54 protein-coding genes and 3 pseudogenes (1 of these 57 only partly in view) are annotated in these 55959 nt (G+C 70.2%); 38 read left to right on the top strand and 19 right to left on the bottom strand.

Going from position 1 to position 55959, the window contains the following annotated elements; genetic code table 11:
* On the bottom strand, nt 1–115 hold the 5' end (the start) of the coding sequence (locus ABZY11_RS10015) for a hypothetical protein (protein WP_356478671.1). It extends 713 nt beyond the left edge of the window; 115 of the gene's 828 nt are visible here — the first part of the coding sequence; its start codon is at nt 113–115; its stop codon lies off the left edge, out of view.
* Between the two features lie 80 nt (nt 116–195).
* Here ABZY11_RS10015 and ABZY11_RS10010 point away from each other — a divergent pair, with 80 nt between their 5' ends.
* Nucleotides 196–1449: a cytochrome P450 gene (locus tag ABZY11_RS10010; protein ID WP_356478670.1), complete on the top strand. Its 1254-nt coding sequence runs from the start codon at nt 196–198 to the stop codon at nt 1447–1449.
* An 82-nt stretch (nt 1450–1531) separates the two neighbouring features.
* Here ABZY11_RS10010 and ABZY11_RS10005 read toward each other — a convergent pair.
* From ABZY11_RS10005 to ABZY11_RS09995, 3 genes and pseudogenes are all read right to left on the bottom strand, one after another.
* Nucleotides 1532–1717 (bottom strand): annotated as a pseudogene (locus tag ABZY11_RS10005) (acyl-CoA synthase); the annotation flags it as partial.
* Between the two features lie 50 nt (nt 1718–1767).
* Nucleotides 1768–2031, bottom strand: a complete 264-nt coding sequence (locus tag ABZY11_RS10000) for a hypothetical protein (protein WP_356478669.1) — start codon at nt 2029–2031, stop codon at nt 1768–1770.
* Nucleotides 2032–2248: 217 nt separating this feature from the next.
* Nucleotides 2249–3463 carry a helix-turn-helix domain-containing protein gene (locus ABZY11_RS09995; RefSeq protein WP_356478668.1) on the bottom strand — a complete coding sequence of 405 codons (1215 nt, stop codon included), beginning with the start codon at nt 3461–3463 and terminating at the stop codon, nt 2249–2251.
* A gap of 1064 nt (nt 3464–4527) precedes the next feature.
* Here ABZY11_RS09995 and ABZY11_RS09990 point away from each other — a divergent pair.
* The 17 genes from ABZY11_RS09990 to ABZY11_RS09910 all read left to right on the top strand — a co-directional run bounded on the left by ABZY11_RS09990 (nt 4528) and on the right by ABZY11_RS09910 (nt 21645).
* Complete coding sequence (locus ABZY11_RS09990) at nt 4528–5178, top strand: hypothetical protein (RefSeq protein ID WP_356478667.1); 651 nt, start codon at nt 4528–4530, stop codon at nt 5176–5178.
* 137 nt (nt 5179–5315) lie between these two features.
* Entirely contained in the window at nt 5316–6782 is a 1467-nt protein-coding gene (locus tag ABZY11_RS09985; protein WP_356478666.1) for a DUF6801 domain-containing protein, read from the top strand.
* Between the two features lie 100 nt (nt 6783–6882).
* Complete coding sequence (locus ABZY11_RS09980; protein WP_356478685.1) at nt 6883–7794, top strand: hypothetical protein; 912 nt, start codon at nt 6883–6885, stop codon at nt 7792–7794.
* Nucleotides 7795–8366: 572 nt separating this feature from the next.
* A complete protein-coding gene (locus ABZY11_RS09975) occupies nt 8367–9362 on the top strand; it encodes an ATP-binding cassette domain-containing protein (RefSeq protein ID WP_356478665.1) in 996 nt (331 codons plus the stop codon).
* Nucleotides 9359–10219 carry an ABC transporter permease gene (locus tag ABZY11_RS09970; RefSeq protein ID WP_356478664.1) on the top strand — a complete coding sequence of 287 codons (861 nt, stop codon included), beginning with the start codon at nt 9359–9361 and terminating at the stop codon, nt 10217–10219. The genes ABZY11_RS09975 and ABZY11_RS09970 overlap by 4 nt, the downstream gene beginning before the upstream one ends.
* 3 nt (nt 10220–10222) lie before the next feature.
* Nucleotides 10223–11026 carry an ABC transporter permease gene (locus tag ABZY11_RS09965; protein WP_072485014.1) on the top strand — a complete coding sequence of 268 codons (804 nt, stop codon included), beginning with the start codon at nt 10223–10225 and terminating at the stop codon, nt 11024–11026.
* Nucleotides 11026–12327 carry an MCE family protein gene (locus ABZY11_RS09960; RefSeq protein WP_356478663.1) on the top strand — a complete coding sequence of 434 codons (1302 nt, stop codon included), beginning with the start codon at nt 11026–11028 and terminating at the stop codon, nt 12325–12327. The genes ABZY11_RS09965 and ABZY11_RS09960 overlap by 1 nt, the downstream gene beginning before the upstream one ends.
* On the top strand, nt 12324–13355 hold the full coding sequence (locus ABZY11_RS09955; RefSeq protein WP_356478662.1) for an MCE family protein: 1032 nt from the start codon (nt 12324–12326) through the stop codon (nt 13353–13355). The genes ABZY11_RS09960 and ABZY11_RS09955 overlap by 4 nt, the downstream gene beginning before the upstream one ends.
* Nucleotides 13352–14371, top strand: a complete 1020-nt coding sequence (locus tag ABZY11_RS09950; protein ID WP_356478661.1) for an MCE family protein — start codon at nt 13352–13354, stop codon at nt 14369–14371. The genes ABZY11_RS09955 and ABZY11_RS09950 overlap by 4 nt, the downstream gene beginning before the upstream one ends.
* 1 nt (nt 14372) lies before the next feature.
* The gene (locus ABZY11_RS09945) at nt 14373–15485 is read left to right on the top strand and encodes an MCE family protein (protein WP_356478660.1); all 1113 of its coding nucleotides are present in this window, start codon (nt 14373–14375) and stop codon (nt 15483–15485) included.
* Nucleotides 15482–16633, top strand: coding sequence for an MCE family protein (locus ABZY11_RS09940; RefSeq protein ID WP_356478659.1), 1152 nt, complete (start codon nt 15482–15484; stop codon nt 16631–16633). Before ABZY11_RS09945 ends, ABZY11_RS09940 begins: the two co-directional genes overlap by 4 nt.
* Nucleotides 16630–17892 (top strand): MlaD family protein, encoded by a 1263-nt coding sequence (locus ABZY11_RS09935; protein WP_356478658.1) that lies wholly within the window; start codon nt 16630–16632, stop codon nt 17890–17892. Before ABZY11_RS09940 ends, ABZY11_RS09935 begins: the two co-directional genes overlap by 4 nt.
* Entirely contained in the window at nt 17889–18410 is a 522-nt protein-coding gene (locus tag ABZY11_RS09930) for a hypothetical protein (protein WP_356478657.1), read from the top strand. The genes ABZY11_RS09935 and ABZY11_RS09930 overlap by 4 nt, the downstream gene beginning before the upstream one ends.
* Before the next feature lie 23 nt (nt 18411–18433).
* A complete protein-coding gene (locus ABZY11_RS09925) occupies nt 18434–19036 on the top strand; it encodes a hypothetical protein (protein WP_356478656.1) in 603 nt (200 codons plus the stop codon).
* A 59-nt stretch (nt 19037–19095) separates the two neighbouring features.
* Nucleotides 19096–19626 (top strand): hypothetical protein, encoded by a 531-nt coding sequence (locus ABZY11_RS09920; RefSeq protein WP_356478655.1) that lies wholly within the window; start codon nt 19096–19098, stop codon nt 19624–19626.
* A gap of 41 nt (nt 19627–19667) precedes the next feature.
* On the top strand, nt 19668–20426 hold the full coding sequence (locus ABZY11_RS09915; RefSeq protein ID WP_356478654.1) for a hypothetical protein: 759 nt from the start codon (nt 19668–19670) through the stop codon (nt 20424–20426).
* Nucleotides 20427–20448: 22 nt separating this feature from the next.
* Nucleotides 20449–21645, top strand: a complete 1197-nt coding sequence (locus tag ABZY11_RS09910) for a lytic murein transglycosylase (protein ID WP_356478653.1) — start codon at nt 20449–20451, stop codon at nt 21643–21645.
* On the opposite strand, the gene ABZY11_RS09905 is transcribed toward ABZY11_RS09910, so the two are convergent.
* The gene (locus tag ABZY11_RS09905; RefSeq protein WP_356478652.1) at nt 21628–22695 is read right to left on the bottom strand and encodes an ATP-dependent DNA ligase; all 1068 of its coding nucleotides are present in this window, start codon (nt 22693–22695) and stop codon (nt 21628–21630) included. The two genes, ABZY11_RS09910 and ABZY11_RS09905, sit on opposite strands and share 18 nt — an antisense overlap.
* A gap of 76 nt (nt 22696–22771) precedes the next feature.
* Here ABZY11_RS09905 and ligD point away from each other — a divergent pair, with 76 nt between their 5' ends.
* Both ligD and ABZY11_RS09895 read left to right on the top strand, forming a co-directional pair.
* A complete protein-coding gene (gene ligD / locus ABZY11_RS09900; RefSeq protein WP_356478651.1) occupies nt 22772–23803 on the top strand; it encodes a non-homologous end-joining DNA ligase in 1032 nt (343 codons plus the stop codon).
* A complete protein-coding gene (locus tag ABZY11_RS09895) occupies nt 23800–24879 on the top strand; it encodes an ABC transporter permease (protein WP_356478650.1) in 1080 nt (359 codons plus the stop codon). Before ligD ends, ABZY11_RS09895 begins: the two co-directional genes overlap by 4 nt.
* An 11-nt stretch (nt 24880–24890) precedes the next feature.
* Here the strand turns inward: ABZY11_RS09895 and ABZY11_RS09890 are convergent, their stop codons facing one another.
* Together ABZY11_RS09890 and ABZY11_RS09885 are read right to left on the bottom strand one after the other, a co-directional pair.
* A complete protein-coding gene (locus tag ABZY11_RS09890) occupies nt 24891–27125 on the bottom strand; it encodes a family 16 glycoside hydrolase (protein WP_356478649.1) in 2235 nt (744 codons plus the stop codon).
* On the bottom strand, nt 27122–29614 hold the full coding sequence (locus tag ABZY11_RS09885; RefSeq protein ID WP_356478648.1) for a ThuA domain-containing protein: 2493 nt from the start codon (nt 29612–29614) through the stop codon (nt 27122–27124). The genes ABZY11_RS09890 and ABZY11_RS09885 overlap by 4 nt, the downstream gene beginning before the upstream one ends.
* Nucleotides 29615–29808: 194 nt before the next feature.
* On the opposite strand from ABZY11_RS09885, the gene ABZY11_RS09880 reads away from it, so the two are divergent.
* A complete protein-coding gene (locus tag ABZY11_RS09880; protein WP_356478647.1) occupies nt 29809–30888 on the top strand; it encodes a multicopper oxidase domain-containing protein in 1080 nt (359 codons plus the stop codon).
* A 52-nt stretch (nt 30889–30940) separates the two neighbouring features.
* Here the strand turns inward: ABZY11_RS09880 and ABZY11_RS09875 are convergent, their stop codons facing one another.
* Together ABZY11_RS09875 and ABZY11_RS09870 are read right to left on the bottom strand one after the other, a co-directional pair.
* Nucleotides 30941–33208 (bottom strand): DEAD/DEAH box helicase, encoded by a 2268-nt coding sequence (locus ABZY11_RS09875; protein ID WP_356478646.1) that lies wholly within the window; start codon nt 33206–33208, stop codon nt 30941–30943.
* A gap of 97 nt (nt 33209–33305) precedes the next feature.
* Nucleotides 33306–34088, bottom strand: a complete 783-nt coding sequence (locus ABZY11_RS09870) for an IclR family transcriptional regulator (RefSeq protein ID WP_356478645.1) — start codon at nt 34086–34088, stop codon at nt 33306–33308.
* 189 nt (nt 34089–34277) lie between these two features.
* Here ABZY11_RS09870 and ABZY11_RS09865 point away from each other — a divergent pair, with 189 nt between their 5' ends.
* From ABZY11_RS09865 to ABZY11_RS09835, 7 genes are all read left to right on the top strand, one after another.
* Entirely contained in the window at nt 34278–34418 is a 141-nt protein-coding gene (locus ABZY11_RS09865; RefSeq protein ID WP_356478644.1) for a putative leader peptide, read from the top strand.
* A gap of 138 nt (nt 34419–34556) precedes the next feature.
* Nucleotides 34557–35576, top strand: a complete 1020-nt coding sequence (locus ABZY11_RS09860; protein WP_356478643.1) for an ABC transporter substrate-binding protein — start codon at nt 34557–34559, stop codon at nt 35574–35576.
* Between the two features lie 20 nt (nt 35577–35596).
* Nucleotides 35597–36613: an NrtA/SsuA/CpmA family ABC transporter substrate-binding protein gene (locus tag ABZY11_RS09855; RefSeq protein ID WP_356478642.1), complete on the top strand. Its 1017-nt coding sequence runs from the start codon at nt 35597–35599 to the stop codon at nt 36611–36613.
* Nucleotides 36610–37440 (top strand): ABC transporter permease, encoded by an 831-nt coding sequence (locus ABZY11_RS09850; protein ID WP_356478641.1) that lies wholly within the window; start codon nt 36610–36612, stop codon nt 37438–37440. The genes ABZY11_RS09855 and ABZY11_RS09850 overlap by 4 nt, the downstream gene beginning before the upstream one ends.
* Nucleotides 37437–38192 carry an ABC transporter ATP-binding protein gene (locus tag ABZY11_RS09845; RefSeq protein WP_356478640.1) on the top strand — a complete coding sequence of 252 codons (756 nt, stop codon included), beginning with the start codon at nt 37437–37439 and terminating at the stop codon, nt 38190–38192. The genes ABZY11_RS09850 and ABZY11_RS09845 overlap by 4 nt, the downstream gene beginning before the upstream one ends.
* The gene (locus ABZY11_RS09840; RefSeq protein ID WP_356478639.1) at nt 38193–39080 is read left to right on the top strand and encodes an ABC transporter substrate-binding protein; all 888 of its coding nucleotides are present in this window, start codon (nt 38193–38195) and stop codon (nt 39078–39080) included.
* Nucleotides 39081–39084: 4 nt separating this feature from the next.
* Complete coding sequence (locus tag ABZY11_RS09835; RefSeq protein WP_356478638.1) at nt 39085–40158, top strand: LLM class flavin-dependent oxidoreductase; 1074 nt, start codon at nt 39085–39087, stop codon at nt 40156–40158.
* Between the two features lie 80 nt (nt 40159–40238).
* Here ABZY11_RS09835 and ABZY11_RS09830 read toward each other — a convergent pair.
* A pseudogene (locus ABZY11_RS09830) lies at nt 40239–42561 on the bottom strand (glycoside hydrolase family 78 protein); the annotation flags it as partial.
* A 71-nt stretch (nt 42562–42632) separates the two neighbouring features.
* On the opposite strand from ABZY11_RS09830, the gene ABZY11_RS09825 reads away from it, so the two are divergent.
* Nucleotides 42633–43451, top strand: a complete 819-nt coding sequence (locus ABZY11_RS09825) for a heparinase II/III family protein (RefSeq protein WP_356478637.1) — start codon at nt 42633–42635, stop codon at nt 43449–43451.
* A gap of 9 nt (nt 43452–43460) precedes the next feature.
* Here ABZY11_RS09825 and ABZY11_RS09820 read toward each other — a convergent pair whose 3' ends face one another.
* Nucleotides 43461–44483 carry a LacI family DNA-binding transcriptional regulator gene (locus ABZY11_RS09820; protein ID WP_356478636.1) on the bottom strand — a complete coding sequence of 341 codons (1023 nt, stop codon included), beginning with the start codon at nt 44481–44483 and terminating at the stop codon, nt 43461–43463.
* A gap of 150 nt (nt 44484–44633) precedes the next feature.
* The gene (locus ABZY11_RS09815; protein ID WP_356478635.1) at nt 44634–44936 is read right to left on the bottom strand and encodes a hypothetical protein; all 303 of its coding nucleotides are present in this window, start codon (nt 44934–44936) and stop codon (nt 44634–44636) included.
* 377 nt (nt 44937–45313) lie between these two features.
* On the opposite strand from ABZY11_RS09815, the gene ABZY11_RS09810 reads away from it, so the two are divergent.
* The 4 genes from ABZY11_RS09810 (at nt 45314) to ABZY11_RS09795 (ending at nt 47349) form a co-directional block, all read left to right on the top strand.
* Nucleotides 45314–46114 carry a VOC family protein gene (locus ABZY11_RS09810; protein ID WP_356478634.1) on the top strand — a complete coding sequence of 267 codons (801 nt, stop codon included), beginning with the start codon at nt 45314–45316 and terminating at the stop codon, nt 46112–46114.
* A gap of 73 nt (nt 46115–46187) precedes the next feature.
* Nucleotides 46188–46436, top strand: a complete 249-nt coding sequence (locus ABZY11_RS09805) for a WhiB family transcriptional regulator (protein WP_356478633.1) — start codon at nt 46188–46190, stop codon at nt 46434–46436.
* Nucleotides 46437–46466: 30 nt separating this feature from the next.
* Complete coding sequence (locus ABZY11_RS09800) at nt 46467–46745, top strand: GMC family oxidoreductase (protein ID WP_356478684.1); 279 nt, start codon at nt 46467–46469, stop codon at nt 46743–46745.
* A 103-nt stretch (nt 46746–46848) separates the two neighbouring features.
* Nucleotides 46849–47349 carry a tetratricopeptide repeat protein gene (locus ABZY11_RS09795; RefSeq protein ID WP_356478632.1) on the top strand — a complete coding sequence of 167 codons (501 nt, stop codon included), beginning with the start codon at nt 46849–46851 and terminating at the stop codon, nt 47347–47349.
* 82 nt (nt 47350–47431) lie between these two features.
* On the opposite strand, the gene ABZY11_RS09790 is transcribed toward ABZY11_RS09795, so the two are convergent.
* From ABZY11_RS09790 to ABZY11_RS09780, 3 genes are all read right to left on the bottom strand, one after another.
* A complete protein-coding gene (locus tag ABZY11_RS09790) occupies nt 47432–48406 on the bottom strand; it encodes an acyl-ACP desaturase (protein WP_356478631.1) in 975 nt (324 codons plus the stop codon).
* Nucleotides 48407–48719: 313 nt separating this feature from the next.
* On the bottom strand, nt 48720–48911 hold the full coding sequence (locus tag ABZY11_RS09785; RefSeq protein WP_356478630.1) for a hypothetical protein: 192 nt from the start codon (nt 48909–48911) through the stop codon (nt 48720–48722).
* Nucleotides 48908–49774, bottom strand: coding sequence for a helix-turn-helix transcriptional regulator (locus tag ABZY11_RS09780; protein ID WP_356478629.1), 867 nt, complete (start codon nt 49772–49774; stop codon nt 48908–48910). The genes ABZY11_RS09785 and ABZY11_RS09780 overlap by 4 nt, the downstream gene beginning before the upstream one ends.
* Before the next feature lie 215 nt (nt 49775–49989).
* Here ABZY11_RS09780 and ABZY11_RS09775 point away from each other — a divergent pair, with 215 nt between their 5' ends.
* The gene (locus ABZY11_RS09775; RefSeq protein WP_356478628.1) at nt 49990–50394 is read left to right on the top strand and encodes an ATP-binding protein; all 405 of its coding nucleotides are present in this window, start codon (nt 49990–49992) and stop codon (nt 50392–50394) included.
* A gap of 68 nt (nt 50395–50462) precedes the next feature.
* Here the strand turns inward: ABZY11_RS09775 and ABZY11_RS09770 are convergent, their stop codons facing one another.
* On the bottom strand, nt 50463–50879 hold the full coding sequence (locus tag ABZY11_RS09770) for an SsgA family sporulation/cell division regulator (RefSeq protein ID WP_356478627.1): 417 nt from the start codon (nt 50877–50879) through the stop codon (nt 50463–50465).
* A gap of 184 nt (nt 50880–51063) precedes the next feature.
* Here ABZY11_RS09770 and ABZY11_RS09765 point away from each other — a divergent pair, with 184 nt between their 5' ends.
* Nucleotides 51064–52170, top strand: a complete 1107-nt coding sequence (locus tag ABZY11_RS09765; RefSeq protein WP_356478626.1) for an oxidoreductase — start codon at nt 51064–51066, stop codon at nt 52168–52170.
* A gap of 144 nt (nt 52171–52314) precedes the next feature.
* Here the strand turns inward: ABZY11_RS09765 and ABZY11_RS09760 are convergent, their stop codons facing one another.
* Nucleotides 52315–52614 carry a YciI family protein gene (locus ABZY11_RS09760; protein ID WP_356478625.1) on the bottom strand — a complete coding sequence of 100 codons (300 nt, stop codon included), beginning with the start codon at nt 52612–52614 and terminating at the stop codon, nt 52315–52317.
* Nucleotides 52615–52688: 74 nt separating this feature from the next.
* Between ABZY11_RS09760 and ABZY11_RS09755 the strand changes: the two genes are divergently transcribed.
* Both ABZY11_RS09755 and ABZY11_RS09750 read left to right on the top strand, forming a co-directional pair.
* Nucleotides 52689–53366 (top strand): endonuclease V, encoded by a 678-nt coding sequence (locus tag ABZY11_RS09755; protein WP_356478624.1) that lies wholly within the window; start codon nt 52689–52691, stop codon nt 53364–53366.
* A 49-nt stretch (nt 53367–53415) separates the two neighbouring features.
* A complete protein-coding gene (locus ABZY11_RS09750; RefSeq protein WP_356478623.1) occupies nt 53416–53559 on the top strand; it encodes a hypothetical protein in 144 nt (47 codons plus the stop codon).
* A gap of 29 nt (nt 53560–53588) precedes the next feature.
* Here the strand turns inward: ABZY11_RS09750 and ABZY11_RS09745 are convergent, their stop codons facing one another.
* A complete protein-coding gene (locus ABZY11_RS09745; protein ID WP_356478622.1) occupies nt 53589–54569 on the bottom strand; it encodes a peptidoglycan-binding protein in 981 nt (326 codons plus the stop codon).
* A gap of 255 nt (nt 54570–54824) precedes the next feature.
* Here ABZY11_RS09745 and ABZY11_RS09740 point away from each other — a divergent pair, with 255 nt between their 5' ends.
* Nucleotides 54825–55649, top strand: coding sequence for a glycoside hydrolase family 25 protein (locus ABZY11_RS09740; RefSeq protein WP_356478621.1), 825 nt, complete (start codon nt 54825–54827; stop codon nt 55647–55649).
* A 114-nt stretch (nt 55650–55763) separates the two neighbouring features.
* On the opposite strand, the pseudogene ABZY11_RS09735 reads toward ABZY11_RS09740, so the two are convergent.
* Nucleotides 55764–55959 (bottom strand): annotated as a pseudogene (locus ABZY11_RS09735) (saccharopine dehydrogenase); the annotation flags it as partial.

Here is a 55959-nt window from a genome sequence, read left to right as displayed (position 1 = left end):
ACTCCTCCCGCAGCCGTGACGTCAGATGGATGTCCTCGTCGCAGTAGCGGCGGCCGCGCGCTTCGTAGGCGAGGTCGGTGACGAACAGGACGGACGGGCGCGAGTCGGCGGGCATGGCGTTCTCCCAGGGGGTGTGTCGGCGGGCAGCTGCTCAATAACCTTGACGGCGTTGCCCGTTCACGACCCTGGAGCGTCATGACGCCTGCCCCGCACGAGCCGGTCGCATCGCAATCGCCGTCGCTGCCCGACATTCTCTCTCCCGCCTTCGCAGCCGATCCCTACGGGGCGTACCGGATCATGCGCGAGAGCGCGCCGCTGATCCGGCACGAGGCCACGAACAGTTACGTCGTCTCCCGGTACGAGGACGTGGAGCGGGTGTTCAAGGACCGGGCGGGGGAGTTCACCACCGACAACTACGACTGGCAGATCGAGCCCGTCCACGGCAGGACGATCCTCCAGCTCGGCGGACGCGAGCACGCCGTCCGCCGGACCCTGGTCGCCCCTGCCTTCCGGGGCACGGAGCTCCAGGAGAAATTCCTGCCGGTGATCGAGCGCAACGCACGCGAATTGATCGACACCTTCCGGCACACCGGCGAGGCCGACCTCGTCGACGCCTTCGCGACCCGCTTCCCCGTCCTCGTCATCGCCGACATGCTCGGCCTGGACCGGGAGGACCACGACCGCTTCCACGGCTGGTACACCACCGTCATCGCCTTCCTCGGCAATCTGGCCGGCGACCCGGAAGTGGCCGCGGCCGGTGAGCGGACCCGTCGGGAATTCGCCGAGTACATGATCCCGGTCATCCAGCGGCGCCGGAACGAGCCGGGCGACGACCTGCTCTCCGCGCTCTGCACCGCCGAGGTCGACGGTGTGCGGATGAGCGACGAGGACATCAAGGCGTTCTGCAGCCTGTTGCTCGCCGCGGGCGGCGAGACCACCGACAAGGCCATCGCCTCCGTCTTCGCCAATCTGCTCACCCACCCCGAGCAGCTCGCCGCGGTACGGGAGGACCGCACCCTCATCGACCGGGCCTTCGCCGAGACCCTGCGCCACACCCCGCCGGTCCACATGATCATGCGCCAGACGGCGCGAGAGGTGGAGCTCAGCGGCGGTACGGTCCCGGCCGGAGCCACCGTCACCTGCCTGATCGGCTCCGCCAACCGGGACGAATCGCGCTACAGCGAGCCCGACCGGTTCGACATCTTCCGCTCCGACCTGACGAGCACCACCGCCTTCTCGGCGGCCGCCGACCACCTGGCGTTCGCGCTCGGCAGGCACTTCTGCGTCGGTGCGCTACTGGCCAGGGCAGAGGTGGAGACGGGCGTGAACCAACTGCTCGACGCGATGCCCGACCTGCGGCTCGCGGACGGCTTCACCCCCATCGAGCACGGCGTCTTCACCCGGGGCCCGCGTTCGCTGCCGGTACGGTTCACCCCGGTCGCCGGCTGACGCGGGGGCGCGCGGACGGCCTCGGGCACACGGACGGGCGTGCCCGGCGCCCGCGCGGCAACCGCGGCGGAGGTGGCGGTCGGAACTCGGCGTCCCCCATTACCAGCGTCGTACGCGGTTCGGCCTCGGACCGGCCCTCGACGACCGTGCAGGCGCCCCCGTCGATCGAGGTCTCGTAGACCACCTCGCTGTCGCCGGTGGTCTTCCAGCGGATCAGGGCCGTCAGCTGCCCCGCCGCCTCCGGGCGGAACTGCTGCTTCATCCGGCCGTGAGGCAGGCGCCGCGCCGCGCCGTCGTAAGACGGATGCGGCGGGGGTGTCACCAGGAGCTGCCGGGGCGCACCGCCAGCCGGGGGTGGTGGGCGGCGAGGAACTTGTTGGCGCGGGCCAGTTCGGAGAGTGCCTGCTCGCGGTCGGCCCGGTCCTCGTCGCAGAGCCGTGGACCGCGGAAGCTGCGCACCTCGCGCGCGGCGCATTCGGCGTCGAATTCCGCCTGCAGGATGTGCGGCGGGATGCAGGACCCGATCAGCGCGGCAACCCGGTCCGGGATCGGCACGGGGACGAGGAGGTGTGAGGCGGTCATGGGGAGTTCCCTCTCGGAATGATCGGTCGGCCAGGAGGCGGTTCTCGGCTCGGCCGCCGGGTGCGGCGGTCGACTTCTCCATATGTACGGGACGCAGTTCCGGGTTTCTCGTTGAGAACGTCTCCGTGTGGCAACCGTTTGAGAGTGACCGTCTATTTCGCCTTACTCATAAGTAAGTTGACTCATGGTGAGGACCGTGATCCGGCTGAAAGCCGACTCAGAGCGGAGTTTCGTCGCCGCGGGCCCGTAACTGGAGCGCCCGCAGCACGGCCTCGGTGGAGAACCGGCTCTCGGGATCGGTCAGTTGCCCGCCGAATATGGACTCCAGGTTGCGCATCCGGTAGCGGACCGTCTGCGGATGGACGTCCAGCAACTCGCCCATGTGGGCCGCGGTGCCACGGGTGTCCAGCCAGATCCGCAGGGTCTCGACCAGCCGCTCCCGGCGGGTGGCGCTGATCCCGGAGATCGGGGCCAGTTCGCGCTGGGCGAGCTGGTCGACCAGTACCGGGTCGGAGAGCAGCCACAGGGTGATGAGGTGGTCCTCGCAGAGGATGGCGGGCGCGTCGTCGATGATGTTGGTGTCGACGAGTTCGAGCACCCGCCGGGCCCAGCGGATCGAGTCCGAGGCCAGGGCGGTGGGGACGGTCAGGCCGATCGCGGCGTGGGTGCCGAGGAGCGCCTCGTCCAGCATGCGTCTTCGGGCGTCGTCGAAAGCTCCGGGGATCAGTAAGTGCGGCTGGGGGTCGCTGAGATCGGCCAGCACATCGCGGTCCGCCGCGGCCCGGTCCAGGGTGGCGGGGGAGCGGACGGCGATCAGGGTGACTTCCTCGGGAAGCGTCCATCCGGTCTGTTCGCAGAGCTCGGCGATGGCAGTGCGGGGGGCGGGGCGGCCGGCGAGGATCAGGTGCAGCAGGCGGCGGCGCATGGCCTCGGTCTGTTCGCCGGTCTGCGACTGCACCTCCAGGAAGCCCTCCCTGGACAGGGATTCGAGCTCGTCGATGTAGGCGAAGAGCGCATCGGCGAAGCTGAGCATGAGGGTCGGTGAGAAGTTGTAGCTCCGGCCGACCTTCTTCGCCCGTCGCAGCGCGACGCGGGCGCCGAGCCGGTAGGCGCCCTGGAGCGTCTCCATCGTGCGCCCTTCGTATGCCTCGAAGCGCCCGAACCGACGGCACATGTCGTCGCGCAGCGAGGTCGAGGTGGACGGCTCGGCGACCAGGTCCACGAACGAGGAGAGGCTCTGTTCCACGCCCACCCGGATGGCCTGACCGTTGGGGCCGCTGAGCAGCCGGGCGTATTCGGGATAGGCCCGGGTGACCTCGACGCCGATCTCCTTGATCAGGCTCGGTAGTTCGGGTCGCATGATGGCGGCGAATTCCTGGGGGAGCGGCCCCAGCGGATCCCCCGTGTCCGAAGGCTGTATGAGTTCTGGCATGACTGTCCCCTTGCTCTCCGGCGCCCGGTGGGGGGTCAGGCGGTGGGGAAAGCGCTCCCACGAACCGACAGGTGCGTACCAAGTTCGCGATGAAGATAGACCAAGTGAGCGGTTGTGCCCACCACTTGGACAAGATCGAAGTGCAAGGGGCACACATTGCGGACCCATTTCGTTGCTCCGATGCAGGTGAGGCGGGAGTGCTCACTTCCGGACAATATTTTTCGGACTTCCGCTCTCCCCGCGACAAGTAAGTAACCGTGGGTAACGAATGCCTGTCCGGGGGATTGGTGTGGGTTCGTGCAAGTGGTGTGCATTCTCCCGGACGCTGCGATGGCAACGGACCGCGGTCGTCCGTTTCCCTGCGGGGTGTGGTATTCGAGGGAGAACGCATTCTTGGGCGAAGGGAAATCCTTCGATTCGCGGAGTGATATCAGAACCGGTCGCCCGGAATGGATAATCCGTCATCCGTTCCGCGGCGGGGGTCGATCGGGCCGGGTGTGCCGACGGGGCGGGCGGCCCGGTTGACCCCCGCCGGCGACTCGTACGGCAGTCGTGTGCGGTGCGCCCGCCGCCGGGTCGGGAGCGGGGGTGCGCTCTGTGCTCCGTCGATGGGGTCCGTGGTGCTCCGCGCAGTTCAGCGGTGCGGTGAACGCGGCGTGGCGGGGTGGCATTCAGCCGCGGGGGCGACGGTCTTACCGACGAGTACGTGGGCCCTCGGCGGGGCGGCCCGTCGATCTCGACTGCGCCCGGGGTGAGTGTCCGGCGGGATCCCGGGCGCATGACACGGCCGTAACTACTCACTTTCGTATAGAAAATCGTGGCGATCTGCTGAGTTCTCGCTAAGGCGGAATGCGTTTATCGAGAGGGTGCGGGAATTTCTGCACCGGGTATTGCCGCGTTGGGCTACTGGCTCGTAACGTTCGATCCGCACGGAGTTCGATCACGCAGTCGAGTCCATCGACTTCTGCGTTCCACGATGTGAGCCGCCCTCGTGCCGGCCCATTCCCAGGGTGTGGTGCGGGGTAATCGGGTACGTCCAACTCCACTTCCCGGAGGTATGTTCCGTGAGAAACACCCTCAGACGAGCGTTGTTCGCCACGACCGTCGCCGCAGCCGCGTTCGGCTTCGCCGCCACGTCGGCCTCGGCCACTGCCCTCGCGCAGTGGACCGTGGTCAACCCCAATGCGAACGGCACCTTCACGGCCTCGCTCAAGGCCGGCACGGTGGCGACCCTGGTCGACACCAACACCAGCCAGCAGGTGGACTGCTCGGTGGGCACCGCCAGTGGCACCGCTCCCAGCGGGACGTACCCCTCCGGCGTCGGCCTCGCGAAGATCACCGCCGCCGCCTGGGGTTCCACGGCCAGCCCGTGCCCCGGACCGCTCGGCTCGAACTTCACGGCCGTACTCGCACCGGGTGCTGTCATCAGCATCGATGCGAGCACATACAGCGGTGGCGTCACCTCGGGGAGCCTGACCGGGGTCAAGGTCAATCTGACGGGTGACACCATCCTGGGCACCTGCAAGGCCGTGATCTCCGGGTCCGTGAACAACGTGACCTACACCAACTCCACGGGCGAACTCGACATCAACAACGGCTCCGGCCTGAAGGTGGACAGCGCCGACAACTGCGCGGGGCTGCTCAACGCGGGTGACTCGGCCACGTTCGACGCGACGTACAAGGTCGCCGCGCCGCTCACCATCACCTCGCCGTAACCGAACCGGGCCGGCGCCAGTGGCAAGGAAGGGCCGCGGAGCGGAGGTTCTCCTCCTCCCCGCGGCCCGACGTCGGCCCGCCCCTTCGCATCCCACGCACGAGTGCCGAGCACCGAGACGACGGCAGGTATGTCGAGATGAGAACAAGGACCACGGACCCGCGGCGCACCGCACGCTTCGCCGCGGTCGGTGCGGTGGCGCTCGTGGCGGGCTTCATGCCGGGCACGGGAGCCGCGACCGACACCCGGACCGCCGAGGCGGACATCGCCTACACCTGTGACCTTCCCTCCGGCGCGCAGCCGGTCCCGGTGCACATCACAGCGGAGTTGCCGGTGACCACGAGCATCGGGACGGCGATCCAACTCCGGGACGTGGCCCTGTCCTTCGAGCTTCCGCGTTCCGCCTTCTCCGCGGCGCCGGGGGCCGAACCGGCGGCCGTTTCGGGATCCGCGCGGGTGCTGACCGAGGTCTCGCAGCGGGGCGAGTCGACGGATGTGCCCTGGCAAGGGCTGGAGATCCCGGAGTCCTCTCTCCCCGCCGCGGGGGACATCGCATTGCGCGCGACGGGCGAGGTACCGACGATCACGCCGAGATCCAGCGGCGACGTGCTCTTCGCCCTGGGGCAACTGGACGTGGGCCTCGCCCTGCGGGCCGCGGAGGGAGTCGGGGAGGCACCGCCCCCGCTGGCCTTCTCGTGCAAGGTCGATCCGGACCAGAGCGCGGAGCTGGCCACGGTCAGCGTTCCCTCGCAGACCGGAACCCCGCGGCCTTCCGGGGCCGCCCCCGAGCCGTCCGGGGGCACCACCCCCGACCGTGCCGGCGGCGCGAAGGCGGGACGGGCGGCGGCCCTGTCGCCGGGGGGCGTGCAGCCACCCGCCGACTGCACGGTCATGACCGGTCCGATCCCGCAGGTGCCCAAGGCGGCACACGGTTACATGGCGGGATACTCCAACGTCAACAAACTGGCCGGAGCGATCAAGTTCAGCGACCCCGGGCATCTTCGCCTCAACCTGAACACATCCGTATCCTTCCTCAAATGCCCGACGGGCGTGAAGAGCTGGCTGACCACCGACGGCACGCTCGACTACAAGGGCAGGGCCCAGATGCCGCCGGCCGAGGCCACCTTCCTCACCTTCGGTTTCATGCCGACGACGGCGAAGGTGGAACTGGTCCTCGAAGGCAGGATCGACATCGGAACACTGGGCGACTCGGCCCCCGACCCCGATACCAAGAAGTACAAGGAGACGACGACCGCCATCGCTCCCGTGCGCGCACGCCTCTACGACGTGGAGGTCAACGGGGAGCCGCTGGACGTCGGCCCCAACTGCCGCAGTGCGAGCCCGATGAAGCTGGAACTGGTCGGCAAGGGGGCGTCCGGCGCGGGTGGCCCCGAGGGCTACACCGTGAAGACCGGGGGACCCCTGACCGGCTACGCGGATGTGCCGCCGTTCACCGGATGCGGCGTCACGGAGGATCTCGACAACCTCTTCACCGCCTCGGTCTCCGGAAAAGGCAACTACACGAAAATGATGCAGTCCCCGCTGTGCGTCGAAGGTGTTCCGGCGAACTGTCCCGAGCCGCCGAAGCCCAAGCCCGAACGCTGAGAGCTGTTCCGCAAGCGCTGACTCCCGGATCCCCAGAAAGGCTGGACGAACCATGCGAGCTGCCCCGAAAAGTGTCAGACCCGCTCTCCTCGGCGCGCTGATGGCGGTGGCCGTCGGCATTCCGCTGAGCACCTCGCCGGCGAGCGCCGCCTCCGCCCAGGAGATGAACGGCCACTGGGTGCCCTTCAGCCGGTGTCCGGTCGACGACCCGGCCATGCTGGCTGCCGACGGCCGGACGGACATCGCGATCTGCGTGGCCTCGCACTCCGAGAGCGGGTCCATCAAGCTCGGCAACACCCTGGCGACGACCGGTGCGAACGACCTCCAGTTCGGTGTCGTACGGAACACGGCGACGGGCGAGTCCAGGATCGTGCCGCCCGCGGGCGGGGCGATCGTGGGAGCGCCGACGGAGATCCCCGGGGGTCTGCTCGGCCTCATGTGTCCGAGCGGGATTCCGGTGGTCTCGGACATCTGCAAGCAGTTGACGGACAACAGCCTCAACCGGGTCGTCGCCACCGTGCAGTCGGCCGGCACCCCCAGGAACTTCGACGTGGTCGCCGGGATGCAGAGCGGGAAGACGATCGTCGACATTCCGGTCCGCATCCATCTGGAGAACCCCTTCCTGGGGTCGAAGTGCTACATCGGGACCACCTCCGACCCGATCGTGCTGCGCCCGCAGAACCTCACCCAGCCGGCCGTGGCCAGCAAGCGCTTCGACGCCAACGGCACGGCGAACAACGGTGGTCTGCTCAACCGCATCGATCTGACCGGAAACTCCCAGGGCGACGCGGCCTTCGCCGTCCCCGGGGTGAGCGGCTGCGGGCCCCTCACCCTCGGCGAGCTGAACTGGGCGGTCAACCTGAAGACGGCGCTCCCGTCGGCGGCCGGAAAGAACAACCTGGTGCTCAACAACGCCGCCACGTACACGGGGGGCCTGGCTTCCCCCGGCGCGGCGGCGCCCAACGCCGGCCGACTGCTGTCGGAGAGCTGGCACGCAGGAGTGGCGCGGTAAGCAAGCCTTCCGTACCTCACTTCGCGGAGTACGGAAATCAGTGATGCCGCCCGCCCCGCCCGGCGCATTCTGCCGGGCGGGGCGGGCGCTTTCGCACCGGTGCGCCGGATGGCTCACTTACCGACAAGTGCGCGGTACGCAATACTCACTCGCTCACAAAAACAAAGAATGCCGTGAAGCGTCGTGCAAAAAGATGGCGAACCGGTATTGCTAAGCCAGGTTACCGGGCCGTAGCGTCCCGGTTGAGCAGCGGGGAAACGTATCCGTGGCTGCTCGTTCGGTACCTCTGGAGCCCCGAAGGATCCGGCCTTGCCGGCCGAGGAGCCCCGGTCCGCGCGCCGGAGACCTTGCGCAGATTCCGACAAAGCAGCCGGAGGGCTTTGTCACTCGGTGACAAGTGAACCGCGCCGAGCCCCGGATTCGTTGATTTCCGCTGTTCAACGGCTTGTCCTGGCGGTTTCGACGGACATAGCGTGCGCCTCCTGGTGCATGTGTGACGAGCCGCCATTGGATTTCTCAGAGCCGGAGCGCTGACAGATGACTTCGTTCACAACAACTTCGAAGGAGGGCCGATGGGAATCGAAGTAGTCGTCGAAGGCCTCACGAAGTCCTTCGGCAAGCAGAACATCTGGCAGGACGTCACCCTCACACTGCCCGCCGGTGAAGTGAGCGTGATGCTCGGGCCCTCCGGCACCGGAAAGACCGTCTTCCTGAAATCCATCATCGGTCTGCTCAAGCCCGAGCAGGGTCGCGTCCTCATCAACGGCGTCGACATGGTGAACAGCCCGGAACGCGAGATCATGGAGACCCGCAAACTCTTCGGGCTCATGTTCCAGGACGGCGCCCTCTTCGGATCGATGTCGCTCTTCGACAACATCGCGTTCCCCTTGCGTGAACACACCCGCAAGAAGGAATCGGAAATCCGGCGGATCGTCATGGAGCGGATCGACATCGTCGGTCTCCTGGGGGCCGAGGACAAACTGCCGGGCGAGATCTCCGGCGGAATGCGCAAACGGGCCGGCCTGGCCCGCGCCCTCGTCCTGGACCCGCAGATCATTCTCTGCGACGAACCGGACTCCGGACTCGACCCGGTCCGCACCGCCTACATCTCCCAGCTGCTCATCGATCTCAACGCACAGATCGACGCGACGATGCTGATCGTCACCCACAACCTCGACATCGCGGCCACCGTCCCGGACAACATGGGCATGCTGTTCCGCCGCAACCTCGTCACCTTCGGGCCGCGCGAGGTGCTGCTCACCAGCGAGGTGCCCGTGGTCGCCCAGTTCCTCGCGGGGCGCCGTGAGGGACCCATCGGCATGGCCGAGGAGAAGGACGCCGCGACTCTCGCCGCCGAGGAGGTGAGCGGCTACGGAGTCGGCATCAGCTCCGCCAACGGGCCGCGCACCGTCGTACCGCAGCTGGAGCCGTCGCCCGGCATGCCCGTACGACAGGCCGCCATGCGCCGCCGGGAACGGGTCCTGTCGATGATGGGCCAGCTGCCCGAGGCCGCCCGCACGGCCATCATGAAGAGCTACACCCCGGCCGTGGGCGGTGGACGCCCGTGACGGCTCCCCTGCCGGTACTGCCCCCCGAGCCGCCACCGGCCGATGTGTCCGCCGCGACGGCGCCGCAGCAGCCGGAGCAGAAGCCCGCGAACCGGCTGCTCGCCCCGCTGCGCGAGACCGGGAAGCTGTTCTCGCTGGCCGCGACCGTGAGCCGGGAGGTCTTCCGGCGGCCCTTCCAGGTACGGGAGTTCATCGAGCAGTTCTGGTTCGTCGCCAGCGTCACCATCCTGCCCGCGGCGCTCGTCTCGATCCCGTTCGGCGCGGTCATCGCCCTCCAGGTCGGCTCGCTGACCCAGCAGCTCGGCGCCCAGTCGTTCACCGGCGGTGCCAGCGTCCTGGCAGTCATCCAGCAGGCCAGCCCCATCATCGTGGCCCTGCTGATCTCCGGCGCCGCGGGCTCGGCCATCTGCGCGGACCTTGGTTCACGGAAGATCCGTGAGGAACTCGACGCGATGGAGGTCATGGGGGTCTCGCCCATCCAGCGCCTCGTCGTCCCGCGCGTCCTCGCCACCATGCTGGTCGCCGTACTGCTGAACGGACTCGTCTCCGTCGTCGGCACGCTGGGCGGCTACTTCTTCAACGTGATCCTCCAGCACGGCACTCCCGGGGCCTACCTGGCGAGCTTCTCCGCCCTCGCCCAGCTCCCCGACCTGTACATCAGCGAGGTCAAGGCGCTGATCTTCGGCTTCATCGCGGGCATCGTCGCCGCCTACCGCGGACTCAACCCGCGCGGCGGCCCCAAGGGCGTCGGTGACGCGGTCAACCAGTCCGTCGTCATCACCTTCATGCTGCTGTTCTTCGTGAACACGGTCCTCACGGCGATCTACCTCCAGATCGTCCCCGCGAAGGGGAGCTGACCGATGTCGATGCTCAGCTGGCTCGACCGATCCGGTGAACAACTCACCTTCTATGTGCGCGCGTTGATCTGGGTGCCGCGAACCCTGCGCCGCTATCTGCGCGAGGTCCAGCGGCTGCTGGCCGAAGTGGCCTTCGGTAGTGGTGGTCTGGGCGTCATCGGCGGCACCATCGGCGTGATGGTCGCGATGACCCTCTTCACCGGCACCGTCGTCGGCCTCCAGGGATACGCGGCCCTCAACCAGATCGGCACCTCCGCCTTCACCGGCTTCATCTCCGCCTACTTCAACACCCGCGAGATCGCCCCGCTCGTCGCCGGACTCGCGCTCTCCGCGACCGTGGGCGCCGGCTTCACCGCCCAGCTCGGCGCGATGCGGATCAACGAGGAGGTCGACGCACTGGAGGCGATGGGGGTGCGGTCCATGCCGTACCTCGTCTCCACCCGGATCATCGCCGGGGTCGTCGCGATCATCCCGCTGTACGCGATCGGGCTGCTCTCCTCGTACCTCGCGTCCCGCTACATCACGGTCCTGTTCAACGGGCAGTCCGCGGGCACGTACGACCACTACTTCAATCTCTTCCTCTCCCCGGACGACGTGCTGCTGTCGGTGCTCAAGGTGCTGATCTTCAGCGTGATGGTGATCCTCGCCCACTGCTACTACGGCTTCCATGCCACCGGCGGGCCCGCCGGTGTGGGCGTCGCGGTGGGGCGGTCGGTGCGCAACGCCATCGTGCTCATCAGCGTCACCGACTTCTTCCTCTCCCTGGCCATCTGGGGCGCGACCACGACGGTGAAGGTGGCCGGCTGATGAACTCCCACCGGACGCAGACCGTCCGCCGCAGACTCGCCGGAGTCACCTTCCTCCTCGTGCCCGCCGTGCTCGTATGGGTCTCGGTCTCGGTGTACCGGAAGGATTTCACCGACGATGCCACCGTGACCGTACGCACCGGAAGCGTCGGCAACGAGATGCACGACAACGCCGATGTGAAGCTGCGCGGCGTCGTCGTCGGCCAGGTCCGCGGCATCGCGGCGGACGGGGACGGGGCCCGGCTCACCCTGGCCATCGATCCCGACAAGCTCGACCGGATACCGGCCGACGTGACCGCCCAGATGCTGCCCACCACGCTCTTCGGGGAACGGTTCGTCGCACTCGTACCGCCCGCGATGCCGTCCACCCGGACGCTGCGGGCCGGTTCCGTCATTCCGCAGGACCGCTCCAGCAACGCGATCGAGCTGGAAGAAGTCCTCGACAACGTGCTGCCGCTGCTGACCGCCGTCAAGCCGGAGAAGCTCGCCGCCACCCTGGGCGCGGTCTCCCAGGCACTCGAAGGGCGCGGTGAGAAGCTCGGCGACACCCTTGTCACGCTCGACGCCCACCTGGCGAAGTTCAACCCCCAGCTCCCCACGCTCAACGCCGACATCAAGGAACTCGTCAAGGTGAGCAAGGTGTACGGCGACGCCGCACCCGACGTCCTCGACGCGCTCACCGACTTCACCACCACCAGCGGCACCATCGCCGAGCAGCAGGCGCAACTCGCCGGACTGTACGGGTCCACGACCGCCTCCGCCCAGGACCTCACCTCGTTCCTGCGGGAGAACAAGGACAACCTGATCCGGCTGTCCGCCGCGAGCAGGCCGACGCTGGAACTGCTGGCGAAGTACTCCGACGAATTCCCCTGCACCCTGCGGACCATGGCCGGCTTCGTCCCGGCCATGGACAAGGCGCTCGGCAAGGGCACCGACCGGCCCGGACTCCATGTCACCCTCAAGTCCGTGAAGTCCCGGGGTAAATACGTGCCCGGCAAGGACACCCCCGTCTACAACGCGACCGGCGGACCGCACTGCTACTCCGTGCCGTACGTGGGCGGGTCCGTGCCGACCGCGGACACCCGCACGGCGACTCCGGTCACCCCACCCGGCACCGAGCCGGCCGGCGCGGCGCCGTCGGCCCCGCAGTCCGCTCTCGGCATGCCCAACTCCCCGCAGGAGAGCCAACTCGTCAACGAGCTGGTCGCTCCCTCACTGAAAGTCCAGCCGCAGACCCTGCCCGACTGGAGCAGCGTGCTCATCGGTCCGGCCTTCCGCGGTGCGGAGGTGAAGCTCAAGTGAAGCGCCGCTCTCTCGCCGGTCCGCTCGCGAAATCGATCGTCTTCATCCTGGTGACCGTTCTGGCCACCACCGTGCTCGCGCTGTCCATCGCCAACACGGGCGTCGGCGACACCACCACGTACCGGGCCAGGTTCACCGACGCCACCGGGCTGGTCGTCGGCGACAGCGTCCGGATCGCCGGGGTCAAGGTCGGACAGGTCGAGTCCATCGAGGTGGCCGACAAGAGGCTCGCCGAGGTCGGCTTCGCCGTCCGCAAGGGGCGCAGGCTCCCCGCCTCGGTGACCGCCTCGATCAAGTACCTCAACATGGTCGGTCAGCGCTACATCGACCTCGACCAGGGGGCCGGGCCGGTCGGCAGGAGCTTCGCCGCCGGAGCGACCATCCCGCTCTCCCGCACCACCCCGGCGCTCGACCTCACCCAGCTCTTCAACGGCTTCCAGCCGCTCTTCGAAGGACTCTCCCCGCCCGACGTCAACCAGCTGGCCGGCTCCATCGTCCAGGTGCTCCAGGGCGAGGGCGGCACCGTGGACAGCATCCTCTCGCACGTCGGTTCGCTGACCGGCACGGTCGCCGCGAAGGACAAGGTGATCGGCGAGGTGATCAAGAACCTCAACACGGTCCTGAAGACCGTCAACGACCGCGAGGCCGGCTTCGACGACCTCGTCGTCACCCTGCAGAAACTCGTCACCGGATTCGCCGGCGACCGCAAACCGCTCGGCGAGGCGGTCACCGCCATGGGCGCGCTCACCACCGTCACCGCGGACCTCCTCGAAGACGGCCGGGCGCCGCTCAAGGCCGACATCAAGCAACTCGGGCGGCTCTCCGACCAGTTGGGCAAGGGTACTTTGCAGATCGAGAACTTCCTGCAGAAGACCCCGGCGAAGATGGCGGCGATCAGCCGGCTCACCTCGTACGGCTCGTGGCTCAACCTCTACCTCTGCGAGGCCAAGGTCGGCGGAGTGACGACCGAGGACGGCAGCGCCCCGCCCACCGGCATCGAGGTCAGGAAGCCGAGGTGCCAGGCATGAGAATCAAACCCGTACGGGAACGCAACCCCGTCGCCGTGGCCGTCGTCGGGCTGCTCGTCCTCGCCCTCATCGGCCTGGGCGCCTATCGCGTGGACACGCTGCCCTTCATCGGCGGCGGCACCACCTACAGCGCCGACTTCACCGAGTCCGCCGGACTGAGCGAGGGCGACGAGGTGCGCGTCGCCGGAGTGAAGGTCGGCGAGGTCACCGGAGTCTCGCTCGACGGCCCCAAGGTGAAGGTCACCTTCAAGGTCAAGGACGCCTGGATCGGCAACTCCTCCACCGTGGGCATCGCCATCAAGACCCTGCTCGGCGAGAAGTACCTCGCCGTCGACCCGCTGGGCAACGCCCCGCAGGACCCGCACGAGCGCATCAAGGCGAGCCGCACCACCTCCCCGTACGACGTCACCCAGGCGTTCAACGGACTCGGCGAGACCATCGGCGAGATCGACACCGCACAGCTCGCCAAGAGCTTCGAGACGATCTCCGACACCTTCAAGGACTCCCCGCCGGACGTGAAGAGCGCGGCCGACGGGCTCTCCGCCCTCTCGAAGACCGTCTCCGAACGGGACGCCGAGCTCGCCACCCTCCTCAAGGGAAGCAAGCAGCTCACCAAGACGCTCGCCGACAAGAAGAGCAGCTTCGAGACCCTGCTGGAGGACGGCAATCTGCTCCTGGGCGAGATCCAGGCACGCCGCGACTCCATCCACCTGCTGCTCACCGGCACCCGGAATCTGGGCACCCAGCTCACCGGCCTCGTACAGGACAACAACAAGCAGCTGAAGCCCACCCTGGACTCGCTCGGCAGGGTCACCGCGGTACTGGTGAAGAACCGCAAGAGTCTCGACAAGGTGCTCTCGCTCGCCGGCTCGTACAGCCGGCTCGTCGGCAACACCCTCGGCAGCGGCCGCTGGTTCGACAACTACGTCTGCGGAATCGTCCCGAAGAACTACGTGCCCGCGGGCACACCGGCGGGACCCGAGTGCAAGCCACCCAAGCAGCAAGGCGGCCGCTGACATGAGAATGAAGCGCATCGTCGGCATCGGCGCCGGACTCGCCCTGGTGGCCGTCGCGGCCACCACCGGTGTGATGGCCATGGACGACGAGGGAACGACGACCATCACCGCCTACTTCGACCAGGCCACCGGTGTGTACGCCGGATCGGACCTGCGGATCCTCGGCGTCAGGGTCGGCCGGGTCGAATCGGTCACGCCGCGGGGGAAGGAGGTCGAGGTGACCCTGCGGGTCGACAAGGGCGTCAAGGTCCCCAAGGAGGCGCACGCCGTGGTCGTCGCCCCCAGCCTCGTCGCCGACCGCTACATCCAGCTCGCGCCCGCCTACGACGGCGGACCGCAGATCGCCGACCACGCCGTACTGCCGGCCGCGAACAACGCCACCCCCGTCGAGGTGGACCAGCTGTACGACTCCATCACCGAGCTCTCCAAGGCCCTCGGCCCCGACGGAGCCAACGCCGACGGAGCGCTCTCCGGACTCCTCGACACCGGGGCCAAGAACCTCGACGGCAACGGAAAGGCCATCGGGAACTCCATCGAGCAGTTCGGCAAGGCCACCAAGACCCTCGACAAGAGCAGCGGGAACCTCTTCGACACGCTGTCCCACCTCCAGACCTTCACCACCGTGCTGAAGAACAACGACGGCAATGTGCGCGCCGCCGAACAGCAGCTCAACTCGGTCACCGGGTTCCTCGCCGACGACAAGGAGAACCTCGGCGCCGCGCTGAAGGAACTGGGCACCGCACTGGGCCAGGTCAAGGGCTTCATCCAGAAGAACCGCGGCGCCCTGAAGGCGAACGTGGACGCCCTGGTGCCGCTCACCCAGACCCTGGTCGACCAGCGGGCCTCGCTCGCCGAGTCACTGGACACACTGCCGCTCGCCGCGAGCAACGTCGTCAACGCCTACGACCCGGTGAACCGCACGCTCAACGGCCGCACCAACCTCAACGAACTCTCCATGGGCGGACCGCTCACCGAGGCCACCGGGCTCGCCGGCCTCACCCCGGTGGACGCCGCCCGCCGAAGGACGCTGCCCACCCTGCCGCTCCCGGTAGTCGGCACCGTCTACGGCACCCCGGCGAAGACCGCCGCGGAAAAGAAGGGGGCGAACCGATGAACCGTGTGCTGCGCAGACCCGGAGCCCGCACGACCGGCGTCGCCGCGGTGCTGGCCGTGGGCATCGGCCTGGCCCTCGTCGTCACCGGTTCCGGCCTGCCCGCCTTCACCGGGATCGACCAGGTGCCGCTGCCCGGTGGCGCCGACCTCGGCGACCACCCGTACGAGATCACCGCGGAGTTCGCTGACGTACTCAGCCTCGCCCCGCAGGCATCGGTCAAGGTCAACGATGTCGCCGTGGGCCGGGTCACCAAGGTCTCCCTGGGCTCGGGCAGCTGGAACGCCAAGGTCACCATGCGCGTCAACGGCGAGGTCGAACTGCCCGCCAACGCCTACGCCCACCTGGAACAGTCCAGCCTCCTCGGCGAGAAGTACATCCAGCTCGCGGCCCCGGCGGGCGGCACCGCGCAGGGCAGGCTCGCCGACGGGGACCGGATCCCGCTGACCCGGACCAACCGGAACCCCGAGGTCGAAGAGGTCTTCGGTGCTCTGTCGATGCTCCTCAACGGCGGTGGTGTCAATCAGCTCAAGACCATCACCACCGAGCTCAACAAAGCACTCGCCGGACGCGAGCCCCAGCTCCGCTCCATGCTCGGCCGGGTCAACACCCTCGTCACCAACCTGGACGGCCACAAGAAGGACATCACCGACGCCCTCGACGGGGTGAACCGGCTCTCCGCCACCCTCGCCACCCGCAAACAGGACGTCGGCACGGTCCTCACCGGGCTCAGCCCCGGTCTGAAGGTCCTGGAGAAGCAGCGCGGCTCGCTCCTCACCATGCTGCGTTCGCTCGACACCCTCTCCACCGTCGCCGTCGACACGGTCAACAAGAGCAAGGCCGACATGATCGCCGACCTCAAGGCCCTCGCCCCCAGTCTCAAGGCGCTCGCCGACTCCGGCCGCGACCTGCCCGACTCCCTCCAGGTGCTGCTCACCTACCCGTTCACGGACGAGGTGCTGCGCGGGGTGAAGGGCGACTACCTCAATGTCTACCTGGACCTGACGGCCGTGCCCGGCACCCAGCTCATTCCGCCGCTCGTACCGGCGGCGCCTCCGCAGGCCGGGGCCGGTTCGAGCGCCTCCGGCCGGACGCCGCCGCTGCCTCTTCCCCAGATCCCGACGGCGGGCACGAACGGGAGCAGCCGATGATCACCCTCGCCATCCGGCTCAAGAACATCTCCTTCCTGATCATCGCGGTGCTTGTGCTCGGCTACCTCGGGGTGCGGTACGCCGACCTCGGCCACTACATCGGCCTGCGCAGCTACTACACCGTCACGGTCCAACTCCCGCGCACCGGAGGGCTGTACACCCACTCCAACGTCACCTACCGCGGCGTCTCGGTGGGCCGGGTCGGGCCGATCGAGCTCACCGACGACGGGGTCGAGGCCGAACTGCGCATCGAGAAGGACGCCCCGAAGATCCCGGACGGCCTCAAGGCGATCGTCGCCAGCCTCTCCGCGGTCGGCGAGCAGTACGTCGATCTGCGGCCCACCCGCACCGAGGGCCCGTACCTGGCGAACGGCTCCGTCATCGACCAGGCCGACACCACCGTCCCCGCCCCCGTCACCAATGTCCTCACCAGCGTCAACGACCTGGCGGGCTCGGTCGATCTGGAATCCCTGCGCACCGTCGTCGACGAGTTCGGCACCGCGTTCGAAGGGCGCGGCGACGACCTCCAGGTGCTGCTGGACACCGGGAGTGAATTCGTTCAGGCGGCGGACGACGCGCTGCCGGTCAACACCCGGCTGATGGCCGATGGCCGGACCGTGCTGCGCACCCAGGCCGAACAGGGCGAAGCGCTCAAGGGCTTCGCCTCCGGTGCCAAGGAACTGGCCGCCCAGCTCAAGGGATCCGACACCGATCTGCGCAAGTTGATCGCGGTCGCCCCCGACGCGACCGGGCAGATCAGCGGACTGCTGCGGGATCTCGACCCGAGCTTCGGCGTCGTCGTCGCCAACCTCCTCACCACCTCCGAGGTCGCCGTCACCCGGCAGCGCGGCATGGAGGAACTCCTGGTGAAACTGCCCGCGGTGGCGGCCGCCGGGGCCAGTGCGATCGACGAGAACGGCGCCCGGTTCGGCATGTCGGTCACCTTCTTCGAACCGCTGCCCTGCACCGCCGGATACGGCGGCACGGTCTACCGCACCGGCCTGGACACCACGGCCGGACCGCCCGTCAACACCAAGGCCCGCTGCACCTCGTCGCCCGGCACCGGCATCAACGTCCGCGGCAGCGCGAACGCGCCGAAGGGCGGCGCCGTGCCCGAGCCCGCCAGACCCGGTTCCATGCTGCTGGGACGCGACTTTGCGGACCGGCTCCCGGGGGCGCTCGGTGTCACCGGCCAGGCCCCGACGGCCGAGGACGGCATGGCCGGACTGCTGGGACTCGGACAGGGAGGCGGCCGATGACATCCCGGACCAGGGCCCTGACCGGCTGGACGGTGCTGCTCGCCGCCGTGCTGGTCTGCGCCCTCGGCGGCTGGTCGTACGCCCGGGCGCGCGGCGACGACAGCCTGGCGTACGCGAAGAACCGTGATGTCGCGCTGGCCGAGGGGAAGCACCACCTCGCCCGGCTGAACAGCCTCGACGCCAAGGACGCCAGGAGCGTGGACGCCGGCCTCGGCGCCTGGCTCGACTCCTCGACCGGGCCGCTCCACGACCAGCTGGGACGCACCCGGAGCAAGGACGCGAAGGAGCTGACCAAGTCCGGTGCCACCGCACGCGGGAAGGTCACCGACGCGGCGCTCACCGCGCTCGACGAGCGGACCGGGACGGCCGAGATGATCGCGACCGTCGATGTCGAGGTCACCCCGCGCACCGGAAAGGGCGGCACCGAACGCAAGCGCTTCGAGGCCACGCTGGCCCGGACCCCGGACGGCTGGAAGGTCAAGGCGCTCTCGGCGATACCGGTCGGGAGCGGCGCATGAACGAGCGGGGAGGGACAGCGGTCGTGAGTACCGAAACGGACACGGACACACGGGACGCCGAGGAGGCCGAAGAACCCGGCGCGGTCGCCGACTTGGACCGGCCTCGGCCGGACCCGTCCGGACCCGCCCGGCGGTGGCCGCGCATCGTGGCAGCCGTCCTGGTCGTCGCACTGCTCGCGGCCGGCGGCGCGCTCTTCGTCGAGGGCAGGGCACTGCGCGACACCCCCGCCACCTCGAATCACGCGCTGACCGACAGCGAGGCGACCACCCGGGTCGCGGGCGATGTCAGCAACGCACTAGGCAAGGTCTTCTCGTACAGCCCGCAGGCCACCGCCGTCACCAAGGAGTCGGCGAAGCAGCTCCTGGCCGGCAAGGCGCTCCAGCAGTACGCCGCCCTGTTCGGCCAGGTCGAGAAGCAGGCCGCGGACCAGAAGCTGACGCTGACCACCCATGTCGTACGCGCCGGAGTGACCCGGCTGACGGACGACAGCGCCCACCTGCTGGTCTTCCTCGACCAGGTCTACGAGCGGGAGGACAAGCCGGCCACCACGGCGGCGGCACAGCTCTCGGTCACCGCCCAACTGCGGGACGGCCACTGGACCGTGGTCGAGATCACCGCCAGATAGACAGCAGCGACCGCACGCGCACAACCAGGTACGGATCGGCCGGCAGGGGAGAGACAGCGATGGCACGGGTACGGATGACGAGGAACCCGCTGACGGCGGCGGCGGTCGTGCTGACGGTCGCGGCGGCGGGCGCGGCGGCCTGGGGCGGAGTGTCCCGCTACGAGGCCGCGCACGACGAGTCGGCGGCGTACGCGCAGGCGCGCGACGAAGCGCTGGCCGCGGGCGAGCAGGCCGTGCAGAACATGAACACGCTCGACCACCGGAAGCTGGCGAAGGGCCTCGACAGCTGGGAGGACTCCACCACCGGCGAACTGCATCAGCAACTCGTCGACGGACGTGCCGCGTTCGTGAAGCAGATCCAGCAGGCGAAGACGGTCAGCACGGCCCAGATCCTGTCCGGGGCGGTGACCGAACTCGACGACCGGGCCGGCAAGGCCGGGGTCATGGTGGCGCTGCGGGTCACCGTGACCGCGCAGAAGGGCGAGCCCGCGGTGAAGGAGAGCCGGATGCTCGGCCGGCTCACCCGTACCTCCGAGGGGTGGAAGCTCAGCGCCCTCGGCCAGGCACCCGTCGGCAACACGGCCGGCTGACGCCACCGATTCCCACCCCCGTCACCGAGAGGAACCCGGACATGTCGACGACCCGTCACCTCGTCAACCGTCAGCGCCGCCTGGCCACCGTCGCCGCGGAACGTGCCGCCGCTCCGGCGCGGCCCGCGAACCCGGACACATCCCATGACGAGCCGGTGCCGCACCCGTCCGCGAAGGACACCACCACCGACGACGGGGTCACGGACGACGAGGTCACCCACGACGCCGATCCGGCAGCGGCCGGGGCCCGGGAGAAGACGGAACCGGGAGGCGAGCGGCGCACCCGCCTCCGGGTCCGGCTGCCCGCCGTTCTCTGCGCCCTCACCGTGCTGCTCGGGGCCTTCGCCGCCTGGGCGTTCACCTCGGCCGGCAGCCTGCGCGACGACCCGTCCCGGCAGAACACCGCCCTCACCGACATCAGCCGCACCAGCGAGGTGAAGGGCCGGATCGCCGACGCCGTCGGCGCGGTGTTCTCGTACAACTACGCCTCGCCGGACACGTCCGAACAGGCGGCCGCGACCCATCTGGTCGGCAAGGCGGTGCAGCAGCACAAGGACATGCTCGCCCAGGTCCGCGCCCAGGGGCAGAAACAGAAGCTGGTGCTGACCACGACCGTCACCGACAGCGGTGTGGAGCTCCTCGACGGCGACCGGGCCCGGCTGCTGATCTTCGCCGACCAGAGCAACACCCGTACCGGCAAGTCGGACGAGACGACGTACGCGGCGGCCATGTTCGCCGTGGACGCCGTTCGCCGCGGCAACACCTGGCGGATCTCCGCCATCGACACGTTCACCCGGTGACCCGGGGGAGAGGGGAGCACACATGAGGTTCAACGGCACGATGCGCCGCGGACTCAGTGGCACGGCGGCCGCGGTCGCCGCGATGGCCGCGCTCACCGCGTCCCAGGCACCGGGACTCGTCGGTCACGAAGCGGCGCCGAAGGAGCGCCCGGAGGCCGAGGAGGTCAAGTGGTCGCACGTACCCAACGACGACTCGTACCACACCGAACTGCCGCCGCTCCAGTCGCCGAAGCCGCCGAAGGCAGGTGAGAAGCAGGGCCCGGCCGTCGCCCGGTCGTGGGCCGAGGCGGGCATCCCGGCCACGGTGCTCGCCGCCTACCGCAAGGCGGAGAGCGCGCTCGGGCGGACCGACCCCGGATGCCGGCTGCCGTGGCAGTTACTCGCGGCGATCGGCAAGGTCGAGTCCGGCCAGGCGGGCGGCGGACGCGTCGACGCCCATGGCACGACGCTCACCCCGATCCTCGGACCGGTCCTCAACGGTGCGGGATTCGCCAATATCCCGGATACCGACGGCGGCGCGTACGACGGCGACCGGACCTACGACCGGGCGGTCGGCCCGATGCAGTTCATCCCCTCGACCTGGGCCCACTGGGGCAAGGACGGAAACGGTGACGGCCGCCGCGACCCGGGCAACATCTACGACGCCGCACTCGCCGCCGGCTACTACCTCTGCGCCGGACCGCGCGATCTGTCGGTGAAGGTGGATCTGGACCGGGCGATCCTCAGCTACAACCACTCGGACACCTATCTGCGCACCGTGCTGTCCTGGCTGGAGTTCTACCGCAAGGGCATCCACCCGGTGGCCGACGGCAAGGGCACCGTCCCCGAGAGCCCCGGCGCGGGCGGACCCAACAAGCCGAAGCACCCCGTCGGCGGCCCCGGCGCCCCGGACGGCGGGATCATAGTGGGCCCGCAGCCCGGCGGTTCGCATCAGCCCTCCCCGTCGACCACCCCGAAGCCCTCCGGATTGCCGACCGGTTCACCGGACCCCACCGACTCCGGCACCGGCTCACCCGACCCGACCGACAGCGGATCGGCCACTCCGGACCCCGGTACGAGCCCCGACCCCGGCACCTCGGAGCCGGGCCCCGGCTGCCCGACGGGCTCGACGTCACCGGACCCGACCGAGACGTCCGGAGCCACCGAGACCCCGGAACCCGACCCGACGGCCGGCGAGGACCCGTGCGCCACGCCGCCGGGCTCAGATCCCACCGGCTGACAGCACCTCCGCCAGGTCGTACCGCACCACCTCTTCCAGCTGCGCGTAGGTGCAGCTGCCGGGGGTGCGGTCAGGCCGCCACCGGCGGAACTGGGCGGTGTGCCGGAAACGGTCGCCCTCCATGTGGTCGTACGCCACCTCGCAGACCCGCTCCGGGCGCAGCGCCACCCACGACTGGTCCTTCTTCCCGGACCAGCGGCTCTGCGTCCCGGGCAGCCGGGCGCGCTCGTGCGCCTCGGCGTCGGCCCAGGCCGCCCACGGGTGGCCGGAGAAATCGACGCGCAGCGGCTCCAGCTCCGCGACCAGCTCCTCGCGGCGCTTCATCGAGAAGGCCGCACAGACCCCGACGTGCTGAAGCACGCCCCCGGAGTCGTACAGGCCGAGCAGCAGCGAGCCGACGACCGGGCCGCTCCTGTGGAAGCGGTACCCCGCCACCACACAGTCGGCGGTCCGCTCGTGCTTGATCTTGTACATCACCCGGGTGTCGGGGCGGTACGGCAGATCGAGCGGTTTGGCCACCACACCGTCGATCCCCGCACCCTCGTACCGCTCGAACCACTCCTGGGCGAGGGCCGGGTCCGTGGTCGCCGGGGCGAGATGGACGGGCGCCGACGCGCCGGACAGGGCCGCCTCCAGCACGGCGCGGCGGTCGGACTGCCGGGTGGAGAGCAGCGAATCGTCCCCCACCGCGAGGATGTCGAAGGCGACCAGACTGGCCGGGGTCTGCTCGGCGAGCAGCCGCACCCGGGAATCGGCGGGGTGGATGCGCTCGCTGAGCCGGTCGAAGTCGAGCCGTCCGTCGTACGCGATCACGATCTCGCCGTCGATCACACAGCGCGGCGGCAGATTGTCCCGGACCGCGGTGACCAGCTCGGGGAAGTAGCGGGTGAGCGGCTTGCCGGTGCGGCTGCCGATCACCACCTCCTCGCCGTCCCGGTGCACGATCGCGCGGAAGCCGTCCCACTTGGCCTCGTACTGCATGCCGGGCGGGATCCTGGACACGGACTTGGCGAGCATCGGCTTCACAGGAGGCATCACCGGCAGATCCATGGCCCGATTCTCACGCATGACCGGGCGTAAGTCTCCCGATATGCGGCATATGTGAGCCCGGCCTACCGTGACCGTCATGGGTGCAGCGGTGAAAGCAGTGGAGCTCGAAGCCGACGGACGGGCCGTACGGCTCTCCAATCCGGACAAGGTCTACTTCCCGGAGAAGGGCTATACCAAGAGGGACGTGGCCGAGTACTTCCTGGCAGTGGGCCCCGGCATCACCCGCGCCCTGCGCGACCGGCCCACCACCCTCCAGCGCTTCGTCGACGGCGTCGACGGCGAGTTCTTCTACCAGAAACGGGCCCCGAAGAACCTTCCCGACTGGATCCCCACGGCACGGATCGCCTTCCCGAGCGGCCGGCCCGCCGACGAGATCTGCCCCACCGAGCTCGCCGCCGTCATCTGGGCGGCCAACCTCGGCACGCTCACCTTCCACCCCTGGCCGGTCCGCAGCGCCGACACCGACCACCCGGACGAGCTGCGCATCGACCTCGACCCGCAGCCGGGAACGGACTACGCCGACGCGGTCCGGGCCGCCCACGAGCTGCGGTCCGTGCTCGACGACCACGGGCTGCGCGGCTGGCCCAAGACCTCCGGCGGCCGGGGCATCCATGTCTTCGTCCCCATCGCACCGCAGTGGACGTTCACCGAGGTGAGACGGGCCGCCATCGCCGCCGGACGCGAACTGGAACGCCGCATGCCGGACCGGGTGACCACGGCCTGGTGGAAGGAGGAGCGCGGCGAGCGGATCTTCGTCGACTTCAACCAGACCGCCCGCGACCGCACGATCGCCTCCGCCTACTCCGTGCGCCCCCGCCCGTACGCCCCGGTCTCCGCCCCGCTGCGCTGGGAGGAGATCGACGACGCCGAACCGCGCGACTTCGACATCCGCACCATGGCGAAGCGCTACGCCGATGTGGGCGATGTGCACGCGGACATGGACGAGCACGCCTTCCCGCTCGACGCGCTGCTGGAGCTGGCCGACCGCGACGAGCGGGAACGCGGGCTCGGCGACATGCCGTACCCGCCGGAGTACCCCAAGATGCCGGGCGAGCCGAAACGGGTCCAGCCGAGCCGGGCCCGGCACGACGGAGATGCCGCGGGATGAGGGCGCCCGACCTGGAGCCCGCCGCACCGCACGGGGCGCACGGCAGGCCGCTCGGCCGCGGCCAGAAGTGGGCCGCCTACAAGGAATCGCCGTACTTCCCCGCGACCGTCCTGCTGTTCATCCTCGCGGCCGCGGCGGGACTCTTCGCCGGTTCCTACACCTACGCCATGGCCAACCCGACCCCGCACCGGGTCCCCACCGCGGTGGTCAGCCACCCGGCGACGGATCGCGGGAAGGAGTTCGTCGCCGGCATGGACAAGGCGCTGGACACCTCGCTCGACATCCGTCTGTTCGCGACCCGGGCACAGGCACGCGAGGCACTGGACGAACAGGAGGTCTTCGCGATCGTCCGGGCCACCGACCGGGGTGTGTCGCTGGATGTCGCGAGCGCCTCCGGTGCCGCGGTCGCCCAGCTGCTCGCGGAGTCCGCGGTGAAGGTGGGGGCCGAAATCGACTCACCGGTCGCCGTGCGGGACATCAAGCCCCTGCAACGGGGCGACCCGCGCGGTCTCGCCCTGTTCTACATCTCGCTCGCCGCCGTCATCATCGGCTTCGTCGGCGCGATCCAGCTGAGCGTGCACGCCCGCGCCCTGCTCCCGCTGGAACGGATCGCCTTCACCATCGGCTACTCGCTGCTCGGCGGCTTCACCATCGTCGCGGTGGTGGACTGGTGGCTGGGCGCGGTGGACCTGCCGTTCTTCGAGTCCTGGCTGATCCTGGCGTTCACGATGTTCACCTCCGGCATGGTCTTCACCATGTTCAACACCCTGATGGGGCGCTGGGCGATGATCCCGACCTGGGGAGTCATGGTGCTCCTGGGGAACCCGTCGTCCGGCGGGGCGGTCTCCTGGCCGCTCCTGCCGTCCGTGCTCGGGCACATCGGACGCTGGCTGCCGCCGGGTGCCTCCGTCAACGCCCAGCACACCGCGGTCTACTACCAGGGCCACCAGCGGATCTTCCCGTATCTGGTGCTCGGGGTCTGGGCGGTGGTCTCCTGCACGGTGTTCTGGGTGTGGCGCCACCGGCACCCGGGAGGCCGTGACCACATGCCTCGGCATGCGGCCACGGCCACCTGATCCGGTCCGGGCTACAGCTCCTTGATACGGATGTCGCGGTACGAGACCACGTCCGTGGTGCCGTGGACCTGGAGTCCGATGTAACCGGAGGCGTACCGCCGGCCGTCGGTGCCCGGGTCGTCGCCGCGTGGCGGCTCGAAGACCTGACCGCCGTTGTTGTCGAACTCGTTCAGCAGGACACCGTTGCGGTAGACCGAGTAGTGCTGGTCCACCACCCGGATCTCGTAGTCGTTCCAGGTGCCCTTGGGGGTGACCCCGGCGCCGGCCAGGCCGATCCGGTCGAAGCCGTAGATCGAGCCGGTCTTGTACATGTCGCCGTCCGGCCGGTCGAGGATCTGCACCTCATGGCCGTACTTGATGGCGACCCACTCCGGACGCGACTCCTCCGGGTTGTCGTGGACGTTCGGGAAGCGGACGAACACCCCGCTGTTGGCGTTGCCCGTGCCCGGGGCGTCGTCGCGCCACTGGAGCTTGAGCGAGAAGTCGCCGTACTGCCGGCCCGGGAACCAGAGCATGCCCATGCCGTCCACCGCGGTGGAGCTGGTGATGGTGCCGTCCGCGCCCAGCCCGAACTTTCCGCCACCGACCTGCTGCCACTTGGCGAAGGACTCCGCCGTGCCGTCGAAGAGCTTCTTGTAGCCCTCGTCCTGGCCCGGCATGCCGATCCCCGACTGCTTGGCCGCCCGGTAGATCTTCTTGTGCTCGCGGGCGTCGATCACACCGGCGGCGAGCAGCTTGTCGAGGACACCGTCGACGTGCTTGAGGAACAGCGCGTGCGACGACCAGTCCTTCTCGTCCTCGATCAGCTCGTTGATGGTGCAGCGGTTGCCCGTGATGCGGTTGGGGACCCCGGTGTCGATCGTGCCGACGATGACGGTGAGCCGCTCGTCGAACTCCGGGCAGTTCGGCGCCGGTACGCCCCCGCTCTCCGCGACGGTGAACGACACCTGCTTCGCGACGGAGGTGTTGCCGGCCTTGTCCGTCGCCCGGTGGGCGACGGTGTGGTAGCCGACGCGGTCCACGATGACGGTGGCGGTGTACGCGAGGTACGGGCCGCCGTCGAGCGAGTACTCGACCTTGTCCACGCCCGATTCGGCGTCGGTCGCGGTGACCGTCACCTTGGCGCTGGTGATGTAGGCGTTGTCGGAGTTCTTGTCGCCCTCGACCTTCGCGGAGGTCTCCGGCGGGGTCTTGTCCTGCGTCGGCGGTGCGACGACGGTGAAGTCGACCGCCTTCTCGGCCGCCGTGTTGCCGGCCTTGTCGGTGGCCCGGTAGCGGACCCGGTGGGCGCCGGTCTCGTGCACCATCACGGGCGCGGTGTACGGCTGCCAGGCGCCGTCCGCCCCGATCGCGTACTCGATGGTGTTGACGCCGGACCCGGTGTCGGAGGCGGTCACGGTGACCGTCGCCATTCCCAGGTACTGCCCCTGGTCGTTCTTCTCGCCGGACACGGTCGCCGAGGTCTCCGGCGGCGTCTTGTCGTCCGTCGGCGGCGCGGCGACCGCGAAGTCGACCGATTTCTCGGCCGCCGTGTTGCCCGCCTTGTCAGTGGCCCGGTAGCGGATCGTATGCGTACCGACCTGGTCGACCACGATCGGTGTGGTGTACGGCTGCCAGGCGCCGTCCGCCCCCACCGCGTACTCGACGGTGTCGACGCCGGAGCCGTCATCGGTCGCCGAGACGGTGACCGTTGCCTGACCGATGTACGCGCCGTCGGCGTTCTTGTCGCCGTCCACCTTCGCCGAGGTGCCGGGCGCCGTGGTGTCCTCGCCGCCACCGCCTTCGGTCACGATGAGGATGCCCTGCATCGCCTCGTGCCCCGGCATGGTGCAGTGGTAGAAGTACCGGCCGGGGGAGAGCGTGACCTCGGCGGTGTGCCTGCCGCCCTGGTCGTCGGCCGGATTGGCCAGGATGTTCAGCGTGACGTCGTTGTTGAACTCGGGGTCCGAGACGCTGAAGGTGAGGGTGTGCGGCATCCCCGTGGTGTTGCCGGTCGCCGCGCTGTTCTCGAAGACGATGGTCGCCTTGCCGGCCACCGCGGTCTTCGGGGCGGACAGATAGCGGTCGATGGGGTCGCCCGCGGTCCAGGTGAGGACCTGGTCGGCCGCCGCACCGGCGGGAGTCGCCGTACGGCCGTACGCCGCCGTGGAGGTCAGCCCCAGCACCATCAGGAACGAACCCAGCAGCGCGAGCCACAATCGGGCGGGACGGTACCGCTTTCGGAAGAGGACCGGACGATGTCTCACTGCACTGCCGCCTTCCTGGCCAGATCCTCGGCGGCCGGGGTCGGACCGCCGCCCTTGTACGTCACACGCCACAGCGCGGACTTGGAGTCGGAGGTGAAGAAGCCGCGCCCGTAGTCCAGGACGTACAGCGAACCGTCCGGGGCGAACTTCCAGTCCATCAGGTTGCGGATGCCGTCCGCCCCGACCGGGATGATCTTCCGCAGGGACTCGGCGTGCGTGGGCAGACCGCCCTTGCCGACCGTCTTCGGGTCGGTGAGCACGGCGTGCCGGGGCTGGGTGCCGTCGTAGAAGTCACCGACGAACCACTTGCCGTCCCAGTAGGAGGGCCACTTGTCGGCGCTGGTGCTCGCCGCGTCGTACCGGTAGACCGGGCCGTTCATCGTGGCCTGGCCGCCGCCCTTGAGCCACGGCAGCAGCTGCTTCTGGTCCTCGGCCTTGTAGCTGGGGACGCCGTTCGCGTCGCGCGGGTAGTCGACGCCGCCGCCCTGCGGCGAGTACCAGATGGTGTTGGAGGTGACCGGCGGCAGATTCACCAGGCCGTCGTTGTTCGGCGACTCGTTCTTGGGGTGGTCGCAGTCGTACCAGCCGAGGGGCTTGGCCGGGTCGGGCAGATTGCGGTCCCGGTAGGGCTGCTTGTTGCCCATGCAGTACGGCCAGCCGTGGTTGCCCGCCTTCGTGATCGCGGCGAACGTGTCGTACTTGGCCGGGCCCCAGGTGGTGGAGGGCGAGCCGGCGTCGGGGCCGACCCAGCCCGCGTACAACGTGTCCGTCGACTTGTCGACCGAGATCCGGGCGGGGTTGCGCACGCCCATCACATAGATCTCGCCGCGGGTTTTGCCACCGCCCTCGTCGGGCTCCTTGCCGGTGAAGAGATTGCCCTCGGGCAGGGTGTAGGTGCCGTCGTCCTCCGGGTGGATCCGCAGGATCTTCCCGTTGAGGTTGTTCGTGTTGCCCGCGGTGCGGCGGGCGTCGGCGAACGAGACGCCCTTGTAGTTCGGCTGCGGGTTGTTCCCGGAGTAACCGTCGCTGAAACCGGAGGAGTTGTTGTCACCGGTCGCGATGTACAGATTGCCCTTGGAGTCCCAGGCCATCCCGCCGCCCGCGTGGCAGCAGCTGTGGACCTGGACGGGCCACTGCAGCAGCACCTTCTCCGAGGACAGGTCCAGCTTGTTCGTCGCCGGGTCCAGGGTGAAGCGGGAGACCTGGCGCACCGCCATCTGCTTGTCGCGGTCCAGCTTGGAGTGCGGGGTGTAGTGCAGATACACCCAGCCGTTCTTCTCGAAGTCCGGGTCCAGCTCGATGCCGAGCAGCCCCTCCTCGACCTTGATCAGCTCGTCGCCGCCGCCCTTGTTGCCGAAGATCGTCAGCGCACCGGCGAGGGTGACCTTCTTGGTCTTCGGGTCGTAGACATGGATCTGGCCCAGACCCTTGCCGATGTCCGGGTTGTTCCAGTCGGTGACGACCGGACCGCTGCTGTCGGCGCCGCCGCGCCCGATGTACAGCACGCGTCCGTCGGGGGCGACGACCAGGCCGTGCGGCTCGCCGATCTGGTCGTTCTGCCCCGGCTGGTTGGGCTGGGTGACGCGCTCGGCCTTGTAGTTGGAGTCGATCGTCGCCTTGCAGTCGGCCTGCGAGATCCGGGTCGTCCAGTTCAGCGCGCCGCGCAGATGGTCGCGGAAGTCGGTCTCCGCGAAGCTGTCGACCGTACCGCCCATCGCCGTGTAGAAGGACCGGCCGCCGTCGTAGTCGCGGCACCAGGAGACCGGGTGGTCCCAGCCGTTGGCACTCGCGCCCGGCTTGTAGGTGATCTCGCGGACCCGCGCCACGGTGTGCACGGCGCCGGACGGGTTCTTCGTCCAGTTCAGCCACTTGTCGGGGCGTTTCCACTCCAGCGGAAGGTTCTTGGTCGCCGGATGCCGCCGGTCTCCGATCTCGACCGTCGCACGCTGTACGGAAGTCGGACTGTTCGCCGCCGGGCGGGCGCCGACCAGGCCGGTGAACCAGTCCGAGTACGGCTCGGTGCGCGCGGCGTCATGGATGCCGAGGAAGCCGCCGCCGGCCTCCATGAACGCCTCAAGGCCGGCCTCCTGCTCCGGGTCGAGGACATCGCCGCCGCCGGTCAGGAAGACCACGGCGTTGTACTTGCCGAGCTGCTTGCTCTTGGTGAAGACCGTGGGGTCGTCGGTGGCGACGGTCCTGAACCGGCCGGATTCCGGGCCGGTCAGGCCGATCTTCTCGATCGCCGCGATCCCGGGGTCGACCGTCGGGGACTCCTCGGTGGCTGAGGCATGGAACACCAGCACCTTGACGTCGGCACCGCCCGGCGGCGACGGCAGGGACAACGTTGTCGCCAGGGAGCCGGGCGGCTCCGGATAGGGCCTGGCCTCGGCGGTGTTGGCGCCGAGCAGGGAAGCGGTCAGTGCGCCGGCCGCGAGGCCCGCCGCGAGTCCGCGTCGCGATCTGGACCTGTGATGTGGTGCGCGCTGCATGTGGTCACCCACCCCTCTTTGGTCACTGCAACAGCGCATGAAGCTAGACCTCTTTTCGTGGTCCGCCAATAGCTATGGCGGCAATTGCACGAACTTTGTCCTGGCTGTGGATAAACGAGGATCCTCCGGCTACGGTGTGGGCCGTCCGGGGCGAGTCGGCGCTCCAAATTCCTTGGCGCAGTGAGGAGTTCGGCATGGACAGAAGGAGCTTCAACCGGCGGATGCTGGTCGGCGGCGGGGTGGCGGCCGCGACCGGCCTGACATCGTTGTCCCTCGGCTCGATCGACGCCAACTCGGCGGAGCCCGCACTGGACACCGCCCCGGCGGGCGGTGCGGTCCGCCATCTCAAGCTGTACGCCGAGAAGCTGGCGGACGGTCAGATGGGATACGGCCTGGAGAAGGGAAAGGCGTCGGTGCCGGGGCCGCTCATCGAGATCAACGAGGGCGACACCCTGCACATCGAGTTCGAGAACACGACGGATGTGCCGGTCAGCCTCCATGCGCACGGCGTCGACTACGACATCGCGAGCGACGGCACCCGGATGAACAAGAGCATCGTCGAACCGGGCGATACCCGTACCTACACCTGGCGCACCCATGTCGCAGGCCGGCGCAAGGACGGCACCTGGCGGCCGGGCAGTGCGGGCTACTGGCACTACCACGACCATGTCGTCGGCACGGACCACGGCACCGGCGGCATCCGCAAGGGCCTCTACGGTCCGCTCATCGTCCGGCGCAAGGGCGACATCCTGCCGGACAAGACGATCACGATCGTCTTCAACGACATGACGATCAACAACAAGCCGGCCCACGAGGCCCCGAACTTCGAGGCCACGGTGGGGGACCGGCTCGAAGTCGTCATGATCACGCACGGCGAGTACTACCACACGTTCCACATCCACGGTCATCGCTGGGCGGACAACCGGACCGGCCTGCTCACCGGCCCCGACGATCCGAGCCGGGTCATCGACACGAAGATCGTCGGCCCGGCGGACTCCTTCGGCTTCCAGGTCATCGCGGGCGAACACGTGGGCGCGGGCGCCTGGATGTACCACTGCCATGTGCAGAGCCACTCCGACATGGGCATGGCCGGTCTGCTGCTGGTCGCCAAGCCGGACGGCACCGTGCCGGGGTACGACCCGCACGACATGATGGCCCATGGCACGGCGGCCGAGGGCAAGGCGGCACCCGGAAGCGCGGCGAAGGACCGGGCCGCGCGCGACACGGCCTCGCACGACGCGGTGGCACACGACCCGGCGGCACACGGCTCCTGACACCGAAGGTCCGCAGGACCTGACGTCGTCGGGCCCGCACGTCCTGACGGCGTCAGCCCTCCGGCACCTCCCGGACCACCACGTCCGCGGCGGCTGTTCCGGCCGTTCCGTCCCTGCCATCCGTTCCGGTCGCTCCGTCCGCTCCGGTCGCGAGGCGCAACTGTTCCTCCTCGACGATGCGTCGGGCCAGAGCCCCGTCCGACACGTCCACGGCGTCCGGCGTCGTCTCGGCGACGTCGCTGCGCCGTGCGTAGAGGTCGAACAGCCGCTCCTTGCGGGCCAGGATGTCCAGCATTCGTTCGTCGACACTGTCGGCCGCGAGGAGCCGGTGCACCTGGACCGTCCGTATCTGACCCATCCGATGGGCGCGGGCCACCGCCTGGTGCTCCATCGTCGGCTTGATCTGCGGTTCGCAGATGATGACGACCGAAGCCGACTGCATGTTCAGTCCGACGCCGCCCGCCTGGATCTGGCTGAGCAGAACGGCATGACCGTCCACGGCACCGAACTCGTCGATCAGCCGCTGGCGGCGGGCGGCCGGCAGGCTCCCCGAGAGCGGGCCGAACACGGGTGCGTCCAGGGCCTGTCCGACGGTGTGGAGCACTTCGCGGAAGTAGGAGAACACCACGACCTTCAGGCCGTTGTCCGCGGCCTCGGCCACCAGCTCGCGCAGCCGGTTCAGCTTCGCGGACGTGGCGGGCCGGGCATACGCCGCCTTGCGCATCCGCATGAAGTGCCCGGCGCCCACCGCCTCGCGGTAGGCATCGAGATCGCCCGCGCTGAACTCCTCCCACTCGTCGACCTGCACCAGCGCCGGGAGTTCGGTCAGCACGTCCACCTGGTTGCGCCGTAGATAGGCCGGGGCCACCGCTCTGCGGAAGGCGAGCGAACCGGCGGCGCCATGGGTGGTGTGTATCGAGGGGGCCAGTTCCGGCTGGAGGTGTCGGACCAGGCTGCGGAACTCCTCGACCCGGTTCTCCATGGGCGTGCCGGTCAGGAACAGCACCCGTTCGGTGTGCCGCGTCCAGCCGGACACGGCCTGGGACCGGCGGGTGGCGGGGTTCTTGACGTAGTGCGCCTCGTCGACCACCAGCATGCCGGGCCGTGTGCCGCAGTCCACGGCGGCCGGCAGTGTGTGCAGGGCGTCGAACGTGGTGAGGGCGACCCCGCCGCTGCGACGCCATTCGTCGAAGGCGGACTGCCGCTCGGGGCCGTGCACCGGCAGGGTGTGGAGGGTGGAACGGGCGCGGATCTCGCGTGCCCAGTTGATCAGCACGCTCGCCGGGCAGACCACCAGGAAGTGTGTCTCCCCCCGCGCCGAGAGATGCGCGAGCGCCGCGATGGCCTGCACGGTCTTGCCGAGCCCCATCTCGTCACCGAGGATCACCCGCTTCTGCGCGAGCGCGAACCGCGCGCCGAACGACTGGTAGCCGCGCAGCGAGACACGCAGATGGGCGTCGTCCAGCCGCAGACCGCGCACCCGGTCCGCCATCCCGGCCGGCAGGAACCCCTCGGCCGCGTCCCGGTCCGGGCCGGTGCCGGACATCTCGGCGATCAGGCTGTAGTACTCGGCGGACCGCAGCTCGAAATCCACCCACGCGGCGACGTCCGACTCCGCGCCCCGCAACAGATCGACCGAGACCTGCCCGAACAGCAGGGGCAGCTCGCGCCCGTCCGCCTCGGCGACGGCGGCCCGCACCTCGGCGACGGCCTCCAGCGCCCGGGAACGGGCCTGCCGCCGGGCGAACACCATGCGCAGCCGGCCCCGCGCCGGTCCCGCCGCGGCCAGCAGGGGTTCGAGGCGCCCGATGAGCCGGCCCGCCGCGTCCACGGCCCGCCGGACGTCGGGACCGGCGTCGACCAGCCGGTGCAGTGCGACGACCAGCGCGGTCGTGGTGTCGTCCGGGGCGTCCACGTCTATCCGGACCGCGACCGTGTCCCGTACCGCGTGGGCGATCTGCCCGGCCGCGGCCAGCGCCTGGTCGGCGGTCTGCGCGCCGACCCCGGGGATCTGGCGCAGCTCGTAGCGGTTGGCCTCGTGGACCTGGCCGACGGTGGTGAAGCCGGCCTGCTCGACCGCGCCGAGCCGCAGCCTGCCCTCGGTGACATCCTTGAGCCGGGAGGCCGGGATGGCGGCGAGCTCCCGGCGGACGAGGGAGTCGAGCAGCGGCTTCAACGCGGTGTGCACGGCATCGACGGCGCGGGTGTGATCGGCCAGCACGGCGCGTGCGGTCTCCAGCAGCCCTTCGGCCCGTGTCAGCAGCTCACGGGCGGCCCTTCCCGTGGGCGCCCCGTCCTCCGTCGGTCCGGTCTGTGTCATGTACGTCCCTCTGTCCGCGCAGCCCGGCTGCCGTCCTGCCCGGCACCTGCCCCGGACGATTCCTATCGTGCCACGCGGCACCGACAGCCCCGGCTGCTCAGGGTGCGGGCGGCCGGCGCTCAGCCGGGGAGAGCAACAGGACCTCCAGGGCCCGTGCGCAGGAGCGGGCCTGCGCCAGGAACCAGCCGGTGCGCACGTCCGTGATCACGGACGGTGTGGCCCGGACCGCCAGAGCGAAGCGGGCATGACCGGCGCCGTCCAGGACCGGGACCGCCAGGGTCCGCACCCCGTGCGCCGACTCGCCGTCGTTGAGCGCGTAGGAGTCGGACCGCACCTTGGCCAACTCGGCTTCCAGAGCAGCCGGTTCGACGATCGTCCGGTCGGTGAACGCGGGCAGCGGAGGCAGCGAGGAGGGCCCGCCCTCGCCCGGCCGGGCCCAGGCCAGCAGGACCTTGCCGAGCGCGGTGGAGTGCAGCGGTCTGCGCAGCCCCACCTTCGGCGTGACCGAACCGCCCGCGACGATCACCGCATGGGGGCCGCTGCGCAGGGCCAGGTCGGCGGTGGCGCCGGTGCGTTCGGCGAGATCGGTCAGCTCGGGGGCGGCCAGATGCAGGCCTCGCTGGTGGTACGAGAGCCTGCCCAGCTCGGTCACGGCGGGGCCCAGCCGGTAGCGGGACGTACGGGCGTCCTGTTCCAGGAAGCCCGCGCCGAGCAGGGTGCGGGCCAGCCGGTGCGCGGTGGAGGCGGAGAGCGAGAGGCGGCGGGCGAGGTCGGAGGCGCTGAGGTCGGGGCCGTTGTCGTGGAAACAGTGCAGGACGTCCAGGGCGCGCTGTACGGCCTGCGCTCCACCGGGAGTACGCACTGCCGCGGCCTCGGTCATATCGGTTCACTCTCCGCTCGTGAGGGGGCATGTGATTGCCACATTACGGGAGTTGAAGTTCCGGAGAACCGAGCGGTGAAACACTGTGTTCACACTGAATCCCACATCATGGGAAGCGAGTTGTGGGACGGCCTCGGTGCGTGGCAGGCTGCGGCACGTCAGCACCGACGAGCGGAAGGGAGCAGTGCCATGGCCGGTCGCCGAACCGCGACTCCAGCCCACGCCGCTCCGGCCCATGCCGCTCCCGTCCACGCTGCTCCGGTCCCGCTCGACCTGACCCTGCGCCGTCACATAGACCTGGCGCGGGTCTCCAGCGCCGCCTGTCGCTGACCGCCTCACCCCGCGCGTTCTCCTTTCTCCCTCCGCCGCGTTCCGGCGCGGCCGGGGCCTTCGGCCGTACCCGGTGTCCGCATCCCGGCGTACGCGCCACGACCCCCTCCGCTTCGCCGACCCCTCGGGAAGACCCCCATGACGCATGCCGTCCTGCCCCGGACGCTCTGGTTCACCCGCTGTCCCGTCCCCACCGCGACCGGCATCGCCGCCGACCGCCGGTGGCTCACCGAAGAGTTCGCCCCCGACGGCATCACGGTGCGGTCCCTCCAGGACGCCGCGCCCGGTGCCGACCCGGCCACCCACTACACCCACGCCCTGCCGGGCCTGTTCCGCGAAGGCGGCAACGTACCCGCCCTGTGGGCCCGTTCGCGCGGCGAGCGGACCCGGCTGATCGGTCTCACCTGGATCGAGGAACGGCAGGCCGTACTGGTCGCCCCCGGCTCCGGAATCCGGGGCGTCGAGGCCCTGCGCGGACTGCGGCTCGCCGTCCCCGTGCACGACATCGCCATCGACTTCTGGCGGGCCATGGCCCTGCGCGGCTTCGAGTGCGCGCTCGCCGCCGCCGGACTCGTACCGGACGACGCCACGTTCGTCGACGTACCCGCCGCCGGACACCGGGGCCAGTGGGCCGCCGAGCTGGCGGCGCTGCGGCGCGGTGACGTGGACGCCGTGTACGTGAAGGGCGCGCTGGCCGTCGAGGCCGCCCGGCGGGCGGGCGCGGAGGTCGCCGTCGAACTCGACGAACTGGCCGACCGCCGGTTCCGCGTCAACAACGGCACCCCGCGCCCCATCACCGTTCACCAGCAGCTCCTCGACGACCACCCCGGCCTCGTCGACCGCTTCCTCGCCGTCCTGCTCAGGGCCGCCGACTGGGCCACCGAACAGCCCGCCGAAGTCGCCCGGATCCTCGGCGCCGAGACCGGCGCGGGCGCGGGCGGAGTCGCCGGGGCCTACCGGCCGGGCACCCATCGCACCCTCCACCCCGATCTCTCTGCGGACCGACTGGCCCTGCTCGCCGAGCAGGAGACCGGGCTGCGCGCCCACGGCTTCCTGCCCGAACCCGTCGACATCACGGCCTGGGCCGACCCCGAGCCGCTGCGCCGGGCCACCGCACTGGCCGCCTCCCGCCCCGCCCACCGCGCCTACGCCCCCTGAGTTGTGAGGACCCCGACACCATGAACCTGCCCCGACCACTGCGCACGGCCGTCGCCCCCGCGCTCCTCATGGCAACCGCACTCCTCGCCGTCACCGCCTGCGGCTCGTCCGAGGCCGACAGCGGCGGTTCCGGCGCCAAGGGCACGGTGGACATCCGCATCCCCGACCCCGGCAACTCCGGTGTGCTCGCCCTCGGCAAGAAGGACGGCAGCCTCGGCAAGGCGCTCGCCAGGGCCGGTGCCAAGGTGCGCTGGACCGGCAGCGCGGGCCCCTTCGCCCCGGCCGCCCAGGCGATGAACGCCGACCAGCTGGACGTCGCCACCGGCTCCATCACCTCCGGCATCACCTCGCTCGCCCAGCGCCCCGGCTTCAAGTTCTTCACCGCCGTCGACCCGGACGCGGCCGGCGAGGGCATCCTCGTCAAGAACGGCTCCGGCATCGCATCGGTCAAGGACCTGGTCGGCAGGAAGGTCGCCGTCAACCAGGGCGGCACCGGTGAATACCTGCTGCTGAAGGCACTCGCCAAGGCCGGGATCCCCGCAGACAAGGTCAAGCGGGTCTATCTGCGGCCCGACCAGACGGCTGCCGTCTTCAACGCGGGCAAGGTCGACGCCTGGGCGGTCTGGGCGACCTATGCCGTGGCCGAGATCGGCAGCGGCAAGGCGCACTTCGTCGCCGACGGCGCCGCGATCGGCTCCGACAACTACAGCCTCAACGCCGTACGCACCGGCTTCGCCGAACAGCACCCCGAGATCGTCAAGGCGCTCTACCAGTACCTCCATGACGCCAGCGCCAAGGAGAAGCAGAACCCGGCCGCGTACCTGAACGTCTTCACGGACGTCGGGCCCACCGCCGTCACCGGCAGGGCGAAGGAGGTCCAGACCGAGTTCACCCGCAAGGGCGGCACGGTCGACCCCATCGGAGCCGAGGACATCACACGCTTCGAGGACGTCGCCGGCTTCTACGCCGAGCAGAAGGTCACCACGGACAAGGTCGACGTCGCCGCCCACCTCCTCGACATCGAGAAGCTGAAATGAGCGACACCGGCCTGCACCCGGGCCTCGTCCGGCCCCGCCCCCAGCGGCGCAAAGCCCGCAGCCGGACCCACTCCGCGACCGTCCGGGCGCTCGGCCCCCTCGCCCTCCTCGTCCTGTGGTGGGCGGCCTCCGCCACCGGACTCCTCACCCCCGACGTACTCGCCTCGCCCGCCGAAGTGCTGCGTGCGGTTGGGGAGTTGTGGGGTAACGGGCAGCTGCCCGACGCGCTCACCACCTCCCTCACCCGCTCCGGACTCGGCCTGCTCATCGGGCTCGCCGCCGGGCTGGTCCTCGGCATCACCACCGGTTTCACCCGCCTCGGCGACGAACTCCTCGACTCCTCCATCCAGACCCTGCGCACCATCCCGTTCCTCTCCCTGGTGCCCCTGTTCATGGTCTGGTTCGGGATCAACGAGACCGCGAAGATCCTCCTCATCGCCGTCGCCACCACCTTCCCGATGTACGTGTCAACATCGAGCGGGGTGCGCAACACCGACCCCAAACTCATCGAGGCCATGCGCAGCTTCGGCATGGGCCGGTTCGTCCTCGTACGCGAAGTCGTCCTGCCCGGAGCCCTGCCGTCCCTGCTCGCCGGGCTGCGGCTCTCCATGACACTCAGCGTCATCGCCCTGATCGCCGCCGAGGAGATCAACGCCACGGCAGGCATCGGTTATCTGATGTCCCAGGCACAGAGCTACGCCCGCACCGACATCCTCGCCGTCTGCATCCTCGTCTACGGGCTGCTCGGACTCACCGCCGACATCGTCGTACGGCTGCTGGAAAGCGTACTGATGCCCTGGCGCACCCCACAGGGAGCCACCCGATGACCGAACCGACTTCCCAACCAGCGGTACGGGTACGGGGACTGCGGCGGGTATTCGGCGACCGCGCCGTGCTCGACGGAATCCGACTCGACATCGCACGGGGCGAGTTCGTCGCCCTGCTCGGTGCGAGCGGAAGCGGCAAGACGACCCTGCTGCGCATCCTGGGCGCACTCGACGGAGCCGACGGGGGAGAGGTCCTGGTCCCAGAGGCCCGCACCGTCGTCTTCCAGGAACCCCGGCTCGTCCCGTCGAAGAAGGTCCTCGCCAATGTGACGGTGGCCCTGCCGCGCGGCCGCTCCGGACACGGGCTGCGGGCCCTGGCCGAAGTCGGTCTCGAACGGCACGCCGACGCCTGGCCCGCCACCCTCTCCGGCGGCGAGGCACAGCGCGTCGCCCTCGCCCGCGCCCTGGTCCGCGAACCCGAACTGCTGCTGCTCGACGAGCCGTTCGCCGCACTCGACGCCCTGACCCGGCTCAGGATGCAGGACCTGGTGGGAGAGCTGTGCCGCAAGCACCGGCCCGCCGTCCTCCTCGTCACCCACGACGTGGACGAAGCGGTACGGCTCGCCGACCGGGTCGCCGTGCTGCGCGACGGCCGGCTGATCACCGATGAACCGGTCACCGTCGACCGGCCGCGCGACCCCGGCGACCCCGCCTTCGGAGCCCTGCGCCGACGGCTGCTCGACGACCTCGGGGTCGAGACGGCCCCGAATCCCGCGAAGACCCCTGAACGAACCGAAGTCGGAGTGATCTGAATGACCATCACCATCGGTGTGCACAGCAGCAACCCGTCCCTCTACCACCTGTACCACCTCTCCCGGCTCGGCTACGCACAGGAGGAGCTGGCCCCGCTCGGCGAGAGCGTCGTCTTCCACCCGTACACGAACGGGGTCCGCACCGGCGAACTCCTCAGCCGCGGCGTCATCGACTTCGGCGGCACCGGCTCCACCCCGCCGGTCACCGCCCAGGCCGCCGGCCACGACATCGTCTACACCGCGGTCTCCGCACCGCGCCCCGAACACGGCGCGCTCCTCGTCCCCGAGGACAGCCCCGTGCACACGGTCGCCGACCTCAAGGGCGCCACCGTCCACCTCGCGATCGGCTCCTGGCAGACCCACCTCATTGCCAAGGCGCTCGACGACGCCGGGCTCTCCTACGCCGACGACATCACCGCCGTCCGCAGCGACGACCACAGCGAGGAACTGCTGCGCACCGGTGCCATCGCCGCCTGGGTGGCCCAGGGCGCCCAGCTTTCCGCGGCCCGCCGCACCGGCGGACTGCGCACCCTGATCCGTACCGGCGACGTCATCACCGACCGCTCCGTCTTCTTCGCCCGCCGCGACCTGGCCGAGAGCCGCCCCGAGGTCGTCCAGGCGCTCAACCGCGCCCTCCAGCGCGCCGACGACTGGGCGGCGGCCCACTCCCGCCAGGCGGCCGAGATCGCCGCCGCCGACCTCGGCGGATCCGCCGACGACTGGGAGACCGCGCTGCGTACCCTGCCGTGGCAGATCGAGCCGGTCACCGATGCCTTCATCGCCGAGCAGCAGGAAGCGGCCGACATCTTCCACCGCACCGGCTTCATCGACCGCCCGGTCACCGTCGCCCACGCCCTGGCCGGCGCCGGCGCGGACAGGGCGGCGTGACGACATGGCGACCGAAGTCCTCTGGTACGTCATCCCGCGCGAAGGCGCCTACCCCTGGGAGCCCGAGGGGCGGCGGCCGGTCGATCTCGGCTACCTCGCCCAGCTCGCGGGCACCGTCGAACGGCTCGGCTACAGCGGCGCGCTGCTCGCCACCGACCTGTACGACGTGTGGCCGCTCGGCAGCGCGCTGGCCGCCTCCACCGGCACCGCGTTCAAGCCCCTGCTGGCCGTCCACCCCGGTCTGATCTCCCCCACCCTGCTCGCCAAGATGGCCCTCAGCTTCGACAACCTCTTCGGCGGCCGGCTCCGCTTCAACGTCGTCAACGGTTCGACGAAGTCCCTCCAGGAGTACGGACTCCATGTGGAGCACGACGAGCGGTACGAACTGAGCGCGGAGTACTGGTCGATCGTGAAGCGCCTCACCGCCGGTGAGGTCTTCGACCACAAGGGCCGCTTCTACGACCTGAAGAACGCGGGCGCGTCCTTCCGGGAGCTGAAACCGGTCCAGGAATCGCACATCCCGCTCTGGTTCGGCGGCTCGTCCGCCCCCGGGATCGAGATGGCGGCCGAGCATGTCGACGTCTTCCTCACCTGGGGCGAACCCCCGCACCTGCTCAAGGAGAAGCTGGACCGGGTCAGGGCGCGGGCCGCCGCGTACGGCCGCACGCTCAGGATCGGGCTCCGCCTCCACCTCATCGTCCGCGGCACGGAGGACGAGGCCTGGGCGGCGGCCGACCGGCTCCTCGACGTGACGAGCGAGGCGACCTACGCCCGGCAGCTCGGTGACCGGGCAGGGGAGGACGGCGTGGGCTGGCAGCGCCAGTTCCGCCAGCACGGCGGCAAGGTCCCCGCGCACGCCCGGGAGTTGGAGGCGCACCCCAACATGTGGCCGGGCATGAGCCTGTTCCGCCCGGGGCCGGGCACCGCGGTCGTCGGCTCGACGGCCCAGGTCGTCGAGCGCCTCAAGGAGTTCGAGGAACTGGGCGTCGACACCTTCATCCTCTCCGGCAACCCGCTGCTGGAGGAGGCCTACCGGGTGGCGGAGACGGTGCTGCCGGCGCTGGGCATCACCCGCTGACCCGGTCCGGTGCCGGAACCGACGGCCGGGGAGCGGGAGCGCGCGGGTGTGCCCCCCGCTCCCCGGCGACCGGGCCCTGCTCAGCGGGAGAAGCGATGCGTGCCGGAGCCGACGGCGAAGACCGCGCAGCCGTCCTCCGGACGCAGGAACCGCGCCGAGCAGTGGGCCACCTCCGACCCGGCGGACGCCGCTATCCACACCTCGGCGGTGGTGTTGACGGGCAGCGAGACCTCCAGCCGGAAGGTGCCCGAGGCGGTGCTCCAGCCGGTGGAGACCGGACCGTACGGCGAGTCGAAGCGGGCCTGGGCCTCGTTCACCCCGCCACCGGGCCTGGGCCGGACGACCAGGTGCTTGAACCCGGGACCGCCCGGCGCGATCCCGGCGATGTGCGCGTACATCCACTCGCCCACCGAGCCGTACGCGTAGTGGTTGAAGGAGTTCATGCCGGCGTCCTGGAAGGAGCCGTCCGGACGGACCGAGTCCCAGCGCTCCCACATCGTCGTCGCGCCCCGCTCGATCTGGTAGCCCCAGCTCGGGAACGTGCGCCGGTGGAGCAGCCGGTGGGCGACATCGGTGCGGCCGGCCGCGGTGAGCGCGGGGAGCAGACGCGGTGTGCCGAGGAAACCGGTCGACAGATGCCAGTCCCGGGCCTCGATCAGCTCCACGAGCCGGTCGGCGGCGGCCCTGCCGTCGTCCCCGGCCAGCAGGTCCATGGAGAGCGCGAGCACGTACGAGGTCTGGGTGTCGCCCTTGACCCGGCCGCCCGCCGAGACGTACGCCGCCCGGAAGGCGTCCCGGACCCTGCCGAACAGCGCACGGTACGGTGCCGGGTCCTCGCCCAGCACCTCGGCGGTCCGTGCGACGAGATCGGCGCTGTGGGCGTAGTAGGCGGTGCCGATGACGTCCTTGGGTGTCTCGTCGTCGATGTTGAGCCAGTCGCCGTAGCCCTCGGCCGGGCGCAGACAGCCCTCGCTGTGCCGGTCCAGGTACTCCAGCCACCTCAGCATCGAGGGCCAGCTCCGCTCCAGCACCCGCACGCCCCCGTAGGCGCAGTAGAGCGCCCACGGCACGGTGACGCCCGCGTCCCCCCAGCCCGCCACCCCCCGGCCCAGCGGGCCCACATGGGGTGCCACGTCGGGGAACGCGCCGTCGTCGGACTGGCTGTCGCGCAGGTCCCGCAGCCACTTGGTGAGGAAGCGCGCCGAGTCCATGACGTACGCGGCCGTCGGGGCGAAGACATTGATGTCACCGGTCCAGCCGAGCCGTTCGTCCCGGGCGGGGGTGTCGGTGGGCACGGACAGGAAGTTGCCGCGCAGGCCCCAAGTGATGTTTTCGTGCAAGCGGTTGAGCATCGGGACGTCGGTGGCGAAGTCGAGCGTTAAGGGTGCCGAGGTGCGCATCACGAGACCGGTGACGGCATCCGGGGCCGGGGTGCCCGGATACCCGGTCACCTCCACGTAGCGGAATCCGTGGAAGGTGAAGCGCGGCTCGTACGTCTCCGGGCCGCCGCCCTTCAGGGTGTACCTGTCGGTGGCGCGGGCCGAGCGCAGATTGGCCGTGTACGGCGTGCCGTCGGGGTTCAGCGCCTCGGCGTGACGCAGCCGCACGGTGGTGCCGGCCGGACCGGAGACCTTGAGGCGGACGGAGCCGACCATGTTCTGCCCGAGGTCGAAGACGAAGACCCCGGGCCGTGGTTCGGTCACCTCCCGCGCCGTCAGCTCCCGCACCACCTCGACGGGCCGGTCGAGCTGGGCGACCGGCTCGGCGCGGACCCCGCCGACCGGTTCGGCCGGGAGCCAGCCCGAGTCGTCGAAGCCGGGTTCCGTCCAGCCCCCGGTCTCCCGGCGGGCGTCGTACTCCTCGCCCGCCATCAGGTCCGCGTCGATGACCGGCCCCCCGACGGCCCGCCAGCCGGGCGCCGACACGACACGCTCCGTCGAACCGTCCTCGTAGGTGACCTCCAACTGGGCCAGGAGCGCGGGTCGTTGACCGTACTGGTGCGGGCCGAACCAGCCGATGCCGCCCGCGTACCAGCCGGAAGCGAGGTTCACCGCCAGCGCGTTGGCCCCCGGGCGCAGCTGACCGGTGACATCGTGCGTCCGGTACTGCACCCGCCGGTCGTAGTCGGTCCAGCCGGGTGCCAGCCGGTCCCGCCCGACCTGACTGCCGTTGAGGTGCGCCTCGTACAGCCCTAGGGCGGTGGCGTACAGCCTGGCCCGCGCCACCGGACGGTCGGCGAGCCGGAACTCGTGGCGGAGCTGGATCACGGGGGCATGGGCGGGAGGGGTGGAGGTCCACGGCCCGGCGCCCCGCGGCGCCGTCCACGGGGGGAATCGCGGTGATCGCGAGGATGTTGGCGCCGGGTCTCAGCCGCTCCGTGACATCGACGACGCGCGGTGAACGTCCGGTGACCACAGGGGCGTCGGTCTCGGTGTGGTCGGCCTCGAAGCCGTTGACGTACACGGTGCATCGGCATGCTTCCGGAGCACCTGCTGGACACGGAGCCGGTCGACCGGCTGGGCCGCTGGGGGCCGGGCCTGCGCGACATGGTCTGGGCGAACGAACTCCCCGTTCCGGCCCCGGCGTCCGCCGAATCCGAGGGCGGGACCTACTTCCCCGACGCACAGTGGATGACCGTGCGCTCCCGGACCGCCGGCCGAGAGGTGGGATTCGCGGCGAAGGGCGGTCACAACGAGGAGCCCCACAACCACAACGACCTGGGCAGCTTCGTCGTGGCCGTGGACGGCGAACCGCTGCTGGCCGAGCTGGGCGCGGGCTTCTACAACGGGCAGTACTTCGGCCCCGACCGTTACGACATCCTGTGCACCGGATCCCAGGGGCACAGCGTCCCGCTGCTGAACGGCACCGTCCAACGGGCCTCCCGGGAAGCCGCGGCCGAGGTGCTGGCGGCCGAAAACGCCCCCGGCCGCGCCCTGTTCAGGATCGACATCTCCGCCGCCCACCCCGTCGCCGGACTCACCTCCCTCGTCCGGGAGTTCACCTTCACCGACGGAGTGCTCACCCTTCGCGACCGGTTCGAGGCCGAGGCCCCGCTCGACATCACCGAGCGGTTCATGTCCTTCGCCCCGATCGAGGTGACCGCACCGGGCGAAGCCCTGATCCAGGGCGAAACCGCCGCCCTGCGGCTGTACTACGACGTGACCGCGTGGCAGCCACGGCTGAACCATTACCCCCACGTACGCCAGGACGCGACCGGCACCACCGTCCACAGCCTCGACCTGCGCCACACCGGCGCCACCGCGCACTTCGAACTCCGGGCGCACCCCGAGTGACGAACCGCCCTACGCGCCCGGACGTCCGCGGCGCAGGGAACTCTCCCTGACGATGAGCTCCGGCTGGATCACAATGGTGCGGACCGGCAGCGGACCGTCGGCCTCGGCCTGGTCCCGGACCAGGTCGACGGCGGTCCGCCCGAAGATGTCGCGGGGCCGCCGCACGGTCGTCAGCGGAACCGCCGTGGTGGCCGCGAACTCCATGTCGTCGAAGCCGACCAGCGCGATGTCGGCGGGGACGCGCAGCCCGGCCCGGTTCCCGAGCGACTGCATCAGGCCCAGGGCCACCGAATCATTGGCCGCGACGATGCCGTCCGGCCGCTCGGCCGGGCGGCGCGCCGCGATGACCTCCCCGACGTGCAGCCCGGCGGTCACGATGCGCTCGTCGGTGGGAATCACCTCCAGCGACACACCGGGGTGCTCCCGTACGGCCTTCCGCGCGCCGTCGAGCCGCTCACCGATCTGGCGGACCGACTCGGGCCCGCCGACGAAGGCGATCGACCGGCACCCCTGCTCGATCAGGTGGATCACGGCCCGCCGGGTGCCGAGCGCGTCGTCCACCGCGACCGACGAGAAGCGGTCCGACGGGGCGTAGGCGTCCACCAGCACGGTGGGGATGTCGCGTGCCGCCAGGAGTTCGAGGTCCTCCGGCCGGGTGGTCCCGGACGCGAGAATCAGCCCGCGCACCCGCTGCTGCACGAACATGTCGATGTACTGGGACTCCCGCACCGGGTCGCCGTCGCTGCTCGCCAGCACGAGGAAGAGCCCGTTCTCCGCGGCCCGCCGCTCCACCGCGTGCGCCACCTCGCCGAAGAACGGGTTTCTGAGCTCCAGCGCGACGAAGGCCAGGGTGTTGCTCCGCCCCGTGCGCATCTGCCGCGCCGCCTCGTTGCGGACATAGCCGAGGTCCTTGATCGCCCGGCGCACCCGGTCCGAGGTCGCCGGAGCCACGCGATGCGGCGTGTTCAAGTACTTGGACACCGTTCCCACGGAGACCCCCGCAAGTTCGGCGACCTCTCGGATGCTGACCACTGCTGCGTACCTCCCGGGCCGGGCCGCAGCGGCCGGCCGACTCCTGGACGGTGAATCCTTGTCCGCACACCTTGGCCCCGGTATGAAGCCTCTGATGGACACTGAAGGGGCACGAAAACAGACACCTTCGAACAGTGTCAATGATACGTTTCATCGATCACCGTGACCGATGTCGAACACCGACCAGTTCGTCCCGCCGCGCTCACGGACATGGATGCGTGGACCGCGGCAGACCGTGCTCCGGCCCGCCAGGGCCCGGACGTCGGGCCGGACCGGCCGGACCGCCCCCGGCTCGACCGTGTGCTCCGTGATCCTGCCGTACGTCAGCACGTCGTCGAGATCCAGGAAGGCCACCCGCCCGCCGTCCAGCGCGACGCCACTGACGCGGCTCACCCGGGTGGTGCGGGCCCGCACGGAGCCGTCGGCCCGGACCTCGATCAGGGGATGGTGCATGTAGGGACAGGCTCAGGGCGTCGTGCCATGGACGTTGAGGGCGAGGCAGCCCGACATGTCCAGCGGTCCGGGCCCGGGGCCGAACGACCACAACGGTTCGCCCGTGCTGCTCCAGCGCCACAGACCGGGGCGTACGTGGCATGGGCCTTTCTGGTGGTCATGGCGGAGATCATCCACGGGAACGGTGCCCGTGGGCAATCCCCCGCACGCGATGCAGGGGCGGAGACCGGCCGTCCACGGGCCGCTTCCGTACGGCGCACGGCAACGCGGCCGCCGCACCGGGCGCGGGCTGCGGTGGCCGGTGCCCGGTGCGAGACTCGGAGCGTCGGGAAGGACCGCCGTGCCGCACGGCACGGGCACCGTCGAAGGAGCCGGCCATGCTCACCACCCGTTATGTCGACGGAGCGCCCAACTGGACCGACCTGGGCACACCCGATCTCGACGGGGCCGTCGAGTTCTACACCGGCCTCTTCGGCTGGGAGTACGTGGCCGGCGGCCCGGAGACCGGTGGCTACGGCATCTTCACGCTGGACGGGAAGACCGTCGCCGGCGCGATGACGGTCACCGAGGAGCAGGCGGCGCCGTCCTGGTCGGTGTATTTCCGGTCAGCGGACGCCGACGCCACGGCGCAGGCGGTCGAGCGGGCCGGCGGCACCGTGCCGGTCGCCCCGATGGACGTCCTGGACCTCGGCAGGATGGCCGGCTTCAGGGACCGGGCGGGGGCCTTCTTCGGCATCTGGCAGCCGAAGGAGAACCCGGGCCTGGGCGCCGTGGGCGTCCCGCGCAGTCTGTGCTGGGCCGAGCTGTACACCCCGGACGTCCCCGCGGCCGCCGCGTTCTACGGCGCGGTCTTCGGGTGGGAGAGCGAGCGGACACCGTTCCCCGGCGGCGGCGGGTCCTACACGGTGATCCGGACCAGGGGCGGCGGCGAGCAGACGGGCTTCGGCGGCTTCGTACAGCTGAACGCGGTGCCGACGCAGGCGGTGGCCGGCCCGCACTGGCTGCCCTACTTCGAGGTGGACGACTGCGACGAGGCGGCCGAGGACGTGGAGCGGCTTGGCGGCAAAGTGACCCTGGAACCGATGGAGATGGAAGGTGTGGGAAAGTTCGCCAACGTCGCCGATCCGGACGGGGCCGAGTTTGCCCTGATCAAGAGTGCGCCGCCGCCGCAGAGCTGACCGGAAGTCATCGGCGCGCCGTATTGATGAGGCGTTGATCAGTCGTTTATCGCGACCGGGCACTGTGGACCGCATGCTGATCAACACCGCGGCCGACCCCGCACTCGCCTGGCAGGAGACAGCGCTGTGCGCCCAGGCGGGGCCCGAGTTCTTCTTTCCCGCCCCCGGCAGCTCCACCCGTGAGGCCAAGCAGCTCTGCAGCGCCTGCGAGGGGCGCGAGGCCTGCCTGGAATACGCCCTCGCCAACGACGAGCGCTTCGGCGTATGGGGCGGGCTGTCCGAGAAGGAGCGGGACCGGCTGCGCAGAGCCGGTCGCGGCTGAGGCCATCCTGAGTCCGGTTCCGGACTCAGGATCGACCCGGGATACCTGACGTCCGAAGCCGATCTCGGCCGTCTGATCGCCGGGGTCCGCCGCGCCGAGTCGCTGCTGTCGAGCCCGCGGCTCGCCGCGCACACCTCGGGCCCGATGGGCGTGTACCCCGGCCGGGTCGACGACGCCCGCCTGGCCGAGGCGATCCGCTCCGGAGCCGAGACGCTGTACCACCCGGTCGGTACCTGCCGGATGGGCGAGGACCCGGCCTCCGTGACCGACCCGAGGCTACGGGTACGCGGCGTGGCGGGGTGGTCGTGACGAACGAATGGTTCTCGTGGTCCACCGGTATCCGGTCGGTGACGTCCATCCGGGAATCGGGGCCCCTCAGCGCGGGCCGTCACCGGGCTGCGACGATGTCCGGATGAATGATCACGACCGGAACAGCTTGCTCGCGGCGGCGGTGCGGCTGCGCACCGAGGGCCAGCAGGAGGAGGCACGGCAGCGACTGCTGTCGCTCTCCGCCGAATTCCCCGCGGACGTGGAAATCGCCTATCAGACCGCCTGGGCCCACGATGTGCTCGGTCTGGAGGCCGAGGCGGTGCCGTTCTACGAACGCTGCCTGGACGGGACCGGGCTGTCGGAGGAGGACCACAGGGGCGCGCTGCTCGGCCTGGGGAGCACGCACCGGGTGCTCGGGCAGTACGAGAAGGCCGTCGAGGTGCTCCGCGACGGTGCCGAGCGGTTCCCCGACGACGGGGCGTTGCGCACGTTTCTCGCCATGGCCCTGTTCAACACCGGTGAGCACCACGAAGCCATGCGGTTGCTGCTGGAACTGCTGGCGACCAGCAGCGCGGACCCGTATGTGCGCCAGTACCGGGCGGCGATCGAGCACTATGCGCGGGATCTGCACGAAACGGTGTGAGACCCGCGCGGGGCGTCGGCCGCGGCCCGCCGGACAGGGTTGCTCAGCATCCCCTTCCGGCGGGCCGCGGCCTTCGGGGCCGTCAGGCGCCGGCGCGCGCGGCCATCCGCGCCTTGCGGGCCGCCAGCTTCTCGTCGAACTTCGCCGCCTCGCTGTCCAGGCCGCCCATGTACAGGCCCAGCTCCTCCTGCGCCTTCAGGCCGTCGGGCCCCAGGCCGTCGATGGAGAGGACCTTCAGGTAGCGCAGCACGGGCTGGATCACGTCGTCGTGGTGGATGCGCATGTTGTAGATCTCGCCGATCGCCATCTGCGCGGCGGCCCGCTCGAAGCCGGGCATGCCGTGACCGGGCATCCGGAAGTTGACCACGACATCGCGAACGGCCTGCATCGTCAGGTCAGGGGCGAGCTCGAAGGCCGCACCGAGGAGGTTGCGGTAGAAGAGCATGTGCAGGTTCTCGTCGGTCGCGATCCGCGCGAGCATGCGGTCGCAGACCGGGTCGCCCGACTGGTGGCCGGTGTTGCGGTGCGAGACGCGGGTGGCCAGCTCCTGGAACGCGACGTACGCCACGGAGTGCAGCATCGAGTGGCGGTTGTCCGACTCGAAACCCTCCGCCATGTGTGCCATCCGGAACTGCTCCAGCTTGTCCGGGTCGACGGCCCGTGAGGTGAGCAGATAGTCACGCATCACGATGCCGTGCCGGCCCTCCTCCGCGGTCCAGCGGTGCACCCAGGTGCCCCAGGCACCGTCGCGGCCGAAGAGGGAGGCGATCTCGTGGTGGTAGCTGGGGAGGTTGTCCTCGGTCAGCAGATTCACCACCAGCGCGACCTTGCCGATGTCGGTGACCTTGGACTGGTCGGCCTGCCAGGCCTCACCGTCCTCGAAGACACCGGGGAAGTTCCGCCCGTCGGAGAACGGCACGTACTCGTGGGGCATCCAGTCCTTGGCGACCTTGAGATGGCGGTTGAGCTCCTTCTCCACCACCTCTTCGAGGGCGTACAGCAGCTGGGCGTCGGTCCACGCCTTCGGGCTGCCGAGGTGGGGAGCGGTGATCGTCACGGGGAACTCCTGGGGACGGGAGAAGTACCTACGGATACGTAGGTTACGAGACCGTAGGTTAAAGCGGCGGTAAGCCCTCCGCCAAGCCCGCCCTCGCGATGTCCGGTTACGTAACGCTATGTACGCAGTTCCCGGCACACGCACGGGGGCTTCCGGCGCGGACGCGGGTCCGTGGGCGAGGTGCGGTGCGCGGGAGCCGTGTCGGCGGACCGCCGGTGACCGGGGGCCGGCCGGCCCCCGGCCGCGGGGTGCTCTGAGCTGTCGGCGTACTCGGAGCGGACCCTACGGGGGCGCGGGCACGGTCGGGCCGCGGTCAGAGCAGATGGTCCGCCGCGCCGGACTTCACCGCGGAGATCAGCGCCCGCAGCGCCTCCACGGAGTCACTGACATAGGTGGTGGCGTCCGTGGTGGAACCGATGTACGCCTTGCCCTGGTCGTCGACTCCGAAGCGGAAACAGTTGGCGCCCTCGCTGCAGAAGGCCTCGTCCCAGCAGATATCGGTCATGGTCGCTCTCCTCGGAGGTCCTGAGTTATGGATCGGATGAAGTCGCGCGATTCCTCGACGGGCAGTGCGAGCGTGCGCAGACGCTCCAACAGGCCGCGATACCGGCGTAGTTGCATGTCGGAGTCCAGCAGCATCGAACCATGCGAGGAATCGAGCTGTACGGTGTCGAGCTGCGGCACCGCGGCGCCCGCATAGGTGAACGACTGTCCGGCGCCCGGGAAACCGCCGGCCGCGAACGGAATCACCCGGACCGTGATCCGGTCCCGCTCGGACTGCCCGAGGATGCGGTCCAGTTGGGCCCTCGCCACGTTCGGGCCACCGAACTGCATGCGCAGCGCCGCCTCGTGGATCACCGCCTCGTACATCGGCGGACGGTCCCGGTCCAGCACCTCCTGGCGGCGCAGCCGGAGCGACAGCCGGGCCATCAGATCGGGTCCGGGCAGTTGTGGATCGGCCGTGTCGAAGACCGCCCGCGCATGCTCCTCGGTCTGTAGCAGGCCGGGGATGTGCGTGGTGGTGGATGTTGTCAACTCCATCGCGTGGTACTCGAGTTCGGCGATGTCGAGCAACCCCGGCAGGAGCAGTCCGCGATGCTCCTCCCACCAGCCCCCGGCGCGTTCCTGGGCCATCTCGGCGAGCAGGTCGACCAGCCCGGTGTCCGGGCAGCCGTAGTTGAAGGCGAGGGTGCGGACCCGCTCGGCGCTGATGCCGAATCGCCCCGATTCGATGTTCGGGATGCGGGTGCGGTCGACGCCGAGCAGCGCGGCGGCCTGCTGGACCGGCATGCCCGACTGCTCGCGCAATTTGCGCAGTTCGTGGCCGAGCCGCTGCTGCCGGGCGGTCGGGGTGCTTCTGGGCGGCAAGGCGTGGTTCCTTCCGGGGAGGGGTGAAATGACCGGAACCGCACAAGTAGTAGCACTGTGCTCCACGGTGCGCTACGGTCGGTAGCGCAAGTCTCACACGGGGCGACCGTGCCTATGTGTGTGATCGTCACCATAATTACCGAAATGTGAGCATCTTGATGAAAGGCGCACTGCGTTGTCTCCCGGCCGTCGCACCTGCCGGACCCCACCCACCGGTGGCTGACAACCTGAGCTATTCCTTCGCACTGCCCGGCGGCGCCTTCTGCGCCGGCCTCGCACGCGGTGCCGTGAGTGACCTCCTCACCCGGCACGGCCTCGCGGAGCTCCGGGAGACGGCGGTACTCGCCGCCTCGGAACTCGTCGCGAGCGCCTACCGGTTCACCCCGGACCGGGAGATGCTGCTGCGCGTGCACTGGCAGTTCGACGCACTCCGCATCACCCTCTATGACCAGCACCCCTGCCACGGCTCGGCCGTGATGTCCGAGCAATGCCGCGAACGCCGCAGCGGCAGCATGTGGCTGCTGGCCGCCGCGGTCGACGCGCACGGCGGGGACTGGGGGCTGGCGCCCGCGCTGACCGCGTCAGGCGGCTGCAAGGCCTGGGCCTTACTCCACCGCTGAACCCACGCCGTCCGGCCGCCCGGTGCGCTGGGCCGTCCTCCGGCGGCGCCGGCCCGTCGGACGCGAGGTCAGCAGGGACCGCCGAGCAGATCGGTCAGACTGCGGTCCAGATCCAGGAACCGGTGTTCGTCGCCGACCGGCACCATCTCCTGCGCCCGCGCCAGGAAACGGCGCAACTCCGCCGTGCGGACGTGCACCATCGCGATTCCCTCGACGGCATGGAATTCCAGGACCGTGCGGTCGTAGCCGAACGGCCTGACGCGTACGTCCCCGACACCGGCCGCCCCGTCCATCCCCGCCGCCAGCAGTTCGCGGGAGAACTCCCAGGCGACCTCGGTGCCTTCCAGGGTCGCCGGGGCGGGAAACGCCATGCGTACGGCGAACGGATCCTTCTGGTCGTACTGCAGGGTGGCGGGAAGGGTCTCCATCCGCGGTGCGGATGCGACCATGCGGGCCTGCACGGACTGCTCGATAACGGTGGACAAGACCTGCTCCCTTTCTCGGCCAGATGAACGGTTCCCGGCACTGATACAGACGACGGAAGTCCCGCATCCGTGCACCGGAAGGCTGCGTGAGCTGTATCACCGCACGCCTCCGCACCCCTCGCGTGCCCACTTCCCGGCGGCGCGCCCTGGACTGGGCACAACTCGTGGGCTAGCTTCCAGCGCCATGAGGGTCAAGGGGAAGACGAGACGACTGATGTCATGGGGGCTCTGTGTGGCGGCACTGACCGCAACACTGGCCACACCGGCAGCCGCGGCAACACCGTGGGGACAACACCGGCCGGGCGAACGACCGGCCTGGACGCTCACCGACACCGGAACCGACGCCCGCTTCCGCGGTCTCGCCGCCGTCAGCCGCAGCACCGCCTGGGTCGCGGGCTCCAAGGGCACGGTGCTGCGCACCTCCGACGGCGGCCGGCACTGGCGCGATGTGTCACCACCCGGTGCGGCCCAGGAGGCGCTGGAGTTCCGCGACATCGAGGCATTCGACGCCCGGCGCGCGGTGGCACTGGCCATCGGGGAGGGGGAGGCCTCCCGGGTGTTCCGCACGGACGACGGGGGAGCGACCTGGACGGAGTCCTTCCGCAACACCGACGCGCGCGCCTTCTACGACTGCCTCACCTTCTTCGACAGCCGGCACGGACTGGCGATGAGCGATCCCGTGGACGGGAAGTACCGCATCCTGTCCACCGCCGACGGCGGCCGGAGCTGGCGGGTGCTGCCCACCGAGGGCATGCCGCAGGCGCAGACCGGCGAGGCGGGATTCGCCGCCAGCGGGCAGTGCCTGGTCTCCTCGGGCCCCCGGGACGTCTGGCTCGCGACCGGCGGCGCCGCCACCGCACGGGTGCTGCACTCCGCCGACCGCGGGCTGACCTGGACCGCGACCGGATCGACGATCCCGGCCGGCGACCCGGCCCGCGGCGTCTTCGGCCTGGCCTTTCGCGACCGCCACCACGGCATCGCGGTCGGCGGCGACTACCGGGCCGGAGAGCCGTCGCCGGATGCCGCAGCCGTGACGGGTGACGGCGGCCGCAGCTGGCGGCAGGCCGCCACCCCGCCGACCGCCTACCGCTCGGGTGTCGCCTGGCTGCCGCACAGCAGGTCCGGCGCGCTGGCGGTCGGTCCGACCGGCACCGACCTCACGACGGACGGCGGCCGCACCTGGCGCACGGTCGACACCGGGTCGTACGACACCGTCGACTGCACGCCGGACGGCGGCTGCTGGGCCGCGGGCGAGAAGGGACGAGCGGCGCGCGCGGGCCGCCCGGGTTAGCTCGAACCGGTCGTCGCTGACCCGTCTCGCCGCACCGTCAGTCGTCTTGGGCCCAGCTCACGGAGGCACGGTCCCCAAGGGCAGGGCTTCTTCGGCCGGTTCAGGCAACCCGGGCCCGGCCGGATCCCGTGTGCCGGGTACCGGCTATCCGGGCAACTGCCGGCGATACGGAGCCAGTTCGTCCGAGGTCTTCGTCGCGATGAACTCGGTGATGCGGTACGCGCACACGCCCTGTGCCGTGAACGGGTCCTCCGAAACGATCTTCTCGATCCGCGCACGGTCGTCGCCGACGGCCAGGATCACCCCGCCGTCGCGGGGGTTCTTGCGGCCCGACGCGATGAACACCCCCGCCGCGTAATACGTGTCCAGCCAGGCGACATGGTCCTGGAGCAGCGCGTCGACGCGCTCGACAGGGGCGGTGTAGGTCAGTTCGAGTACAAACATGATCGCCAGGCTACGGGACGGGCCCGGCCGACTCCGGACCCGTCCTGTGGGCTGCCTTTAGACTCGGCGGCACCATGACAAACCTTCCGATGCCCGCCGACGAGGCCGAAGCCCGAGCCCTCCAGGACGCCCTGCGCGCCCGTGTGGTGCTCGACGAACCCGGCCCGCCGCCCGGAACCGGCCGGGTCACGGGGGTCGACGTCGCCTACGACGACGAGCGCGATGTCGTCGTCGCGGCAGCGGTCGTCCTCGACGCGGCGACGCTCGACGTGGTCGCCGAGACCACCGCCGTCGGCCGGGTCACCTTCCCGTACATCCCGGGCCTCCTCGCCTTCCGGGAGATCCCGACCGTGCTGGCCGCACTCGAATCCCTGCCGGTCGACCCCGGGCTCGTGATCTGCGACGGATACGGCCTGGCGCACCCGCGCCGCTTCGGACTCGCCAGCCACCTCGGGGTGCTCACCGGTCTCCCGGTGATCGGCGTCGCCAAGAACCCGTTCACCTTCTCGTACGAGCAGCCGGGCCCCCGCCGTGGCGACTGGTCGCCGCTGCTCGACGGCGAGGAGGAAGTGGGCCGGGCGCTGCGCACCCAGGACGGCGTCAAACCCGTCTTCGTATCCGTCGGGCACCGGACCGGTCTGGACAACGCCTGCGCCCACACCTTGCTGCTGGCCCGTGACTTCCGTCAGCCGGAGACCACCCGCAGGGCCGACTCGCTCTGCCGGCAGGCCCTGCGGGAGGCGACCGCCTGAGTATGCGTACGGATTCCGTTTGCCGATCATGACCGGCAAGCTTGTACGCATGAACGAACATCGAACGTCCACGCGACCCGGCACCGTCTATCTCGCTCAGCGCCGGGTCGCGATAGGGATGACACTCGGGATGGTCGCGGGAGCGGTCTGGGCCGTCTCGATGATCTGCACGCTGGTGTCCTGGGCACTCTGAGCCCGCAGCGCCCGCCCGCCCCGCCCCGGCTACTTGTGCTGGTCCGGCCCCTGGGCGTTGAGCAGTGCGCGCCAGGTGCCCTCGTCCCCGATGCCCGTTGCGGGCAGATTCCGGGACTCCTGGAACTCCTTCAGTGACCGCATGGTCGCGAGGGTGTACGTACCGGTGCTGTCGGTCGGCACCCCGGCGTGGTGCAGCAGGTACTGCACCGCCGTGATGGCGTCGGGCTTCGTCGTGCGGGAGTCGACCGTGGTGATCAGCAACGGCCAGGTGTCCTTCCCGACCTTGCCGTCCGGGGTCAGGCCATGTGCGGCCTGGAACTCCTTCACGGCCTTTGCCGTGGCCGGACCGTAGTCGGCGTCGACCTTCACGTCGAAGCCGTTCGCCCGCAACAGCAGCTGCACCGTACGCGCCTTCCAGAGCACGTTGCCCTTGCGGGCCAGTGGCCAGTCCGTGCCTTCGGACGGCCGGTCCGACACGTTCGCCGTGGCCTTGGCATCGCTCTGTTCCGCGGTCGGCACCAGCCACCACACGAAGCTGCCGAGCACGAGCAGGAGGAGCGACGCGATGGCCAGGGCCGGGAACGCGACGGGGGAGCGGTCTTGCCAACGAGCCGCCTTGCGCTCGTCGGCCGGCCCGGCCGACACGGGCGTGCCGGTGCCGTCCTCCACCGGCGTCCGGCCGGGCGCCGTCGTGGCCGCCGGGCGCTTGCGGGCCGGGGCCGTCCCGGCCGCTGCGTCCGCCAGGGCGCATGCCCGGACCAGGTCGTCGGCCGGAGCCCGCAGCGCCGAGTGCAGCTGCTCGACGATCCTGCGCGGAGCGTTGGAGGCGTGGGCGGGATTCAGATAGCGCGACAAGGTCGTCTGGTCGACCCCCAGCCGCTTGGCGAGGGACTGCTGAGTGGGTTTCTCGCGGCCGTCGCGCGCCGACGACTCCCACCAGTTCCTCAGCAACTCGGCGAGCGCTCGCCCAGGTTGCTCGTCACGGCCCGCCACAGTGTTGTCCGTCATCGTTCTTCCCCGACTCTCTGTGTGCATAGCCGCAGGTCAACGCCGTGCATCGGGAGCGTGCCTAGGCGCATCGACCTGCGGGACGCAGATCGTAGTGAAAGCCCCGTTCCGTGCCGCACAGTTGAGGAGCGGCCGGCCCGTCGGCCCCGCGGACCCACTCCGTTCCCACCCCTTAGCAGGGGTGCTCCTGCCTGCGCATTCGCGGCGGACGGGGTGGTCACCGCCCTCCCGCCCGAGGAACAAGGAGATCTGAGCATGCATCGGACATCACCCGTACGAGTGCGCGTCGCCCTGACCGGCACGGTCGTGGGAGCGGCCCTGGTCGCGCTGGGCGTGATCGCTCCGACCGTCGAGGCCGCGCCGCCCTCGTCGTACGGGGTCGGCGGTGTGGACACCAGTCACCACAACCACGAGGTGAAGGGGAGGGCGGATACTGCGATCGACTGGAACCGGGTGGCCGCTTCGAACAGCTTCGCCTTCCTCAAGGCCACCGAGGGCGACTTCAACAAGGACGGATGGTTCGCCCGGGACTACGCCGCCGTCTCCAGGACCTCGCTGCTCCGCGCCCCGTACCACTTCTTCCACCCACGGACCACGGCCGACGGTGCCGCCCAGGCCCGGCACTTCGTCGCGACCGCCCGGGCGGCCGGCTACCGGGGGAACCGGGCGGGCGAACTGCCGCCGGTGCTCGACGTCGAGAAGCTGCCCGCGGGCGGTGGCAGGGAAGTCTGCCCGAAGGCGCTGCGCGACCAGCAGCTCCGGGTCTTCCTCAGCGATGTGAAGAAGGCCTTCGACGTCACTCCCATCGTCTACACCCGGGCGTCCTTCGTGAAGGAGTGCATGGCCGGCAAGGGCGGGGTGTTCGCCGGGTATCCGCTGTGGCTCGCCCGGTACGGCAGCCATGCGAACGAACCCCATCAGGTGCCCGGCGCCGGGCGGTCCTGGACCTTCTGGCAGTACACGACGACGGGAGCCAGCCCGGGAATCGACGGCCCGGCCGACCTCAATGTCTTCCGCGGCAGCAGGGCGGAACTCCGGGCGATGACGAAGGAAGGGGCTCCGCGGCCGAGCGGTTCCTGAAGGCGGCAGCGGGAGCCGCGGCCGGTCCCGCGCAGCCCGGTCCGCGCAAGCGGAACAGATGTCCGGTCACCCCAGTCGGGGCGGCCGGACACCGGCATGTCGCCTGCCCCTTGCTCAGCGGGCCGACGCGACCCGGAACCGCAGACCGGCCGAGCGCAGCCGCTCCAGCAGCGCGTCACCCATCGCGGCGGCCGTGGTGACCTGCCCCGATGTCGGCGGGAGCTCGTCCAGGGCGAGGCAGAGCGCGGACTGGGCGAGCATCTTCGCCGTCTCGTCGTAGCCGGGGTCGCCGCCCGAGACCTCGGTGAAG

It is taken from the genome of Streptomyces sp. NPDC006510, assembly GCF_040611955.1.
Classification (GTDB): domain Bacteria; phylum Actinomycetota; class Actinomycetes; order Streptomycetales; family Streptomycetaceae; genus Streptomyces.
Note: the sequence above shows the minus strand (reverse complement) of the source record. Positions and strands in the feature narration are given on the sequence as shown.

What these genes read in the sequence shown, in the direction of transcription:
- ABZY11_RS09845 (WP_356478640.1), top strand. Translation starts at nt 37,437, where the DNA reads ATGACCGAACCGACTTCCCAACCAGCGGTACGGGTACGGGGACTGCGG.
- ABZY11_RS09960 (WP_356478663.1), top strand. Translation starts at nt 11,026, where the DNA reads ATGAACTCCCACCGGACGCAGACCGTCCGCCGCAGACTCGCCGGAGTC.
- ABZY11_RS09760 (WP_356478625.1), bottom strand. Translation starts at nt 52,614, where the DNA reads ATGTTTGTACTCGAACTGACCTACACCGCCCCTGTCGAGCGCGTCGAC.
- ABZY11_RS09765 (WP_356478626.1), top strand. Translation starts at nt 51,064, where the DNA reads ATGAGGGTCAAGGGGAAGACGAGACGACTGATGTCATGGGGGCTCTGT.
- ABZY11_RS09995 (WP_356478668.1), bottom strand. Translation starts at nt 3,463, where the DNA reads ATGCCAGAACTCATACAGCCTTCGGACACGGGGGATCCGCTGGGGCCG.
- ABZY11_RS09840 (WP_356478639.1), top strand. Translation starts at nt 38,193, where the DNA reads ATGACCATCACCATCGGTGTGCACAGCAGCAACCCGTCCCTCTACCAC.
- ABZY11_RS09875 (WP_356478646.1), bottom strand. Translation starts at nt 33,208, where the DNA reads ATGACACAGACCGGACCGACGGAGGACGGGGCGCCCACGGGAAGGGCC.
- ABZY11_RS09895 (WP_356478650.1), top strand. Translation starts at nt 23,800, where the DNA reads ATGAGGGCGCCCGACCTGGAGCCCGCCGCACCGCACGGGGCGCACGGC.
- ABZY11_RS09865 (WP_356478644.1), top strand. Translation starts at nt 34,278, where the DNA reads ATGGCCGGTCGCCGAACCGCGACTCCAGCCCACGCCGCTCCGGCCCAT.
- ABZY11_RS09815 (WP_356478635.1), bottom strand. Translation starts at nt 44,936, where the DNA reads ATGCACCATCCCCTGATCGAGGTCCGGGCCGACGGCTCCGTGCGGGCC.
- ABZY11_RS09965 (WP_072485014.1), top strand. Translation starts at nt 10,223, where the DNA reads ATGTCGATGCTCAGCTGGCTCGACCGATCCGGTGAACAACTCACCTTC.
- ABZY11_RS09750 (WP_356478623.1), top strand. Translation starts at nt 53,416, where the DNA reads ATGAACGAACATCGAACGTCCACGCGACCCGGCACCGTCTATCTCGCT.
- ABZY11_RS09985 (WP_356478666.1), top strand. Translation starts at nt 5,316, where the DNA reads ATGAGAACAAGGACCACGGACCCGCGGCGCACCGCACGCTTCGCCGCG.
- ABZY11_RS09885 (WP_356478648.1), bottom strand. Translation starts at nt 29,614, where the DNA reads ATGCAGCGCGCACCACATCACAGGTCCAGATCGCGACGCGGACTCGCG.
- ABZY11_RS09745 (WP_356478622.1), bottom strand. Translation starts at nt 54,569, where the DNA reads ATGACGGACAACACTGTGGCGGGCCGTGACGAGCAACCTGGGCGAGCG.
- ABZY11_RS09810 (WP_356478634.1), top strand. Translation starts at nt 45,314, where the DNA reads ATGCTCACCACCCGTTATGTCGACGGAGCGCCCAACTGGACCGACCTG.
- ABZY11_RS09940 (WP_356478659.1), top strand. Translation starts at nt 15,482, where the DNA reads ATGAACCGTGTGCTGCGCAGACCCGGAGCCCGCACGACCGGCGTCGCC.
- ABZY11_RS09880 (WP_356478647.1), top strand. Translation starts at nt 29,809, where the DNA reads ATGGACAGAAGGAGCTTCAACCGGCGGATGCTGGTCGGCGGCGGGGTG.
- ABZY11_RS09860 (WP_356478643.1), top strand. Translation starts at nt 34,557, where the DNA reads ATGACGCATGCCGTCCTGCCCCGGACGCTCTGGTTCACCCGCTGTCCC.
- ABZY11_RS09850 (WP_356478641.1), top strand. Translation starts at nt 36,610, where the DNA reads ATGAGCGACACCGGCCTGCACCCGGGCCTCGTCCGGCCCCGCCCCCAG.
- ABZY11_RS09930 (WP_356478657.1), top strand. Translation starts at nt 17,889, where the DNA reads ATGACATCCCGGACCAGGGCCCTGACCGGCTGGACGGTGCTGCTCGCC.
- ABZY11_RS09835 (WP_356478638.1), top strand. Translation starts at nt 39,085, where the DNA reads ATGGCGACCGAAGTCCTCTGGTACGTCATCCCGCGCGAAGGCGCCTAC.
- ABZY11_RS09950 (WP_356478661.1), top strand. Translation starts at nt 13,352, where the DNA reads ATGAGAATCAAACCCGTACGGGAACGCAACCCCGTCGCCGTGGCCGTC.
- ABZY11_RS09785 (WP_356478630.1), bottom strand. Translation starts at nt 48,911, where the DNA reads ATGACCGATATCTGCTGGGACGAGGCCTTCTGCAGCGAGGGCGCCAAC.
- ligD (WP_356478651.1), top strand. Translation starts at nt 22,772, where the DNA reads ATGGGTGCAGCGGTGAAAGCAGTGGAGCTCGAAGCCGACGGACGGGCC.
- ABZY11_RS09870 (WP_356478645.1), bottom strand. Translation starts at nt 34,088, where the DNA reads ATGACCGAGGCCGCGGCAGTGCGTACTCCCGGTGGAGCGCAGGCCGTA.
- ABZY11_RS10010 (WP_356478670.1), top strand. Translation starts at nt 196, where the DNA reads ATGACGCCTGCCCCGCACGAGCCGGTCGCATCGCAATCGCCGTCGCTG.
- ABZY11_RS09975 (WP_356478665.1), top strand. Translation starts at nt 8,367, where the DNA reads ATGGGAATCGAAGTAGTCGTCGAAGGCCTCACGAAGTCCTTCGGCAAG.
- ABZY11_RS09740 (WP_356478621.1), top strand. Translation starts at nt 54,825, where the DNA reads ATGCATCGGACATCACCCGTACGAGTGCGCGTCGCCCTGACCGGCACG.
- ABZY11_RS09935 (WP_356478658.1), top strand. Translation starts at nt 16,630, where the DNA reads ATGATCACCCTCGCCATCCGGCTCAAGAACATCTCCTTCCTGATCATC.
- ABZY11_RS09805 (WP_356478633.1), top strand. Translation starts at nt 46,188, where the DNA reads ATGCTGATCAACACCGCGGCCGACCCCGCACTCGCCTGGCAGGAGACA.
- ABZY11_RS09980 (WP_356478685.1), top strand. Translation starts at nt 6,883, where the DNA reads ATGGCGGTGGCCGTCGGCATTCCGCTGAGCACCTCGCCGGCGAGCGCC.
- ABZY11_RS09795 (WP_356478632.1), top strand. Translation starts at nt 46,849, where the DNA reads ATGAATGATCACGACCGGAACAGCTTGCTCGCGGCGGCGGTGCGGCTG.
- ABZY11_RS09915 (WP_356478654.1), top strand. Translation starts at nt 19,668, where the DNA reads ATGTCGACGACCCGTCACCTCGTCAACCGTCAGCGCCGCCTGGCCACC.
- ABZY11_RS09910 (WP_356478653.1), top strand. Translation starts at nt 20,449, where the DNA reads ATGAGGTTCAACGGCACGATGCGCCGCGGACTCAGTGGCACGGCGGCC.
- ABZY11_RS09920 (WP_356478655.1), top strand. Translation starts at nt 19,096, where the DNA reads ATGGCACGGGTACGGATGACGAGGAACCCGCTGACGGCGGCGGCGGTC.
- ABZY11_RS09755 (WP_356478624.1), top strand. Translation starts at nt 52,689, where the DNA reads ATGACAAACCTTCCGATGCCCGCCGACGAGGCCGAAGCCCGAGCCCTC.
- ABZY11_RS09825 (WP_356478637.1), top strand. Translation starts at nt 42,633, where the DNA reads ATGCTTCCGGAGCACCTGCTGGACACGGAGCCGGTCGACCGGCTGGGC.
- ABZY11_RS09905 (WP_356478652.1), bottom strand. Translation starts at nt 22,695, where the DNA reads ATGGATCTGCCGGTGATGCCTCCTGTGAAGCCGATGCTCGCCAAGTCC.
- ABZY11_RS09945 (WP_356478660.1), top strand. Translation starts at nt 14,373, where the DNA reads ATGAGAATGAAGCGCATCGTCGGCATCGGCGCCGGACTCGCCCTGGTG.
- ABZY11_RS09855 (WP_356478642.1), top strand. Translation starts at nt 35,597, where the DNA reads ATGAACCTGCCCCGACCACTGCGCACGGCCGTCGCCCCCGCGCTCCTC.
- ABZY11_RS10000 (WP_356478669.1), bottom strand. Translation starts at nt 2,031, where the DNA reads ATGACCGCCTCACACCTCCTCGTCCCCGTGCCGATCCCGGACCGGGTT.